This window comes from Micromonospora sp. NPDC005237 (assembly GCF_040607775.1).
In the GTDB taxonomy this organism is placed as follows: Bacteria; Actinomycetota; Actinomycetes; order Mycobacteriales; family Micromonosporaceae; genus Micromonospora.
In genome coordinates this window covers 57,155-113,849 of the sequence record NZ_JBEXHJ010000006.1, presented here as the reverse complement: position 1 = coordinate 113,849, position 56,695 = coordinate 57,155, and the positions used below count along the sequence as shown (strand labels likewise).

The window sequence follows — 56,695 nt, the reverse complement described above, 5'->3', positions numbered from 1 at the left end:
CGCTGGCCGCGGCGGCGCAGGAGGCGCTGGCCGACGAGCCGGCCTTCGCCGCCGACCTGTTCGCCGCCGCCACCGCGGCCGGGCACCCGACGAGCGCCCGGCAGGCTCTCGCCGCCGCGCTCGCCGGCAACCTCGACGACGCGCTGCGCCTGGCGGACCGGCTGCTGGCCGCCACCGATCCGACGGACCGCGCCGAGGCGGCCGTGGTGGCCGCGACCGCTCTGGCGCACCGCGGCCACACCGGCCGCAGCGTTGAGCTGTACCGGTGGTCGGGCAGCGCCTCGTCGCTGGCGTACGCCACCGTCGGCGGGCTCGCCACCGGCGATCTGACCGCCGCCGGGCCGCCGGTGGACGGGTCGGCCGTCGAACCGCCCACCCTGCACGCCAGCGCCGCCCGGCTGATGGCCCAGGGCGTACGCGAGAGCGTCACCGGCACGCCGAGCGCGGCGCTCTCCGCCCTCGTCCAGGCCGCCGCGCTGCTGGAGCCGGACGGCCGGGCGGCGCTCCTGCCGGACAGTCCCGCCGCGCTGGCCGCCCTGACCGCCGTGCACTCCGGCGAGCTGGACATCGCCGAGCAGGTGCTGCACCGGGCGCAGGCGGCCGGAGTCGGCGGTCCGCTGATGGCCCGCCGGCACCGGCTGTTGCAGGCCTGGATCCTCATGGTCCGGGGCCAGACGCTCGCGGCGGCCGAACGCCTCGCCACGGTGACCGCCGACGAGCGGCCGTTGGAGTCCCGTGACCTGCTCTTCGCCGCCGCGCTGCGGATGGGCATCGGCCGGCGCACCAGCGACCTCGGTGCGCTCAAGCGGGGGTGGGGCCAGGCCCTGGAGGCGGTGGTCCGCCATCCCGTCGACCTGTTCACGCTGCTGCCGCTGGGCGAACTGGCCATCGCGGGCGCACGGCTGGGCGACGTGGCCCGGTTGGCGCCGTACCTGCGGGAGGGCCGGGCGCTGCTCGACCGGCTCGGCGCCCCGACACTGTGGAGCGTCCCGCTGCACTGGAGCGGGTTGCACGCGGCCATCCTGAGCGGCGAGCCGGCGGCCGCCGACGACCACGTCACCGCCCTGCTGGCCGCCGCGGACCACAGCCGCTACGCCGCCGTGGTCGCCGCGGCCGCCGAGAGCTGGGTCGAGGTGCTGCGGGGCGTGGTCGACCCGGTGCGGGTGGAGGCCGCCGCCCGTGGCCTGCACGACACCGGACTGTGCTGGGACGGCGCGCGCCTCGCCGGGCAGGCCGCGATCCGCACCTCCGACCGGCGGGCGATGACCACCCTGCTCGAGTGCGCCCGGGTGCTGCAGGGCCGGCCGGCCGCCGCCACCGGTGGGCCGCGACCGGCCGCCGGCGAGAGCACCACCCCGGCGGCGGGCGCCATCGCCGCCCCCACCCAGCAGGGGCTCAGCGACCGGGAGCACGAGGTGGCCGAGTTGGTGCTGGCCGGACTGACCTACCGGGAGATCGGTGATCGGCTCTTCATCTCGGCGAAGACCGTGGAGCACCACGTGGCCCGCATGCGCAACCGGCTGAACTGCGCCAACCGTGCGGAGCTGCTGGCGCTGCTGCGGACCGTCGTCGCCGACCGGGCCAGCGACGCCGCCGGGCAGCCCTGGCCGCAGCGGTCGGCGCGATGAGCCGGAAGCGCCACGGGTCACCGCGGACCGGACGGAGCGCGACGTGACGCGCACCCTCGAACGGCGACTGCGGGTCCGGCTCGTCGCCGCGGCGGCGGTGCTGCTCACGCTCTGGTCGTACGCGGCCTACCTGACCGGTCAGGACGCGGTCGACCTGCTGCGGGTGCGGACCCTGGCCGACACCCTGGGCCAGCCCATCGACCGGCTGATCCTCGGCCTGCAGACCGAGCGCCGGGTGACCGCCGAGTCGCTGGCCGGGTCGGCGCCGGCGCGGACCGCGCTGGCCGGCGCCCGCGAGGTGACCGACCGGGCGGCGGCGGACGTCCGGGCGTTTCCGACCGGCCGCGATCTGCGCCTGCTCAGCGCCGGGGCGGTACGCGACCGGGCCGAGGCGCTCGTCCGGCGGTTGAACGGGCTGGGCGCCGTCCGGTCCCAGGTGGACGCCGGGTACCTCGACCGCACCGGGGCGATCGACCGGTACGACCAACTCGTCGACGCCGCCTTCGACGTGTACGGACCGGAGTGGGGCGCGTACGAGAGCAGGCTGGCGGTCGAGACCCGCGCGGTGATCGCGCTGGCCCGCGCCCGCGAGCTGCTCGCCCGGGAGGACACCCTGGTCAGCGCGGCCGTCCTGAGCGGTCGGATCAACGCCGAGGAGCGGCGCCGGCTTGTCGAGCTGGTGACCACCCAGCGGTACGCCCGCGCCGAGGCGGCGGCCGGCCTGCCGGCCGGCGGCCGGGGCGCGCACCAGCGTCTCGCGGCGGGCCCGGAGTTCGCGGGTCTGCTCGCCGTGGAGGACGCGCTGCTGCGGACGGACCGGGTCGACGCGCTGCGCGGGATCAGCGCGGCGGACTGGCGGGCGGCGGCGGACGCCGCGCTCGGCGCTCTGCACGAGCTGGTGACGACCACCGCCCGCGGGAGCGTCGAACGGGCCACGCCGGGCGCCGCGGTGATCGTCGGGCGGACCGGCGCGGTGGTGGGGCTCGGGCTGATCGCCGTGCTGGCGGTGCTGCTCGGCTGGGCCGCCACCGTGCGCCGCCTGACCGACGAGCGGGCCCCCTCGGGCACCGACCCGAGCCGGCCCGAGCCGGTCCCGGCCCCACCCGCCGACGACCAGCCGCCCGCCGGCCAGACCGGCAGCGGTCAGGCCGGCAGCCGGCCGGTCGAGGACCGTCGCGTCGGGGATCTGTTCCTGCGGGTCACCCGGCGCAACCAGGTCCTGCTCCGCGATCAGCTCGACCTGCTGGACGCGATGCAGCGGCGGGAGCACAGCGCCGAGGAGGCCGACGAGCTGTTCCAGCTCGACCACCTCACCACCCGGATCCGCCGCAACGTGGAGAAGGTGATCACCCTCGCCGGCGCGACCCCGGCCCGCCGCTGGCGGCGCCCGGTCCCCCTGCTCGACGTCACGCGCGGCGCGGTCGCCGAGGTGCCGGAGTACCACCGCGTCCTGGTCGCGCCGCACTGGCCGTGGTCGCTCGCCGGGCCGGCCGTCACGGACGTCGTACACCTGCTGGCCGAGCTGATCGAGAACGCCCTGGCCTACTCGGCCCCGGACACCACCGTCCGGATCGCTGGTGAGCACCGGCCGCACGGCTGCGCGGTCGTGGTGGTCGACGACGGTCCCGGCCTCGACGCGACAGCGCTGAGCGAGGCCAACCACCTGCTCACGAACCCGCCGACCCACCCGCCCGCCGACGCCACGGGGTTGCACACCGTCGCCCTGCTGGCCGCCCGCTGCGGTGCCCGGGTCACGTTGCGGCCCAGCCGGCGCGGCGGGACGGCCGCGATCGTGCACCTGCCGGCGCAACTGGTCACGGTGACCGGCGCACCTGCCGTGGCGGTCCCCGGCCCCGCGCGCCGGTCGGGTCACAGCGGGCCCAACGCGCCCGACGCGGGCCGGGCGGGCGGTGCCGGCGAGTTGCCGATGCGGGTCCGCCAGTCCCGGGCCGCCGGGCCCGAATCCGGGCCGACCGGGCCCGAACCCGGCAGCACCGGCCCCGACACCGTCGAGCTGCCGGTCACGAGAGCAACGAGGAGACATCGATGACGCATGCAGTGGTCACCGCGGACAGCCTGACCGACGCGCTGGACCGTCTGGTCGACCGGGTACGCGGGGCGGAGTTCGCCGTCGTGCTCTCCCCGGACGGGCTCCCGCTCGGCGGTTCCCGACGGGTGGAGCCGAAGCTGGCCGAACAGATCTCCGGCGTGGTCGCCGGTCTGCTGGCGTTGGGGCTGGCCGCCACCCGGACCTGCGACGCGGGCGGGCTGCGCCAGATCGTCGTGCAGATGTCGCGGGCGTTCCTGTTCGTCGCCACCATTCCGAACGGGACGATCCTCACCGTCCGGATCGCCGGCGACGAGACCGAGGTGGGTGACATGGCGTACGAGGTCGCGCTCTTCGTGGGGCAGGCCGAACGGCACCTGCCGATCACCCTGGGCCCGGCCTCCGCGGCGAGAAGCGGGGACTCTGGTGCACAGCGCCGGCTCCGCTGACGAGGCGTGGTACGACGACGACGCCGGCCCGGTGGCCCGTCCGTACACGATGACCGGTGGGCGCACCGCACCCGAGCGGGGCCGCTTCGACCTCATCTCGCTGGTCGTCGCGCGGCGGCCGGCCACACCGCCCACGGCACTCTTCCCCGAACAGGCGCGGATCGTCGAGCTGTGTCACCATCCAGTGTCGGTGGCCGAGGTCAGCGCCGAGCTGGATCTGCCCCTGGGCACCGTCCGGGTCCTCCTCGGTGACCTGCTCGGAGCGGGTCTGGTCGAGACGCACGAACCACCGACGCTGTCGGAGCTGCCGTCGCAGGAGCTGCTCGAGTCGATACTTGTCGGGTTGCGCGCCCTGTGACGGCCGGGTGCCACCGCGACCCAGCGGTCGCGGGTTGGCGTCCGGGAATGAAGTGAAGGGGAGAGGCAGTGCCGGCAACACCGCCGCAGCCACGGCGTACTGTGGCGATCATTCTGCTGGACCGGATCGTGGCCGCCGCCGCAGCCGTACGGCGGGTGGTCACCGGCCGGGGCGAGGTGTCACGGGCCACCTGGATCGCCGTGCTCGCGGCGCTCGGTGTGGTGGTGGCGACGGTGATCTCCATCATCGGTGTGGTGCGCACGCCGGAGCAGTTGGCGCCGGTGACCCTCGATCCGCCCCCGTCGGTGGACCAGTTGGGCACCCCCGGGGCCGGTACACCCCGGGGGCAGGCGAAGCCGGCGGCCAGCAGCCCGCCCACGTCCGCGCCGCCGTCGGTCAGCGCGGTCCCGCCGCCTGTCGAGCCGCCGACCAGCGCGCCGGCCGCGCCCCCCTCGTCGGCGTCGCCGACCCCGGCCGCTCTCGGCGCCGACTTCGCCATCGAGGACCAGGCCCTGCTCAGCTACGGCGCCGCCGTGACCGTCAGCAATCCGAGGCCGGCTCCGGTGACGCAGTGGACGCTGGCCATCACGCTGCCCCGGGAGTCGCTGCGCGTCAGCGCGGTCCAGGGCGCGCGGGCCACGCAGGACGGCGCGGTGTGGACGTTCGTGCCGGACGGAAGCGTCGGGCAGGTGCCGGGCAGCGCCTCGGTCCGTGTGACGTTCCGGGTCAACGGCGCGGCGGTCGGCGCGACGCCCACGGCGTGCACGATCGACGGTGTCGCCTGCGGCGGGCTGCCGGACTGACGGCGGCCGGGCCCCCGGTGGCGCGCGTGGCTCATGCTGAAGGGGTGATTCGCTTCGTCCTGAACGTCCTGTGGCTCGTCTTCGGTGGTGGCCTCGTGCTGGCGATCGGCTACGGCTTCGCCGCGCTGGTCTGCTTCGTCCTGGTCATCACCATCCCGTTCGGCGTCGCCTCGTTGCGCCTCGCTGTCTACTCGTTGTGGCCCTTTGGTCGCACCCTGGTGCCCAAGCCGGGCGCGGGCGTCGGCTCCGGGCTGGCGAATGTGCTGTGGGTGGTGCTGGCAGGCTGGTGGCTCGCCCTGTCCCACATCCTCGCGGGCATCGCGCTCTGCGTCACCATCATCGGAATCCCCTTCGGCGTCGCCAACTTCAAGCTCGTCCCCGCGGCGTTCTGGCCGCTGGGCCGGGAGGTCGTGGACGCGCCGTGACCCGGTCCGGGCCGGCACCGTCGATCGTGGACAATCCGGAGTGCTACCACCCCGACGAACCCCTCGACAGGAGCCTGGCATGGCCGGCCCGGACGCCGAACTCACCACGACGCTTCAGCCCGACGTGCCGCACGCGGCGCGGATCTGGAACTACTGGATGGGCGGGAAGGACAACTTCCAGTCCGACCGGGCGGCCGGTGACGCGGTCGCCGAGGTCTACCCGGAGATCGTCGTGATGGCGCAGCAGTCCCGCCGGTTCCTGGTGCGGGCCGTACGGCATCTGGCCGCCGAGGCGGGCATCCGGCAGTTCCTGGACATCGGCACGGGCCTGCCCACCATGCAGAACACCCACGCGGTCGCCCAGGACGTCACGCCCGACTCGCGGATCGTCTACGTCGACAACGACCCGATGGTCCTCGTGCACGCCCGCGCGTTGCTGGCCAGCACGACCCCGCAGGGCGTCACCACGTACGTTCCGGCCGACTACCACGACCCGGAGAGGATCCTCGCCGAGGCGGCGCGGACGCTGGACTTCGACCAGCCGATCGCGGTCATGTTCATGGGTGTGCTGGGGTACGAGCCGGACCTGGACGTGGTGCGTTCGATCGTCGGGCGGACGATGGACGCGACCGCGTCCGGCAGCCACCTGGTGCTCTGGGACGGCACCAACACCAGCCCGGCGGTGGTCTCCGGCGCGCAGCGGTTGGCCGAGAACGGTGGTGTGCCGTACATCCTGCGCAGCCCGGAGGATCTCGCCAGTTGCTTCTCCGGGCTGACGATGGTGGAGCCCGGCCTCGTGCCGATCCCGCTGTGGCGCCCGGACGACGCCGACGCCGAGGGGATCGACGCCTACGGCGCCGTGGCCCGCAAATCCTGACGGGCGCGGGCCACGGCCGGGTCACCGGTCAGCGGCTGCAGGTCAGCGTCAACCCGTCGGGGACCGCGCTGGTGGTCACGAGCACGCCGAACGTCGTCGCGCCGCCCGGCGCGAGTGTCCCGTTGTAGGAGGCGTTGCGGACCGTGACGTCGGCGCCGACCGTCTCGACGACCCCGCCCCAGACCGTCTGGATGCGCTCGTCGCCGGCCCACCGCCAGGAGACGCTCCACCGGTCCAGCGCCTGCGTCCCGGTGCTGCGCACCGTCACGGTGGCGACGAAGCCGGTGCCCCAGCGGGAGTCGATGGTGGCGGTCGCCCGGCACGCCGTCAGCGGAGCGGTCCGGGCCGATCCGACCAGGTACGGGTCCCGACGGCCCTCGGCGTCGCTGAACCGGTACCAGTACTCGGTGTCGGGCGTCAGCTGGCCGATGGTCACGACCCCGTTGCGCTCGGGCCCGGTGACGGCCTGGGCCACCGGAGCCTGCCACTGTTGGGCGTCCTCCCGGCTGGCGAAGAGTCGGACGGTCATCGGCGGGTCGTAACCGCAGGGCGGGCGGAACAGGATCGAGTACGACAACGTCACGCTGGTGGTGGTCACCGCGGTCACCGAGGCGCTGATCGGGATGGCCGGCGGGCAGGTCGGGGTCGGTGACGGCGACAGGGTGGGTGTGGGCGTGACCGCCGGCGCCGGCGCTGCCTCGGCGGAGCCGGTCGTGCCGGCCCAGCCGGCCAGCGCCATGGTCGTGACTGCCAGGACGATGCGGAGCATCGGTACCTCCGGGGAAACCGTCGCCGTCGCGGTCGCGGATGGGCGACCGACCGTACGGGGCCGGACGTACGGCGGCCGCCCGACGGCGATCGGCATGCGGCCGCTGACGAGGACTGCCCGGCGCGGGGGGTGTGGCCACCTCGCGCGTCCCCGGATCCGGAGAAGAACGGGCGCGCTGGCTCCCGAGCGCGACCGACCCCCAGCATCGCATTCGATGGGCATCAATACAATCTGCCCAACCGGTGAGCGGCGGCGGCACCGGGTCGTCGGACGCGAGCCCGTCGAGAAGCGGCTGCCTGCTCCTCGCCGCAGGGACACGTGCCGGACCCCTCCGCCGACGATCATCCATCGTGGCCTGTCAATTCGATGCGGGAGCACACCATGCGCGACAGAAGCAGCACGAACCGGCGAAGCCGGGTGGCGAGGGCACTGACCGCGACGGCCGCCGCGGCGGCGCTGGCCGTTTCCCCACTCACGGCGCCGGCGCCCGCCACCGCCGCCGTCAGCCGGGCCGAGTTGGCCCTGCGCTGGGCGCCCGTCCACTACCAGGACGTCGACGCCACCGGTGCCCACGCCCTGGGCGGCCAGTCCGACTATCTCACCGCCGTGGACTTCGACGGCGACCTCAACGGGCGCAACAACTGGGACCGCGCCGGCCAGTCCGGCACCTCGCTCGCGGCGCACGCGTACTACTCCGTCGTGGAGACGAGCACGCACTGGTACATCACGTACCTGTTCTTCCACCCTCGGGACTGGACCGATCACCCGTTCTTCGAGACCGAACACGAGAACGACGGCGAGGGGGTCCTCTTCGCGATCGAGCGCGACGGCTCCCCGTACGGCGTCCTGCGCGGCGCGGTCACGGTCGCGCACAGCGACTTCTACTCGTACACGCCCGCCGGCAGCACCTGGACCAGCGGCCGCGAGAGCGTCGACGGCACCCTGCAGTTCCAGACCTCACCACACGACTCCTTCACGCACCCGGTGACCGCCCAGGAGGCGCAGGGGCACGGCCTGAAGGCATATCCGCAGTACGCCATCAACGGCGACGGCCTGGTCTACTACCCGTCCACGGTCGCCGAGACGCCGAGCAGCGGCAACGACCGCGACGTGCGGTACCAGCTCGTCGACATCTTCGCCGCCGGAGGGCTGTGGGCGCAGCGGACCAACGCGAACCTGTTCGCCAGCCTGGGCACGTTCGCCGGCGACACCTCCGGCGACTGCGGCTCCGGCACCTGGAGCTGCTCGGCGAACTCCGCGAACGCCCCCTGGGGCTGGGACGACGGCAACGACGTGCCCGCCCGCGGCGAGCTGGCCAGCGACCCGGCGAAGCTGTCCGGCGAGTACTTCACAGTCCCGGCCGGGCTGGCGCGCAGCTACAGCTACAACCCGTACGCCGGCGCCGCCGCGGCGCTGGCCGAGGCGGCCAGGACGGCAGCGCCGACCGTCGACTGACCGGCGGCCGAGGTGCGCGGCCGGCCCGGCTCGGGCCGGCCGCGCACCGGCTCACGAGCCGCCGCCGGGCGCGGTCGGCCGCCCCGCAGCGGTCGCGCCGCGCGGCGTCGGCACGTAGCCTGCGCAGATGCGACACACCCTCGCACCCGGCGACGACACCCTGCACGGTCACTTCTCCCCCGACCTCGCGCCGGCCCTCACCATCGACCCCGGCGACACCGTCACCTACCGCACCCTGGACTGCTGGTGGTCGGCCGGCCCGTACCCCGGCGGGGCGAACCGGGACCGGCCCCGGGCCCCGCAGCACCGGCCCGATCACGGGCATGCGCTGACCGGGCCGGTCGCGGTCCGCGGTGCGCGGGCTGGCCAGACCCTCGCGGTACGCATCGACGCGATCGTCCCCGCCACCTGGGGAACGACGGTGGCCGGCGGGTGGGCGAGCGGGTTCAACCAGCGCTACGGCGTCGCGGCCGACGGCGTGGTGCACGCCTGGGAGCTGGACCCGGTGGCGTTGACCGGCCGCAACCAGCATGGCCACACGGTGGCGCTGCGCCCGTTCATGGGAGTGCTCGGCATGCCGCCCGCCGAGCCGGGGAAGCACTCCACCATTCCGCCTCGGCCCTGGGGCGGCAACCTGGACTGCAAGGACCTGACCGCCGGCAGCACCCTGCTGCTGCCGATCCCGGTCGACGGGGCGCTGTTCTCGGTGGGGGACGGGCACGCCGCGCAGGGCGACGGTGAGGTCGGCGGTACGGCGATCGAGTGCCCGATGGACGAGGTGACGCTGACCTTCGACGTCCGCGACGACTTCCCGGTCACCGGCCCGGTGGCCCGCACCGCTGACGCCTGGCTGACGCTGGGCGTGGGTGCGTCCCTCGACGACGCGACGTTCATGGCCCTCGATGGGATGCTGACCCTGCTGCAACGGCTGCACGGCCTCAGCCGACCGGACGCGGTGGCGCTGGCCAGCGTCGTCGTCGACGTGCGGGTGACCCAGATCGTCAACCAGACCGTCGGCGCGCACGCGGTGCTGCGCGACGACGCGCTGCGCTGAGCCGCCACAACGGACCGCCCGCGCGGCGGCGACGTGGCGGACCGCCGCGCGGCGGCGACGTGGCGGACCGCCCGCGCCGGCTCGCAGCGGCGGACGGCTGTCAGCGCAGCCGGCGGGCGGTGAACCTCGCCGGCGGCTCGGCGATCGCGTCCTGTGCCGCGATCAGCTGGATCTCCCGGGTGCCCGCCGCGAGGGTCGCCTCCAGGACGGTGAAGACGGAGGAGATGGTCTGCTCCAACGCGGTCGCGGGTGAGCCGGAGGTCAACAGGTGCGCCAGGTACAGCGCCGCGGTGACGTCACCCCCGCCGTTCGGACTGATCGGCAGCAGCGGGGTGGTCACCGCCCAGGCGCCCTCGTCGGAGACCGCCACCACCTCCAGCGCGCCCGCCGGGACGTCGCTGTGCAGCACGCTGGTGACCAGGACGTGCCGCGGCCCGGTGGCACGGACGACGTCGACGGCCTCCAGCACCTCCGCCAGCGAGGACGTCGTGCGGCCGGCCAGGAAGTCCAACTCGAAGTGGTTCGGCGTGATGATGTCGGCGCGCGGCACGACTGTGTCGCGCAGGTACTCCGGAATGCCGGGCCGGACGAACATGCCCCGGCCGATGTCGCCCATCACCGGGTCGCAGCAGTACACCGCGGCCGGGTTGGCGGCCTTGACCTGGGCCACCGCGTCCAGGATCACGGCGCCCATCGCCGGATCGCCCTGGTAGCCCGACAGCACCGCGTCGGCGCCACCGAGAACCCCCCGGTCGGCGATGCCCGCGATCACCTCGGCCACGTCGGCGGCCGCCAGCAGCGGCCCGCGCCACGCGCCGTACCCGGTGTGGTTGGAGAAGTGGACCGTCAGGACGGGCCAGACCTCGTGCCCGAGTCGCTGGAGGGGAAAGACGGCGGCCGAGTTGCCGACGTGGCCGTAGGCGACCGACGACTGGATGGACAGGATCTGCACCGACCCATCATGGCCGCCTCCGACGGCGCGCAGCGCGCGGCCCGCCGAATCTGTCGGCTGGGCCACTCCGGCCCGCACCGGCCACCCCGCACTGCAGCGGGCAGACCGCGCCGCGGCCGAGCCGCGAGCCGGTGCCGCCACACCCTCGGGCGGCCCGGACCGTGGTCGTCCGAGCCGCCCGAGGTCGTCCGTCAGCGGGTCGTCAGCCGCCGAGGCTCGCCGCGGCCGAGGCGATCGACGAGGCGAAGTAGCTCACCTGGGTGTAGACACCCGGGTAGTTGGGTCGGGCGCAACCGTTGCCCCAGCTGACGATGCCGACCTGGATCCACGCGTTGGTGGCGTCGCGGCGGAACATCGGGCCGCCCGAGTCGCCCTGGCAGGTGTCCGTACCGCCGCTGGCGTAGCCGGCGCAGATCTCCTCGGCGGGGATGAGGTCGCCGCCGTAGTTGGAGTTGCAGGTGGAGTCGCTGACGAACGGCACGGTGGCCTTGAGCAGGTACCGCTGCTGGCTGCCACCCTCGCGCGCGGCACCCCAGCCGGCGATGGTGAAGGTGCCGCTGTCGTACGCGGTCGTGGTGGCGATCTTCAACGTGTCCAGCCCGGTCACGGGGGTGGCCAGGCGGATCAGCGCCCAGTCTTTCCCGGCGCCGTTGTAGCCGGGAGCGCGGTAGACGTAGTTGGACCGGACGGTGATCCGGCTGGACGACTGGAGGTCGACCGTCCCGAGCGTCGCGGTGATGCTGGTGTTGGTGCCGGTCGAGCCCACGCAGTGCGCCGCGGTGAGCACCAGCCGGGAGCTGTAGAGGGCCCCGCCGCACCCCATCGAGAGCCGCACCATGAACGGAAACTCGCCCTGCGCGGCGCGGGTGCCGCCGACGACGTTCGGCGTGACGGGGCTGTCGGCCGCGGCAGCGGGCGCCGCGAGGGTGAGGCTGGCCGCAGCCAGCGCGGCGGCCACCAGGCCAGTGAGGGTACGCCAGCGAACCATGCAATCCTCCGCTTCGGAACGGCACGCCTGGTGAGCGCACCTGATCGAGATAGCGGTCATCGTATTGATTAGCATGGATATTGCGGGTCATCCTCTCTGGGTCGTACCCCAGGGTTATGGATCCCGCCCCGCCGGCGGCGACGCCCGCGAGCGGTGACGACCGCCGCGAGACTGACCACCGCGGCGGTCAGTTGCAGCACGGCGCCGAGCAGGTCGACCAGGCTGGAGAGGGCGTCAGCGTCGGGGACAAGGTCCATCGCGGCCTCCGGGTTTCGACCCCCACCGTCCGCGCTCTGCGGAGGGCTTCCCCCGGGCCCAACTGACATCGACGGGCGCCACCGTCAGTATGGCAGCGGCCGGCGAGGCGACCAACCCCGGATTCCGGACCGTGGACGCGACGCTGGCCGGCTCACCGCTCGACGGACTCCTGACCGGCCAGCACGACCAGGCCGTCGGCCGGAACGGACACGGGCGTCGTCGCGCGGTCAGGCCAGACGAGGTAGCCCACCGGCGGCCCGGCCGAACCCCACCGCGCGCCGACTATCGTGGCCAGCTGAGCGTCGTCCGCCCCCGCGACACGACGTACTCGGGTGCCCGGAGCGTGCCCGTCGTCGGCCACGATCAGCAGCGCGTCGAGGATCTGCCGTACGCCGGTGATCGGCAGTCCCGGCACGTACGGCTCGCCCGCGTATCCCAGCCGCGGTGTCATCATCGTGCGCAGCAGCGCGCCCTGGCGGATCGCGCCCTGGCGGAGCTGCCAGTCGACGCCGGCCTCGGCGGCGACGAGCGCCTCCTCGATCGCCGACCACAGCCGCGCCGGCTCCCGGTCGAGCAGCCGACGGGCCTCGCGGTCGGCGTCGGCGCAGGCCGTGTCGACCGCCGTGTCCTCGCCCAGCTCGGCGATCCAGGCGACGTCCCCCACCTCGGGCAGCAGCCCCGGCGACTCGGCCGCGACCACGAGGTACAGCATGGCGAGCAACTCCTGCCGACCCTCGCCGTGGTAGAGCCCGCCGACTCCGGTGCCGGCCGGGCCCCGGCTGGGCGGGAAACGGTCGACGAGGTGCGCGGCGCGGCCCTCCGGCAGGGCAGCCGCCCGGCGCGTGTCCGCACGCCGTTCGTCGAACGAGCGCCGTTCGCGGCGGTCGACGAGGAGTTGACGGTACGGGTCGACGCCGATCGGATAGATCGTCCGGCCGTACGTGGCGAGGGTCTCGCCGGGTGCCAGACCGACCGATTCGAGCTGCCGGGCAGCCACCGAGTAGGCGACGCCGCTGCGGGCCGCCTGCTCCCGGATGGCGCGCCTGCGGGCACGGCCCGGAACCGGGGTACGGCGGGACGGGAGATCAGACATGACGCCTCCGGTGCAGCCCCACGCGCTCCACGGAGCGGGCGGCGTGACCGGCACGCCGAGAATCGACACGACGGCGCGGAGTCGGCGACTCTTGGCCCCGGGCATGTGGTCGGGCGTGGGCCACCACATCGGGCGCGGGCAGGCGCTCTGCCGTCGCGAGCATATCGCGCCCCGGGGCCGTCGGCCGCCCTCGACAGCCCTGGGCCCCGGTGTCGGCAGGTGTCGGCGGGGGTGTCGGTGCGGTGTCGGCGCGGTGTCAGGCGACCGGCGCACGCTCTGGGACATGACAACCGACCTGGTGATCGAGGCCGAGGGCCTCGTCAAGACATTCGGGAAGACGAGGGCGCTACAGGGCGTGGACCTCGCCGTACCCCGGGGGACCGTGCTCGGCGTGCTCGGCCCCAACGGCGCTGGCAAGACCACCGCCGTGCGCATCCTCTCCACGCTGCTCACCCCGGACGCCGGCAGCGCCCGGATCGGCGGCTTCGACGTCGTCCGCGACGCCGAGCGGGTCCGGCAGAGCATCGGCCTCACCGGCCAGTACGCCTCGGTCGACGAGGACCTGACCGGGCGGCAGAACCTGGAGCTGTTCGGGACGTTGCTGGAGTTGGGTCGCGCCGGCGCCCGGCGACGGGCCGCCGAACTGCTCGACTGGTTCGACCTGACCGACGCCGCCGGCCGACCGGCCAAGACCTACTCCGGGGGCATGCGGCGGCGGCTGGACCTGGCCGCCAGCCTCGTCGGCTCGCCGGACGTGATCTTCCTGGACGAGCCGACGACCGGGCTGGACCCGGCCAAGCGCGAGGACATGTGGGACGTGGTCCGTTCGCTGGTGGCAAACGGCTCGACGGTGCTGCTCACCACCCAGTACCTGGAGGAGGCCGACGCGCTGGCCGACGCGATCACGGTGATCGACCACGGCCGGGTCATCGCGCACGACACGCCCGAGGGGCTCAAGCGGGTCGTCGGCGGGCAGACCCTCGAAGTCCGGCCCGCGGACCCGGCGCAGCTCTCCCGGACCGCGGCGATCCTGACCGAGGTCGGCTCGGGCGGCCAGGCCGACGAGACCCGCAAGGGCGTGCTCGCGGTGCCGGTCACCGACGACACGGCCCTGACCGAGAGCGTCGCGCGGTTCGCCGCCGCCGGCATCTCCGTCACCGAACTCTCCCTGCACCTGCCGAGTCTCGACGAGGTGTTCTTCACCCTCACCGGGCGTACGGCATCCGAGGACGACACCACTTCCCGTACGGAGGTAGCGGCATGAGCACCCTGGTCGGCGCACCACCCACCGCGAGCCCCGCGCTGTCGACGGCCGCGGTGAACCCGCGACCGTTCCGGCTCGTGCGGCACTCGTTGGCGCTCGCCAAACGCAGCCTCATCAAGACCTGGCGGACGCCCGAGGCACTGATCGACGTCACGCTGCAACCGGTGCTGTTCCTCATCATCTTCGTCTACATCTTCGGTGGCGCGGTCGCTGGATCCACCCACGACTACCTGCAGTTCCTGCTGCCCGGAATCCTGGCGCAGACCATCGCCACCGGGGCCATCGCGATCGGCGTCAACCTCAACACCGACATCGCCAAGGGCATCTTCGACCGGTTCCGGTCGCTGCCGATCCCCCGCTCCGCGCCGCTGGTCGGCGCGGTCCTGGGCGACGTCGTCCGGTACGTGATCGTCACGGTCTCGACCCTCGCGATCGGCTACCTGATGGGTTTCCGGATCGACACCGACCCGTTCCGGGCGATCGCCGGGTGCCTGCTCGCGGTGCTGTTCGCGCTCTGCCTGAGCTGGCTGCCGGTCTACGTGTCGATGAAGGTGCGCACCCCCGGTGCCGTGCAGGGCCTGATGTTCGCCCTGATCATGCCGCTGAGCTTCGGGTCGAACGTGTTCGTCGGCACCGACACCCTGCCCGGCTGGATGCAGGCCTTCGTGAAGGTCAACCCGATGACCCACCTGGTGGCCTCGGTACGCGGACTGTTCCTCGGCACCCCGCTCGACGCGCACGTGTGGTGGACGCTCGCCTGGTGCGCCGGCTTCGTGGCGGTGTTCATGCCGCTGGCGCTGCGCGCGTACCGCAAGAAGGTCTGACGCCGGGCTAGACGAGCAGGTCCTCCATCAGCTCACGGATCCGGGTGACGGCCGCGGCCACCGGCCGGGCGCGCCAGGCGGACACCAACGACTCACGCTGCTCCTCGTCACCGAGGGCGGCGTCGAGTCGTTCGCTGCGCCCGCTCGGGAAGAACAGCTCCATGTGCGTCCCGAGCCGCTTCGCGAGCGCGGACAATTCGCGGGTGGTGGCGATGTCGTCCCGGTACGCGGCGAGTTCCGCGCCGCCCGACGCCCACGCCCCGATCACCGGCAGGTCCTTCGAGTTCAGCGCGTCGTCGCGGGCGAGCGCCAGCAACGTGGCCGCCTGGGCGGCGGCGGTGCCCGACGCCCCCCGCGCGTCGGCCACCCGCAGGTACAGGACCGCCACCGAGGCCCGCACCATCACGCGCGGCTGCGGTGGCGGTCCGGTCCAGCCGGCGAGAGTACGGTTCACCGCGTCGGCGTGGGCGAGCGCCTCGTCGTAGCGCTTCCGCTGCCAGGCGAGGTGCGCCAGGCCGAGAAGCGCCTGCGCGACGTCCATCTGCTCGGCCTGGCCCGGCGTCGCCGTCTCACCGAGTCGCCGCTCGGCGTCCGCGTCGCCGGTCAGGGCGAGCTGCACGTCCAGTCGCACCCGGATCGACCGCGCGTCCTGCTGGGCGCCGATCATCTCCATGTGCCGGACGCTGCGGGCCAGCCACTCGGCCGACCGCCCCTCCCTGCCGGGGAGCAGGAACTGCCCGACGGCACCCGCGGCCATCGCCATGCCCCAGTGGTCGCCCGCGACCTCGAAGCGGTGGTACGCCTGCTCGGCGTCGTCGATCGACGCCTCCGGCAGGCCGCTGTTCTCCCGTACCGCCGCGCGGGCGATCAGGCCGAGCGCCTGCACGTACGGGTCCGGGTGCGCGATCATCTCGGTCGCGCTCTTCAGGCTCCGCTCCAGGTCGGACTCGTCGAAGCCGGGCAACGCCACCGCGAATGCGGTCAGCCGCGGCGACACCTCGGCGGGCCGTTCCGCGAGCAGCGTCCGCAGCGCGCGCCGAGCGAGCACGGCGGGCCGCAGGTCGGCGCTGATGCCGCTGTTCACGCTGATCAATACGCATGTCCAGGCGAGTCGGTCTCCGTGCGGCAGGGGCCGGCCGCTGGCCCGGCCCCGCAGGATCGCCGAGCGTCGACGCCGCTGCGGCTCGTCGACGTTGAGCAGCCCGCGCCCCCACGCGAGGACCTCCAGGTGCAGGCCGCGCACCGTCCAGAGGTGCAGCAGCGCGGTGGCGACGTCGACGACGGCCGGCTCGTCGTCGTGCTCCAGCGCCCACCGCAGGCCCGCGACCAGGTTGTCCTGCTCGGCGGCGCAACGGTCCAGCGCCTCGACCTGGCCGGGGCCCACGAGGCGACCGGCGAGCCCGACGGCCTCGTCCCGGGCCCAGCCGACCAGACCGGCCATCGCCATGCCCCGGTCACCGGCGGCGTCCAGACGGGCTTCGCCGTACTCGCGGACGGTCTCCAGCATCCGGTAGCGGGGCGGCCCGTCCCCGTCGACCAGGGTCAGCAGGGACTGTTCGACGAGCCTCGCCAGACCCCGCCGCACATCCGGGGTCTGCGCGACCGCGGCGGCGAGGTCCGCGGTGAACGGCGCGGGGATGACCGCGATCCGCTCCAGCAGCGCACGGTCGTCGGGGGCGAGCAGTTCCCGGCTCCAGTCGACCATCGCCCACAGGCTCGCGTGCCGTTCCGGCAGGCCCCGCAGCGCGTCGTCGAGCAGCGCGAACCGGTCGGTCAGCCCGGCGAGCACGTCGTCGATCGGCATGTGCCGCAGTCGCGCGGCGGCCAGTTCGAGGGCCAGCGGCAGGTTGTCGAGCCGGTTGCACAGCGCGAGAGCCCGCGCGGTGTCCCAGGTCGGTACCGCGCCGCCGGCCCGCGCCCGGGACTCGATCAGCCCGAGCGCGTCGGAGTCCGGCAGGGCGGTCAGTCGGTGCACCCACTCGCCGGCCAGGCCCAGCGGCGCACGACTGGTCGCGAGCAACGCGACCTCCGGGGAGGTCACCGCGAGCAGGTCGGCGACGACGCCCGCCACCGCGTCGAGGACATGCTCGCAGTTGTCCAGGACGACCAGCCCGTCGAGGTCCGGCGCCAGGGCCCGCAACCGCTCCTCGGGGCTGAGCACCCGCCGTTCGAGGCCCAGGTTGCCGCCGGTCGTCGAGGTGTCCGCGCCACCGAGCGCCGCGAGCACCGTGGGCAGCACCTCGTCGGGCGAGCGCAGCCCGGCCAGCTCGACCACGCGTACCGCCTGCCCGGCCGCCGCCGTGCGCCGCGTGACCTCGGCCGCGAGGCGGGTCTTGCCGGCGCCGCCGGCCGCCACGATCGTCACGAGAGCCGACTCGTCCAGCGCCGCGTCCAGGGCCTCGACGTCGCGCTCGCGGCCGACGAGGGCGGTCATCGGCCGGCGCCACGCGGCGGGCAGGGCGATCCGCGCCGGCGGACGGGGTGGCGCGACGACGGCCGGCGCGGTGAGCTCGCCGCGCAGCAGCGCCAGATGGACCTGGTTGATCACGGCTGACGGGTCGGTGCCGTAGCGCTCGGCCAGGTCGTCACGGAGGCGCTCGACCACCTCCAACGCCTCCGCCTCCCGCCCCTGCGCGGCAAGCACCCGCACGAGCAGGGCGGCGGACGGCTCGTCCGGGGGCGTCCGGGCGGCGAGCCGGCGCAGGTCCGCCTCGTCGTACGGCCCCGCACCGGCGAGCGCCGCCTCGGCGCGCAGCGCGGCGACGTCGGCGAACAGGCGGGCGTCCTCGGTGGTGACGATCTCCGGTACCTCGGGGAACAGAGCACGGGCCCGGTCGGCCGAGTCGCGGGCCGCCCGCGCGTCGCCGGCCCGCAGGGTGGCACGCCCGTGATCGAGGAGCGCCCGCGCCTCGACCGCGTCGACGGTGACCTCGTCGGCGGGCAGGCGGTATCCGCCCGGCACCGCCACCACGGGCAGCCCGAGACGGCGTACGCGGGACACGAGCGCCTGCACCGCGCCGGTCGCGTCGTCGGGCGGCGCCCCGTCCCACACCGCGTCCACGAGCAGACTGGTGGAGACCGCCCGGCCACGCGCGTCGACGAGTGCGCGGAGCACCGCCGCCAACCGCTCGCCCCGGACCGGCCGGCCATCGACGGCGAGGGGACCGAGGATCGTGATCTGCACGCAACCAGCATCCCCCACGCCAACCACCACACCGAGCAGGGTGTCGGACGGCGCGAGGGTCCTCCCGGGTGGGCAGCGCGGCGCGGGATGCGTCCGGGACGGCGTGGTGCGTACAGTTTCGGGTCGGACTTGGGGTGGACCGGCGAATCCGGCACAGGAAACGGGACGAGACAGCGACGCATGACAGTGGACAAGATTGCCCAAAACGGTCAGGACGGCATTGACCGGGACCGGCTGGAGACCTGTCTCAGCGTCTTCGAGGCGTTGGAGGCCCTCCCGTCCGACCACCCGGACGTGGTGCGGGTGCAGCGGGCCACCGCGAAGCTCTACAAGGTGATCAAGCAGCGGCGACGCGAGGAGCGGCGCGACGCCATCCTCGCGGCCGACCGGGCGGTGACGGAGGCCACGGCCACCGGCGCCCCCGGCCGGATCGACGACGAGACCCAGGGCATCCCCCTCGCCTCCCCCACCACCGGCACGACTGCGGGATTCCTGCACAACCCGCGCGGCTGCTACATCTGCAAGCAGCGCTACCGCGAGGTGGACGCCTTCTACCACCAGCTCTGCCCGTCCTGCGCGGCCCTGAACCGGGAGCGCCGCGACGCCCGTACCGACCTGACCGGCCGGCGCGCGCTGCTCACCGGCGGCCGGGCCAAGATCGGCATGTACATCGCGCTGCGGCTGCTGCGCGACGGCGCGCACACGACGGTGACCACGCGGTTCCCGCACGACGCGGTCCGCCGCTTCGCCGCGATGCCCGACAGCGGGGACTGGCTGCACCGCCTGCGGATCGTCGGGATCGACCTGCGCGACCCCGCCCAGGTGATCGCCCTCGCCGACTCGGTGAGCAGCCAGGGCCCCCTCGACATCCTGATCAACAACGCGGCGCAGACCGTGCGCCGCTCGCCCGGGGCGTACGCCCAGCTCGTCGCCGCGGAGGCCGCGGCCCTGCCGGACGGCCCCCTGCCGGAGCTGATCACGTTCGCCAAGCCGGGCGGCCCGGCCGGCGGTCTCACGGCCGGGCCGGAGTCGACCGCGCTCACCCCGCACGCGCTCACCGCGTTGGCGTTGACCAGCGGCTCCGCGTCGCCCGAGCGGATCGCGGCGTCCACCGCCATCGACGCCGGCGGCCTGGTGCCGGATCTCGACTCGGTGAACAGCTGGGTCCAGCGGGTGCAGGAGGTCGACCCGGTCGAGCTGCTGGAAGTGCAGTTGTGTAACGTCACCGCGCCGTTCGTGCTGGTCAGCCGGCTACGTCCGGCGATGGCCGCCGCGCCGGCCCGCCGCAAGTACGTGGTGAACGTCTCGGCGATGGAGGGTCAGTTCGGTCGCGGCTACAAGGGCCCGGGGCACCCGCACACCAACATGGCCAAGGCGGCGCTGAACATGCTGACCCGCACCAGCGCACAGGAGATGCTGACCGACGGCATCCTGATGACCAGCGTCGACACGGGTTGGATCACCGACGAGCGGCCGCATCCGACCAAGATGCGGCTGGCCGACGAGGGGTTCCACGCCCCGCTGGACCTCGTCGACGGCGCGGCCCGGGTGTACGACCCGATCGTCCGCGGCGAGCAGGGCGAGGACCTGTACGGCTGTTTCCTGAAGGACTATGCGCCCTGCGCCTGGTGAACGACGCTCGACGAGGAGAAACACATGTCATCTGACCAGTGGCCGACGCTGGACGAGCTGCAGCGCGAGGAGAACGAGCTGGAGCTCGCGGGCCTGACCGAGACCGACGCGTACGAGCTGGGCGTGCGGGCCGTCACCGCCGCCGCCCAGCGAGGGCTCCCGATCTCCGTAGGTGTGTGGCGGACCGGACGGCAGTTGTTCCACTGTGGCCTGCCCGGTTCGACGGCGGACAACGACGGGTGGCTGCGTCGCAAGGGGCGCGTGGTGATGCGGTTCGAGCACTCGTCGCTCTACATGGCCCGGCTCTGCCAGGACAAGCAGACGACGCTCACCGAGAAGTTCGGCCTACCGGCCGCACGCTACGCCGCGGCCGGAGGCGCCGTGCCACTGCGCGTTCGTGGCACCGGCGTGGTGGGCTGGATGGGCGTCTCCGGGCTTCCGCAACTGGACGACCACCGCTTCGTCGTCGACATCCTGCGCGGCAACGCGCGCTAGCCCCCCGCAACCGCCGGACGCCGCCCGCCCGCCGCACATCGGCGTCGGCGGGCGTCGTCGTCGGGCGCTCGGCGCGTCCGCACGACCGTCAGCCCGCGCGGCGGTTCGCGCGCAGGGCGCCCAGGATCACGCCGGGTGTGGCCAGCGACAGCGGGTGCTCCCGCAGGGACACGACCTCGTTGAACCGGCGGGCGATCGCCACGTCCGTGACGGTCGCCGTGAGGATCTGCCGGCTGACCCAGCTGGATAACCGGTAGCCGCGCGGGTAGGGCCCGTCGACGTGCGGCAGCGCCAGGTCGGCGGAGGTCGAGGTCGACCAGGCGGCGTCGACCACGACCTTCTGCAGGGCGAGGAAGTGGCGGGCGGGCTCGCTCAGGTCCGGGTCGGAGCTCAGGTACGCCGACAGGCAGGCCGCGTGCAGGGCCGCCGCCGTCATCCCCTGCCCGTACACCGGGTTGAACGACGCGACGGCGTCACCGACGCTGACGAGTCGCGCCGGGAACCGCCGCAGCGCGTGGAAGTCCCGCCGACGGCTGTCGGAGTGGTGGTAGGTCTGGACGTCGCCGAGCATCTCCTGCTCGGCGACCTCGCCGAACTCCGGCGGGAACTGCTCCCGCAGCCGTCGGACGAAGTCCTCGGCGGTGCGGCCCGGCCGGTCCTTCCCGTAACCGGCCATCATGGCCATCCACCGGCCGTCCTCGATGGCGAAGAAGGCGGCGCCGGCGATGTCCGTCATGGTCCGCGGAGTGTGCAGGGCGAGGACGACGGTCGCCTCCGGAGACTGCTCGGGGCGGCGGAACAGGGCTGTCGCGTAGTTGAGGTGCACGGACATCCGACGGGTGGCGGGCCGCTCCCAGCCGGCCTGCTCCAGCCAGTCGGAGAGCCGGCTGGACCGCCCCATGGCGTCCACCACCAGGTCGGCGCCCTCGACGCCGGGCACCTGGTCGACCTCGTACCGGACGCCGGTGACCGCGTCGCCGTCGAACACGAGACCCGTGGCACGGGCGGTGACCGTCTTGACGTTGGGCAGCCGGAGCACCTGCTGACGGATCAGCCCTTCCAGGAGGGGCCGGCTGCCGGCCAGGCTGTCGTCGTCGTCGGGTACGACCACCTTCCGTCGGCCGTCGAGGTAGCTGCGCCGGGCGGCGGGCGGCGCCTCGACCGCCCCGTGGGCCAGCGCCCGCTGCCGGAACCCGGGGAACAGCTGCTCGAGCTGGAGCAGACCGCCGGGCAGCAGCGCGTGCAGTTGCGTCCCCTGTGGCACGCCGGGTCGGGCGCCGCTCACCTGCGGGTCGTCCCGGTCGAGGAGGACCACGCTCTCCGCGTGGTCGGACAGGACCCGGGCGGCCAGGAGCCCGGCGACGCTGCCGCCGACCACCACCGCCTTACCCAGGCGCGGGGTTGGTCGGTCGGGGGGTCGCACGGCGTTCAACGCGGCGAAGACCCGAACCGGGGAGAGGGACATCGTGCTCTCCAAGGGGTACGAGGTGTGGCCCCGATCGTTGCACAGCGTCGACCGTCGACCGTCGCCCCGACACGTCCGCCCGGGTGTCGGATACCAACCATGTCGCTGGACGCGGTCGGCGTTCGTCTGAGCGAGGCTGGCGCGCCGCGCGTCCGTACTGTCACCATCACCGGCATGCCTGTCGCACGTCGTACCCTGCTCGGAGCTGGCCTGGCGGCCGCGACCGGCGCCCTCACCGGCTGCGGTGACAGCGGCGGCACCGGGCCGGGCGGGGCGGGCCCCGGAGACGCGGGGACCGCCACCGACGCCGCGGGGAACAGGGTGGGGTTCGGCGCGGCCGGGAACACCCCGTCGGGTACGCCGAGCGCCTCCCCGTCGCCCGGCGGCGGGGCCACGGCGGCCAATCAGGCCAAGTACGCCCCGCAGCTGACGGCCCTGCTGCGGCGTCACCTCCCCGCCTCGCCGCAGACCGTCCAGCATCACGGCTTTCCCGGTGCGGTCGCCGTCGTGCTGGTCGACGGACGGACGACGGTGCACACCGCCGTCGGGGAGGCGCTGCGCTACGCGGCCGGCCCGAAACTCCTCGCGGCGGGTCAACGCGTCGCGATGCGCCCCGACTCAGTCTTCGACCTCGCCTCGGTCACCAAGGTCTACACCGCGATCCTGCTGCTGCAGCAGGTCGAGAAGGGTCGCGTCGACCTGGACGCGCCGGTCCGCGACTACCTGCCCGGCTTCACCGGCGCCGGCAAGGACGCCGTCACCGTCGAGATGCTGCTCACCCACACCAGCGGTCTCCCGGTGGGCGCCACGGTCACCGGACTGCCCGACAACGCCGCACGCTGGAACGCCGTGCTCGCCACCCCGCTGGTGTCGTCGGCGGTGCCCGGGAAGACGTTCCGCTATTCCAGCGTGGGGCTCATGGTCGCCGGCAAGATCGTCGAGAAGGTCACCGGAAGCCGACTCGACCAGGCGCTCAAGGCCAACCTCACCGGTCCGCTCGGCCTGCGCGACACCGGCTTCAACCCGACCACCTGGCTGTCCGGCACCGCGCGGGCCACCCGGATGGTGGCGACCGACGCCCGCTCGTCCCGCGGTCTGCTGCGCGGCACCGTGCACGACGACGTCGCCAACCACCTCGGCGGCGTCGCCGGCCACGCGGGGGTCTTCGCCAGCGCCGCCGACCTCGCCGCCATCGGCCAGCTGCTCCTCAATGGCGGCACCTACCAGGGCAGACGGGTCCTCGCCGCCGACACCGTGCGCACGATGCTCACCAACCACAACGCGGGCAAGCCGGCCGTCGACCCCGAGCGCCCCCACCGCACGGCTGCCCACGGTCTCGGCGTGGTGCTCAACCAGCCCTGGTTCATGGGCCGGCTCGCGTCGCCGCGCACCTTCGGCCACACCGGGTTCGCCGGCCCCTCGTTCCTGGTCGATCCGGACCGCAAGCTCGTGCTCGCCCTGCTCACCAACCGGGCGCACCCCAACTGGTCCTGGGCGAATCCCGATCCCGTCCGCGCCGCTGTCGGCGACCTCCTCGCCGCAGCGGTCACCTGAGCGCCCGAGCGGGCCGTCAGCCCGCGAGGGCGGCCGGTTCCCGGTCGCGGCGACGTCCGGCGGTGAAGCTGACGATTCCCAGGCCCAGCCCGACGACGGCCAGGACCAGGCCCACCCGGGCCGGCGCGAGGTAGCCGAGCCCGGCCGCGATGGCGACGCTGCCCAGGGCCGCGCCCAGGCTGTTGGCGATGTTCATGGCGGACTGGTTGAGCGCCGCGCCCATCAGTTGGGCGCCGGGGGCGACCGTGATCAGGCGTGCCTGCAGGACCGGACCGAGGTAGAGGCTCGTCGCGCCGACCAGGAACGCGCCCACGAACAGGCCCACGCGGTTCGACGCGACGAGGCTGAACACACCGATGCTGACGATCATGGCGACGAAGCCGATCATCATGCTGCGGCGGAGGTCCCGGTCGGCGAGCCAGCCGCCCAGGGCGTTGCCGACGGTCATGCCGAGACCCACCGCGACCAGCGCCCACGGCACGGTCGCGGCGGAGAGGCCGGCGACGTCGGTGGTGACCGGCGCGATGTAGGAGTCGACCGCGAAGAACCCGGCGAAGCCGATCGCCCCGGTGGCCGCGACCAGCCAGACCTGCGGGGTCCGCAGGGAGCGCAGTTCGGCGGCCGGCGAACCGTCCGCCGCCGCGGCGACCTCCGGGACGACCGCCAGCACCGCCAGCAGCGTGAGCAGGAAAACCCCGGCGATCACCAGGTACGCCGCACGCCAGCCGACCGCCTGCCCGAGCCGGGTGATCAGCGGTACGCCCACCACGTTGCTCACGGTCAGCCCACCGAGCACGGTGGCGAAGCCCCGGGCCTCGTTGCCGGGGCCCATCAGGGTCGCCGCGAGCAGGCCAGCTGCGCCGAAGTACGCGCCGTGCGGCAGCGCGGCGACGAACCGCGCCACCAGCACCAGTTCGAACGTCGGGGCCGTGGCGGACGCGATCGTGCCGACGGCGAAGAGGACGAGCAGGCCGAGGACGAGTTTGCGGCGCGGCAGGCGCGCGCTGAGCGCGGCGATCAGCGGGGCGCCCACGACCACGCCCAGCGCGTACGCGGTGATCATCCAGCCGGCCTGGGCGACCGCGTTCGACGACGATCGGGCGTACTCCTGCGGGAGCAGGCCGCGTGCCATCTCGGGCAGCAGACCCATCGCCACGAACTCCGTCAGTCCGACCGCGACGCCGCCCAGGGCCAGGGCCGCCAACGCCGCCAGGCGCTGATTTCTGCTCAGTCCGTTCACCGAGCGAATTTAGCAACAGCGTTGCGTAATAGGCTGGCGAGATGACGCGCACCACAGCCGACGTGACGTTCCTGCGCGGATACAACCAGGCGCTCGTCATGGCCGTGGGGCGCACCGCGCGGACGTTCGAGCGGTCGACGGTCGTCGACGCCACCGGGCTGACGCCGCAGGCGGTCTCCAAGGTCATCGCCCGCCTGACCGCCGACGGGCTGATCCGTTCCGCCGGCGTCCGCCGCCCCGGCATCGGCAAGCCGGCGGTCGTCTACGAGCTGGTTCCCGACAGCCGGTACGCGATCGGCGCGCACGTCGCCCGACGCACACTGCGACTGGTCCTGGTCGACCTGGCCGGCACCGTGCACCACTCCACGGTCAGCCCCCTGGCCGGCGACTTCACCCCCGAGCACCTCCTCGACGCCCTGCGGGTCGGCATCGACGCGATCACCGCCGGCACCGAGCTGCGGAGCCGGCTGACCGGCGTGGGCATCGGCATGATCGGCCCACTCGACCACGCGCACGGGCTGGTCCGCGACGCGCACGGACTGCGGCACTGGCACGACGTACCGCTGCGTGAGCTGGCCGAGGCGCACCTGGGCCTGCCGGTGCACCTCGACAAGGACGTGACCGCCGGGATCACCGCCGAGGCGTGGCGGCACGGCGCGACGTTCGGCGACGCGGCGCTCATCATGGTCGAATCCGGCATCGGCGCTGGCTTCCGGTTGGGCGGCGCCGCCCACCGGGGCGCGCACACCAACGCCGGCGAGTTCGGGCACACGGTCGTCGACCTGGACGGGCCCCGCTGCGTCTGCGGACGCCACGGCTGCCTGGAGGTCGTCCACCTGCGCGCCACCGAGGCGGGAGACGTCCCCCGCGCGGCCCGCGTCCTCGCCGTCGGCGTCGTCAACCTGCTCCAGACCCTCGACCTCGCCCACGTGGTGCTGGCCGGCGCGGATCTGCTGCGCCACGCGGAGGTCTACCGCGCCGCGGTCGAGCGGGCCGTCCGCACGGACGTGCCGCGCGCGGACTGGCTGACGCCGACGGTGACCCTGTCCAGCCTGGGCGCGGACGTCATCGCCGCCGGCGCCGCGATGCAGGTGCTCGACCAGCGCTACGGCATCCCCGACCTCGCTCCCGGCGCCCCGCCCACGATCGTGCGACAGTCCGTCGTCGGGGCGCGCTGAGCGGCCCCCAGGGGAGCCCGGGAGCGATCACCGCGGGGCGGCGTCCGCATAGGCGCAGCCGCTGGCCGGGCTCTCGCTGGAGCTGATCACCGCGTCGAGTCGGTCCCTGACCTGGACGAGTTGGTCGATCTGTCGGGTGAGGCGGTCGCGTTCGGCGTTCAGCAGGGCACGGGACTGCGGGGTGTTGACCTTCGCGTCCACGCAGGGCAGCAGATCCAGGATCGTCCTGCTGGACAGACCCGCGGCGTACAGCGTCTGGATGAGCTGGACGCGGTCGAGCGCCTTCTCACTGGGCAAGTGCGCCTACCACGCCGGGCAGATGCGGCGGTCGATGCGCTGGCTGCACGAGGCGCGGACCCTCACCGCCGACCGTACGCTGTTCCCGATCCGCGACTACGTGCTGTCGGCGAACGCGTACGTGGCGGCGCAGTTGGGTGAGCTGGCGGAGAGCGGGAGGTTGTTGCGGCAGCTCTTCGACGATCGCACCGACGGCGACGGCCCGCACGGCGGCGGGCTGGTGGCCATCGACGCCGAGTTGACCGCGGCCTGGCTGACCGCCGCGCAGGGCCACCCGGCGACGGCCGTCGCGACGCTGCGGGAGTTGCAGGGGCGTGCCGGGCAGGCGACGACGGTCACGGTCGAGTGCCTGCACCTGCTGTCTCGCCTGGAGCCCGGCACCGCGACCGCCGAGCGGCTGTGCACGGTCACCGCCGACTGTGACAGTCCACTGTTCGCGCTGTGGTCCGAGTACGCCCACGCGCTCGCCGCCGACGACCCGGCCGCGCTGGAACGCGTCGGCAGCGCCCTGGAGGCCAGCGGCTACCTGACGCTCGGGCTGGAGGCCGTGGTCGCCGCCGAGAGGGCGTGCCACCGTCGAGGCGACCAGCGCCGGGCCAACCTGCTGGCCCGGCGCGCGGACCTGCTGCGGGAGCGGTGCGGCGGATACTGGCCCCCGTTGAGCCCTCGGCCGTCGGACCGGGACGGGCTCACTCCCCGGGAGCGACAGATCTGCGAACTGGCCTCGGCCGGGCACGACAATGCCGCGATCGCGGCCAAGCTGGTGTTGTCGGTGCGGACGGTGGAGAACCACCTTCAGCGGGCGTACGTCAAGCTCGGCGTCCGGGGCCGCAGCGGGCTCCCGACGGCGATCGGGGCGCAGCGGGCGGGGTAGGGCGCGGGCGCTCACCCGGTGACCCGCGGGGTCGGGTCGGACGCGGTGTGCCGTCCGACCCGACGCCCGCGGGCGTCGATCCCCTAGAGCCGGGCGTCGCCGGCCGCGGTGGCCTCCTGCACCGCCGAGGTACGACGGACCTCGGCGCGCTCGTCGCCCGCGTCCTCCCGGTCGGGGGCGGCCATCCGGGCCGCCCGGTTGGCGGTCGGCGCGGCCTGCTCGCCCGTCACGCCGCCCCGGATGCGGTTGTTCGCGGCCACCTGCGCGGCCGGGTTGTTGCCCGTCACCGTCAACTGGCCGTTGATGATGTTGTCGTCGACCGTGACGCCACCGGTGGTGGTGGTGACGCTGACATCCGCGCCCCAGTAGCCGCCGGAGGCGCAGCTGTCCAGGCCGCCGTTCGGGCCGAGTTGGACGCCGCCGAGGTTGCCGGCGAACGTGGCCCGACCCCGGACCGCGCTGCCGCACACGACACTGCCGGTGGCGCTGTTGAGCACCGACAGGGTGCCGTCGACGAACGAGTCGTGCACGTCGGTGTAGTAGGTGCCGGTGCTGCTGACGTTGCGCGTCACCTGGGTGCCCCTGTCGAGCCGGACCTCACCGGCGCCGACGGTGACGTTCCCGGCGATCGTCGCCGCCTCGGCGAACAGGAAACTGTCGATGGTGGCCGAGCCCTTCGGCCGGACGGTCACCGCACCGGTCTGGGCGTCGGACAGGAAGACGCCGTACCCGCCGGCGGCCAGCACCACCTGGCCGTCGACGCTCGTCTCAGTGGCGTCGAGGTAGCCGTCGGCGGCGACGCGTACCTCACCGCTGACCCGACCACCGGTGACCACCAGGTTGGCGCCGGCGGCGACGGTGACGTTGCCGGTGATCGTGGTGCCGGTCAGCGCACATGACTCACCGGCCGGAACGAGCAGGTCGTTGGGCACGGTCACCGCACCGCCGGTGCCGATGCAGTGGGTGACCAGGTCGGCGTGGGCGGTGGGCGCCACGGCCAGCACCGAGGCGGCGATAACGGCGGTCACGGTGGCCAGCTTGGCGACGGTACGTCCGGGCATCGTGGTACTCCCTGTCGGTGAGATTCGGGTGCTCATGCGCCGACGTCCGATCGGGCCGCGGCCCGGACGATGGCGCCCTGCTGCCGCTTGGTCAGCGTTCCGGCGGTCACGAGAGCGGTGGTGACCGCCTCGACGTGCCGGACGAAGTCGGCGTGGCCGGGGTAGTCGGCGTGTTCGTCGATCAGATCGTTGATGGTGCAGCCGTCGCCGGTGTCGGCGTTGGCCACGCCGGTGTCGTCACCGTCGATGATCACCGTGGCCCGGGTGTCGGACGCGGGGCAGGCGTCGGTGCCGTCGGCCACCACAGTGAACGTGGTGGACTGCTCGGCGGCGGCGTTCCCCGCGGTGTCGGTCGCCCGGTAGCGCAGGGTGTGCGCGCCGGGCGTGCGGACGGTGACCGGGCCGGCGTATGCGGTCCAACCGCCGGTGTCGAGCGCGTACTCGACCGACGCCACGCCCGAGCCGGCGTCGGTCGCGGTGACGGTGACGGTCGCCGCGCCGACGTAGGCGCCGTCGGCGTCCCGCTCGCCGGTGACCGTGGCGGCCACCGTGGGCGGGGTGTCGTCCTCCTCCGGCGGGGCGACGACGGTGAAGTGGGCCATCTGCTCCGCCGAGGTGTTGCCGGCGACGTCGGTCGCCCGGAAGTGCAGCATGTGCATCCCGGCCGCGGTCACCACGATCGGGTTCGTGTACGCGGTGAAGGCCGCGCCGTCGAGGGCGTACTCGATGGTGGCGACCCCCGATTCGGTGTCGGTGGCGGTCAGCGTGGCGGTGGCCGTACCGACGTAGTTGCCGTCGCCGTCGCGGTCGCCGGCCAGCGCGGCCGTGACCACCGGCGCGGTGGTGTCCTCCTCGGTCGGCTCGACGACCCGGAACGACACCGATCCGACCGCGCTGGTGTTACCGGCCTGGTCGGTGGCGCGAAACTGCACCGAGTGGTCGCCGACCGCGGTGACCCGCACCGGCGCGGTGTACGGCTGGAAGCTGGTGTCGTCGACCTGGTACTCGACCGTCTGCACACCGGAGCCGGCGTCGGTGGCCGTGACGGTCACCGTCGCCGCGCCGACGTAGTTGCCGTCCTGGTCGCGGTCGCCCGACACGGCGGCGGTGACGGTCGGCGGCGTGGTGTCGCCGCCTCCCCCGCCGTCGGTGACGACCAGTTCGCCGACCATCTGGCTGTGGCCGGGGATCGAGCAGAAGTAGCGGTACCGGCCCGGGGTCAGCGTGACGGTCGCCTGGTGGCGGCCGTCGTTGGCGTCGAACGGGCTGGCCAGGATGTTGACTGTGACGTCGTGGTTGTAGCCCTCGGTGCTGGTGTCGAAGGTCAGGGTGTGCGGCATTCCGGTCGTGTTGCCGGTGGCCGCGCTGTTCTCCCAGATGATCGTCGCCGCGCCGGCCACCGCCTGGGTGGGCACGGACTTGTAGCGGGTGATGTTGTCGTCGGCGGTCCAGGTCAGCACCTGGTCCGCGGCGGCGCGCGGGGCGGCGGAGGCGGGTGGCGCGGCCAACGGCGTGACCGTGAGCAGGAGCGCCGCCAGCGCGGCCGTGAGTCGTCGGATCATCGTCTCTCCTAGAGTTCCCGCACGCGGATGTTGCGGAACTCGGTCAGGTCGTTGTCACCGTGGTTCTGCAGGCCGATGAAGCCGGACAGGAACTGCCGCAGGTCGGTCGGCGGGTCGCCGGCCCGCGACGACTGCTTGCCCGGCGTGTTGTCGAACTCGTTGATCACCACGCCGTTGCGGATCATCGTGTAGTGCTGCCCGACCGCCCGGATCTCGTAGTCGTTCCACACGTTCTTCGGCGTGACGCCGGCCTGGGCGAGCGGCACCGGGTCGAAGTTGTAGACCGAACCGGTCTTCTGCGGCTCGCCGGTCTCCCCGTCGTAGATCTGGATCTCGTGTCCGCAGTAGATCGCCATCCAGGCCGGCGAGGTCCGGGCCGACCCGACCGTGCCGCAGCTGCCCGGTGGCCGCTGTTCCAGCGGGGTTCGCAGATCCGGGAAGCGGATGAAGACGCCGGTGTTGGCGCGGCCGGTGCCCGGTGCGATGTCGCGGAACTGCACCTTGAGCGAGAAGTCCGCCAACTCCTTGGTGTGCCAGAGCATGCCGAGGCCGCCGCTGGAACGCAGTGCCCCGTCCGGCTGGATGCTGAACGATCCCGTCGGCGCCTGCTGCCAACCGCGCAGCGACTCGGCGGTGCCGTCGTAGAGCGGCTCGTATCCGGTGCGCCCGTCCCGGCCGATCTCGGACGCGGCGGCCAGGCGGGTGAGCGTGCCCGATTCGCGGGCGTTGAGCAGGCCGTCGTCCTGCAACGCACGGGTCACCGCGCTCACGTGCCGGACGAAGGCGTTGTGGTCGGGCCAGGTGCTCTCGTCGTCGATCAGGTCGTTGATCGTGCACCCCTGCCCGACCGTGCGGCTGGGCACACCGGTGTCCGTGTCGCCGAGCCACACCGTGCCCCGGGAGTCCGGCACCGCGCAGCCGGCCGTGACGGTGGTCTGCACCGTCGCCGTCTCGCCGTCGGCGTACGTGACGGTGAGCTTCGCGGTGTAGGTGCCGACCTTGGCGTACGTGTGCCGGGGGTCCGCCTCGGTCGACGTGGCACCGTCGCCGAATTCCCACCGGTGGCTCACGCCGCCGGACCGGGAGCCGGTGAAGGCGATCGTCAACGGCTTGTTCTGCACGGCGACGGAGTTCGCCGCCGGTGCCGGGGTGGGCGCGCCACCGGTGTAGGTGATCCGGATGAGCTTCTGGTTGGGGTGCAGGCTGAAGAACCCGCCTCCGTAGTCGAGCAGGTAGAGCGCGCCGTCCGGGCCGAACTTGGCGTCCATCCAGCTCTGCAGCCGGGTGTCGCCGTTGCCGCTGGGGATGATGGCCCGCAGCGACTCGGCGTACACCGGCGGGGTGGCCGTCGGCACGCCGGCGGGGTCGACGGTGACCGCGACCCGGTTGGCGGCGTTCGACTCGTCGCCGATGAACCACTTCTCGTCCCAGTACGCCGGCCACGCCACAGTGCTGTTCGGATCGACCCGGTCGCGGTGGTAGGTGGGACCGGACATGATGGCCTGCCCGCCGCCGCGCAGGTACGGCTGCGTGTAGGTGGCGTCGGCCGCGACGTACGTCGGGAGGCCGCTGCCGTCGGTGCGCTTCGGGAAGACCGGGCCGCCGCCATCCGGCGAATACCAGATCATGTTGTCCCGGGCCGCCGGGATGTCCACCAGCCCGGTGTTGCGCGGTGACTCATTCTTCAGGTTGCCGCAGTCGTACCAGCCGGTCAGCACTGTCGCGTCGGTGCTGCTGCGGTCCCGGTACGGCTGCCGGTTGCCCATGCAGTACGGCCAGCCCTGGTTGCCGGCCGAGGTGATGATGGTGGCGGTCTCGTACTTGGCGGGGCCCAGCGTGGGGCTGGGCGAGGCGGCGTCCGGGCCGACCCAGCCGGCGGTCAGCCACTGGTGCTCCGGGTCGATCTGGAGGCGGGCGATGTTGCGCACGCCCATCACGTAGATCTCCGGGCGGGTCTTCTCGGTGCCGGGCGGGAAGAGGTTGCCCTCCGGGATGGTGTACGTGCCGTCCGCCTCGGGGTGGATCCGGATGATCTTTCCGGCGAGGTCGTTGGTGTTACCCGACGTACGGCGGGCGTCCTGGAACGAGATCCCCTGGTACTCCTGGGTCCAGTTGTTGCCGGAGTAGCCCTGCGACCCCTCGGAGGAGTTGTTGTCGCCGGAGCCGACGTAGAGGTTGCCCTTCGCGTCGAACGCCATGCCGCCGCCGGCGTGGCAGCAGCTGTGGATCTGCACCGGGAACTGCAGCAGGTCCTTGCGGGTGCCCTGGTCGATGGTCTGGGCCGCCCGGTCGTAGGTGAAGCGGGAGATGGTGCGCTGCCCGACCCGTTTCACCCGGTCGATCGACTCGTGTGGCATCCAGTAGACGTAGAGCCAGCCGTTCTCGGCGAACTTCGGGTCGGGCACGATGCCGAGCAGGCCCTCCTCGTTCTTCACCAACTCTGAGCCGCTGCCCCGGTTGCCCATGACCCGCAGGGTGGTGAGGAGTTTCACCTGCCTGCTGCGGGGGTCCCAGGAGTGGATGGTGCCGCAGCCCAGGCCGACGTTCGGGTCGTTCCAGTCCGCGATCGGGCCGCTGGGGCAGGCCGCCTTGCCGACGTAGAAGACCGTGCCGTCCGGCGCGATGGTGAGCCCGTGCGGCTCGCCGATCTGGTCCAGCTGCCCGGTCTGGTTGGCGGCGGTGAGCCGCTCCACCTTGTAGTTCGCGGCGATCGTCGCCTGGCAGTCACCGCGTACGCGCCCGGTGGTCCAGTTCAGCGCCCCGGCCAGGTGCGCGCGGAACGCCTCCTCGCCGTAGCTGCCCTCGGTGTGGCCCATGCCGGTGTAGAACGACCGCCCGCCGTCGTAGTCCCGGCACCAGGACACCGGGTGGAACGGGCCGTTGGCGCCCGGCCCCGGGTCGTAGTGCCGTTCCTCGACCTGGGCGAGGGTGTGCACCGCGCCGATCGGGTTCGGGTCCCAGTTGTCCCAGCGGTCCGACCGGGTGAGGGTCAGCGGCAGCGACGCGGTGGCCGGGTGTTTACGGTCCAGGATGTCGACCACCGCCCGGTTCACGGGGGTCGGCGGCGGCGCGGTGGCCGTCCCGGTGAACAGGCGCAGGTCGGCGAGCTGGATCAGCGGCTCGCCGCTGTTGGCGGTGATGTTCAGCCGGTAGCGGCTGAACTCCTGCGGCGTGGCGATGTCGAACCGCCGGGTCTGGAACCGCTCCGCGAAGGTCTGGTTGGTGCGCCGGTCCAGATCGGACCAGGTCTGGCCGTCCGTGGAGCCCTGCAGGGTCCAGTCCTTCGGGTCCCGCCCGACGAAGTCGTTGGCCGACGTCAGCGCGTACCCGGTGATCCGCTTCGGTGCGGCCAGCTGGTACGCCACCCACGCGGTCGGGGTGCGGACCAGCCACTTGGTGTTGGCGTCGCCGTCGGTCAGCTTCTCCTTGGTCTCGCTCGGCGGGTTCTCGCCGCTGGCGGTCACCGCGGCCACCGGCTCGGCAACCGGGATGGCGCCCGCCGGGCGGGTGCCGATCAGGCCGGTGAACCAGGTGGAGTCGACCTGCGCGCGGGCGGCGTCGGCGATGCCGACGAAACCCCCGCCGGCCTTCATGTAGCCCTGGAGCGCCGACTCCTGGTCGCGGTTGAGCGCGGCGCCCGTCGCGGAGAGAAAGACCACGCTGCGGTACGCCGAGAGCCCGGTCGTGGTGAAGACCGCCGGGTCCGTGGTGGCCGTGACATCGATGTCATGACTGGCCGCAAGCTGTCGGATGGTGTCCACGGCACGCGACACCGGGTCCTGTTGTTCGGCCACCGGCCCGTGGAATACGAGCACGGCTGTTCTGGGCGGCTGGGCCGCCTGGGCGGCGGCCGCGGGTCGCGGCGCGGCGGTCGCCGCCGTGGCCGTGGCCGTGGCCGGAATCAGTGTGGCGAAGGCCGCTACCGCGGCGAGGGCTCGTCGTACGTCTCTGGTCATCCCCGTCCCCACTTTCGGTCAGCTTCCATGCGTGTGGGTGTGGCCCTGGAACCGGTGGATCGCCTCCTCGGCGCCGGGGGGCATGCTGCCGTCGGCGTTGCGCACCAGGAAGATCCCGGCCATGCCGCCGTCGGAGTGGTTCTGCACGTGGCAGTGGTACATCCACGCGCCGGGTCCGACGCCCTCCCCGGCGAGCACCTGGAACCCGAACGAGCTGCCCGGGTTGAGGTCCTTGTTGTCGATGACCAGGCTCGGGTCGGCCGGTCCCTCCAGCATTCCGGTGCGGTTGTCCGCCCAGCGGTGCGCGTGCAGGTGGAAGGTGTGGAACAGGTTGCCGTGCCCGATGGCGAGCCACTCCACCCGCTGGCCCAGGTTCGCCTCGAACATCGGCGTGTCCGGGGCCATCCGGTTGTTGATCGTCATGTCGTGGAACACGACAGTGAACTGCTTCTCCGGCAGGATGTCGCCGCGGCGGCGGACGATCAGCGCCCCGTACAGGCCCTTCGCGACTCCGGCGGTGCCGTGGTCGGTGCCCATGGCGTGATCGTGGTAGTGCCAGTAGCCGGCGCTGCCCGGCATGTACCGGCGACCCGACGCGGCCACCATCTCGTGGGAGCGCCAGACGTACGTCCGGGTCTCGCCGGGGTTGTTGAACGAGTCGTTGAACGGGCTGCCGTCCGAGTCGGTGCTGTAGTCCACCCCGTGCGGGTGGATGGACAGCCGCTGGGTGGTGGTGTTGACCAGGGTGATCTCCAGGGTGTCACCCTCGTAGATCTCCAGCACGGGCCCCGGCACGGTGGCCTGCCCGGGTGCGAGGCCGTACCCGAACAGCCCGCCGGGCAACTGCTCGGCGTAGATGGTGACCTTCCTGGTCACTCCGGCGGCGGCCCGGGCCGGGCTGCCTCCGAACGCGCCGCCGAGCGTGGGCGCGGACGCGCCCAGCGCCCCGGCGGCGAGCGCCCCGGTGGCGATCAGTGATCGGCGGGACAGGTGACGATGGGAGCCAACGGCGTGATCGTCCATGGGTCTCCGTTCCCGACCGGGCGAAGACGCGACGAGGGCAGGGTGCATCGACCGCCGAGCACAAGGCGGCAGCACGACTGAGGTGAGGATCGTCGCGGACTTCGCTCGGAAGACTCAGAACTTTCGATGGATGAACCCAACTTATGTAATCCATCGACGAAAGTACAGGTCTGATTGCAGGAAGATTACCGCGAGATCACGCCGTGCGTCGATTGACCAGGCGATGTGGAGTGCTCAGACGGTGTGCCGGTCGTCCGTCGGCAGGCCGGGCGCCTCGGGCGGCTCGGGCGACTGGTCAGGCTGACCGAGCCGCTCCACCCGGGTCGGGTCGAGGACCCGGGCGAGGAACGCGCGCGTCCGCTCGTGCTTCGGCGCGCCCAGCACCTCCTGCGGCGGCCCCTGCTCGACCACGACGCCACCGTCCATGAACACGACCCGGTCCGCCACGTCCCGGGCGAACGCCATCTCGTGGGTGACCACCATCATCGTCATGCCGTCCTCGGCGAGCCCCCGCATGACGGTGAGCACGTCGCCGACCAGCTCCGGGTCGAGCGCCGAGGTCGGCTCGTCGAAGAGCATGAGCTTCGGCTCCATCGACAACGACCGGGCGATCGCGGCCCGCTGCTGCTGCCCGCCGGAGAGCTGCGCCGGGAACGCGTCGGCCTTGTCGGTCAGGCCGACACGCTCCAGGTTGGCCCGCGCGATCCGCTCGGCCTCGGCGCGACCGCGCCGCAGCACCCGCCGCTGGGCGATCGTGAGGTTGTTCAGCACGGTCAGGTGCGGAAACAGGTTGAACGACTGGAACACCATGCCGATGCCCCGGCGTACCGCGTCGATCTCGACGTCCGGGTCGGTCATCTCGACGCCGTTCACCCAGATCGTGCCGGCGGTCGGCTCCTCCAGCAGGTCGACGCAGCGCAGCAGCGTCGACTTGCCGGAGCCGGACGGCCCGATGACGCAGACGACCTCGCCCTGGCCGACCTGGAAGTCGATGCCCTTGAGCACCTCGAGCGGCCCGAAGGACTTGTGCAGGTCGCGGATCTCGACGGCGGGACGGGACGGGGTGGTCGTCATGCGGGTCACCGGGCCTTGGCGTAGCGGAGTTCGAGGCGGCGCACCACCTGGGACAGGGGCAGGGTGATGACCAGGTAGGCGAGGCCGGCCACCAGCAGCGGCGTGGCGTTCACCCGGTCGTTGAGCATGTCCCGGCCGAACTTGGTGACCTCGATGGTCTGCGCCGTCACGCCCAGCACGTAGGCCAGCGACGAGTCCTTGGTGAGCAGGATGAGCTCATTGGTCAGCGGCGGGATGACGATCCGGAACGCCTGCGGAATGACGATGGTGCGCATGGCGGTGAAGTGCGACATGCCGAGGGTGCGGGCCGCCTCCATCTGCCCCTTCGGCACGGCCTGGATGCCGGCCCGGATGGTCTCGGCCATGTACGCGGCGGCGGTGAGGCCGAGACCGATCGCGATCGAGCCGAACACGCCGCCGGGAATCTCCCGCTCCGGGAAGGCGATGGGGATGCCGTACCCGACGAGGAAGAGGATCAGCAGCGCCGGCAGACCCCGGAACAGCTCGATGTACGCGGTCGCCAGCCAGCGGTACGGCGCCACCCGGGACAGCCGCATCAGGGCGAGGACGGTGCCGAACACGAGGCCGAAGGCGAACGCGCCCAACGTGTAGAGGATCGTGTTGCGCAGCGCCACGGTGATGATCGTCGGGAACATCGACTCGATGATGTCGACGCGGAAGAACGCGTCCTTGAGCCTGCCCCAGTCCGCGGCGAAGAGCACCGCGACGATGATCGCGACGAAGACCAGGTACTGGATGCCGAGGGACAGTCGTTCCCGCTGGCGGCGTCGCAGCTTCACGTTGGCTCGTTGCCTTCCCGGAGTGTGCCGACGGGAAGGGCGCGCGTCGCGCGCGCCCTTCCCCACTGAGCTTCGATCAGGCGCTCGGCCGCTTGCCGATCCACTTGGAGTAGATCGCGTCGTACGAGCCGTCCTGCTTGGCCTTGGCCAGAGTCTCGTTGATCTTCTTGAGCAGTTCCGGGTTGCCGTCCTTCTTCACCGAGAACCCGTACTGCTCGCCGGTGTCGAACTCGGCGGTCACCTCGAACCCACCCGGGTTCTTGCGGAGGTACTCGGTCCACACCGGCAGGTCGTTGACGGCGGCCTCGACCTGGCCGTTGGCGACGGCTTGCTGCAGGGCGGCGAGATCCTCGAACTCGACCAGCTGCAGGCCCTTCTCCTTTTCGAACTTCCTGGCGTAGTCACGACCGGTGGTGGCCGCCTGGACGCCGAGCTTCTTGCCCCGCAGGTCGTCGAGCGACTTGTACGGCTTCCCGGTCTTGACCAGCAACGCCTGCGTCGCGTCGAAGTACGGGTCGGAGAAGTTCATCACCTTCTGGCGTTCGGCGGTGATGGTCATGCCGGCGGCCGCCGCGTCGCACTTGCCGGTGTTCAGGTCCTGACCGGACTTGATCCCCTCGAACGGCGTGTCGATGATCGTCTGCTCGACGCCCAACTCCTTGGCCACGAGGTCCATCACGTCGACGTCGAACCCGGTGACCTTGCCGCTGGCGTCCTTCGACTGGAACGGCGGGTACGGCAGGTGGGTGCAGACGGTCAGCTTGCCGGCCTCGACCAGCTTGACCCCGCTGGCCTGGACCTCGCTGTCATCCTTCTTGGCGCATCCCGCGCTCAACGCCAGAGCGGCGACCGCCGCGACAAGGCCGGCCTGACGGACTGCGCTACGGACTCTCACGAGTGTCCCTCCGGTTCGGCTCCCCTGTGACGGGCAGCCAGGTTGGTGCGAAGACGGTGTAACAGGGGACGGTACCTGATTCGACGAACGGTACCCAGATCACGGGGCGTAGCCGTCGTGCTGCGGCGTCCATCACAGCCCGTGAACGGGACAGGCGGTCACGAACGGGACGACGGGGCGCAGCGGACCCCGACCGTCCGCCGTCGTCCGGTGACCCGAGGCCCGGCCCGCTCCGCCGCGACGAACGGCAGTTGAGTACCCGACCCACCTCGAACGAGTAAGCCGTCGTGCCGGCCACCGCTGCGCCACCACAGAAGCTGGTGGACGATCAGTGGTACCGCCGTCACGGGAATGGGGAAGCAGAACTGACCATCGAGCCGGGTACACCGAGGCGATTCCGGGTGGGAGGGCACGGCTGAGATGGACAGCTACCCCATGACACCTCAGATGGCCTTCGCGCAGTTCGTCCGCCAGGCCGTCGACGACGCCCGCGAGGAGCACGGTTGGACCGTCGGCGACATCGCGCAGCACACCGGCGTCAGCCGCTCGACGCTGTTCCGCTGGCTCGCCGGTGACTGGCAGCGCTACCCCGAGCTGGCGAAGGTGCGCAGCCTCTGCGCCACCCTCGACCTCTCCATCGCCGCCGCGATCCGGCCGCTCGCGATGCCGAACGCCGCCGTGACGCCCCGGGTGCTGGCGGAGGTCGAGGCGGACATGGGCAGCATCCGCCGGCGGTTGCTCGACGACACGGTCTCCGCCGCGGACAAGCGCCAGATCCGGGAGCTTCTGCGCCGCCTCGCCGGCCGCGACCTCCCGGTCGAGGCGGCGTCGCCGTCCACGACCGGCTCCGACGCCACCCCGCCCTCCCCGTCGCAGGCAGGTGCGTCCCGCCGGTAGCTCGATCGGACGGGCGCCGCAGGGCCGGCCGACCTCAGCGCGCGGCAACTCCGCCGGCCTCAGCGCGTAGCGCAGCCAGCCTCAGCGCGCGGCGCGAGCCGGCCTCAGCACGGTGACGCGACCCGGCCTCAGCGCGGGACGCAGCCGGCCTCAGCGCGTGGCGCGGCCCGGGCGGCCCGGGCCGGTGCCGGAACGCCGGGAACCGATGCGGGGAGCCCGCACCACCGGGGAGCTGCCGGCTCCGGGGCGGAAGTCCCGTGCCGCGGCGGCCACCATGTCGTCGGGATCGCCTTCGAGCGTCCGCCGGACGTGCGCCGGGATGATCTCCGACGTGGCCATCGCCAGCCGGACCTGCACCGAACGGTCGTCGACCAGGGCCGCCAGATCCTCCTCGTCCAGCTCCAGCGCGCGGACCAGCGCGGCCCGCACGTCGACCGCCGGGTCCCTGGCCAGGGCGCTGCGCTGCGCGGCGGTGGTCCGCGGGTTGCGGGCGAGCCCCTTGCGGACGCGGACGGTGCGGTCGGCCAGCAGGGCGACGATGACGTCCGGATCGTGGGTGTGCGTGGCGAGCCGTTCCCGCACCTCGGGTGAGACGTCGTCGACCAGCCGGGCGGCCAGCTCGGGCTCCAACTCGCGGCTCTCGGCGAGCAGGCCCCGAAGCTCCTTGTCGGGTGCGGCTGCCATCACCCGGCGGACCGACTCGTCGCAGGCCGGGTTGCCGGCGACGGCCCAGCGGACCCACCGGTCCGCGTCCTTGACCAGACGCAGGAGATTGCCGACCGAGGTCGCGGGATTGCGCGCCACGGCCTCCCGGACATGACGATCATGGTCGCGGGTCAACGACCGCAGGGCCTGCGCGGGCGCGTCCGGCCGGGCCGCGACCGCCTTGCGGACCGCGACCGACGCGTCGGACGCCAGGTCGATGAGGGTCATCTGTGGCGTTGTGGGGTCGTGTGCGACGGCGTGCCGCGCGTCCGCCCCATCACCGGTCGGACGGTCGGCCGCCGTGCCCGACCCGCTGTCCCGGTCGGCCCCGCCGACGTGCTGCTGCTTGCCCATGGGCGCAATCATGGCACGCGCCGGACCGGACCCCGCGCGGCAAGCCTGCTCGCAGCCCCTGGTCCGCGGCGAGCCGCCGAGGGTCAGTCCTGGCGCGGGGCCACCAGACCGGACTCGTACGCGACGACCACGAGTTGGGCGCGGTCGCGGGCGTGCAGCTTGGCCATGGCCCGGTTGATGTGGGTCTTGGCGGTGAGTGGGCTGATCACCATGCGCGTGGCGATCTCGTCGTTCGACAGGCCCTGGGCGACCAGGACGACGGCTTCGCGTTCCCGGGTGGTCAACTCCCGCAGGCCGGTCGGGGCCCGCAGGTGGCGCGGCTCGGCGACGTACCGGTCGATGAGCCGGCGGGTGATCGACGGCGCGAGCAGCGCGTCACCCCGCGCGGCGACGCGTACGGCATGCAGGAAGTCCTCCGGCTCGATGTCCTTGACGAGGAAGCCGGCGGCGCCGGCGCGCAGCGCGTGGAAGACGTGTTCGTCGAGGCCGTAGTTGGTCAGGATCACGACGTGCACCCCGGCCAGGGCCGGGTCCGCGGCGATGAGCCGGGTCGCCTCGATGCCGTCCAGCACCGGCATCTGGATGTCGATGAGCGCGATGTCGGGCAGGTGACGCCGGGCGAGGGCGACCCCCTCGCGGCCGTCGGCGGCCTCGGCCACCACCTCGATGTCGTCCTCGATGTCGAGGAGCGCGCGGAAACCGCTGCGCAGCAGCGCCTGGTCGTCGACCAGCAGGACGCGGATCATCCGGGCGGACCGACGGGAAGTTCCGCGTGGACGGTGAAGCCACCCTCGTCCCGCGGCGCCGCGTGGAGGCGACCGCCCAGGGCGGTGACCCGTTCGCGCATCCCGAGCAGCCCGACTCCGGGCTTTGGCACGGTGGCCAGCGTGGCCGTGCCGTCGTCGTCGACGCGGATCGCCAGGGCGTCCGGACGGTAGTCGACGCGGACCGACGCCGTGGCCGCGGCGGCGTGGCGGGCGACGTTGGTGAGGGACTCCTGCACGATCCGGTAGGCCGTCCGGTCCACCGCCGCCGGCACGGCCTGTCGTTCGCCCTCGACCGTCAACGTCGCGTCCAGCCCGGCCATCCGGGCCCGCTGCACCAACTCCGGCAGGTGTTCGAGGCCGCGCGGCGGGTTCCTGCCGTCCTCCCGCAGGGCCTCCAGGGTCACGCGCAGCTCCCGGCTCGCCTCCCGGCCGGCCTCCCGGATCGCCAGCAGCGCCTCCGGCACCGCCTCGCCGCGCCGGCGGGTTAGGTGGACTGCCACCTCGGCCTGCACTTTGATGATCGAGATCTGGTGGGTGAGGGAATCGTGCAGCTCCCGCGCGATGTGCAGCCGCTCCTCGTCGGCGCGGCGTCGCGCGGTCTCCTCGCGGGTGCGCTCGGCCTCGTCGGCCCGCCGCTCGGCCTGCCGCAACGCCTCACCGGCGGCGCCGGCGGCGATCAGCCACGCCACCTCGAGCGCACCCCGGGCCCGGGCGAGCGCCTCGCCCAGCGGGAGGTCCTGCGGCGGGGCAAGAGCCGTGAGGGGCAGAGCGACGAGCATCAGCACGGCGGCGACGACCGTGACGACACGGTAGCCGGCCCGCACGCCGGTGTAGACCGCGAACAGGAAGGCGACGGCCGGCACGTCGAAACCGACCGCCTGGTACCCCACGGCGCACAGCCCGGTGACGGCCAGGACGGCGACGGGCCACCGACGACGCGCCGCCAGCGCCAGACCGCTGGCCGCCAGCAGCGGATAACCGAGCAGGTCGCTGTCGAGGGTGGCGGGGTCCGCGGACAGCCCGGCGACCAGCAGCACCGCCGCCACGCCGACGGCGATGGCCCAGTCCCGGACACCGGCACGCCCTGTGCTCATGGGCGCACCCTAGCCCGAGGTACGCCCCGAGCGACTCCTGCGCGCGAACGACAGGCGACTACCACGTCCGCGGTAGACGCGCGGCACGCACGCCGTACGCGGCAGTCGCCTGCGCCCACGGTGGCAGCGCGAAAAGCCTCCGGCGGCCGGACGACCGGCGGCCGACGCGGCGACACGATCGAACGGCAACCACGACGTCCGAGAAGGAGATGCGCATGTTCCGGTCAGGAAACACGTCGGCGGCGCGGCTGGTGTTCACCGCTGCCGCGTCCGCCCTGCTCGGGGGTCTCGGGCTCGCCGCGCCGGCCGCCGCCCACACCTCCGCCCAGCCGTTGGCGGCCACCGTCACCACCATGAGCGCCGGGCGGCTCGGGGCGAGCGTGGGTGGTCTGCTGGCCCTGGCGGGGGTGATCGTCGGCGCGGTGGCCCTGGCCCGACCGGCCAGTCGCGTCGGTACCGGCAACGGCACACTCGGCGCCGTGGTGGCCCTCGCGTCGGGACTGCTCGGTGTGGGCCTCGGCGCGCTGGTGGTGGCGACCTCCGACGGCGGGATCGGCACCGGTAACGGTCGGGGCGGGGCGTACGTGGCCCTGGTGGTGGGGTTGGCCGCCCTGGGCCTCGGCGGACTGGCGCTCAGCCGCACCCGCGGCTGAGCGGTGTCGCCTCTCCTGCCCCAGGTGGCGCAGGAGAGGCGACGGTGTCGCCGGGGCGGCCGCTGGTCGTCAGGCGGGCCGCGCCCCTCTGCGGAAGCCCAGGATCACGACCGCGCCCACCACCAGATGCATCAGGACAAGGGCGAACCTGGTGCCGGCCGAGGCGTCGACCAGGGACGCGGGCACGAGAGACAGCACGAGGACGGCCACCGCGATCCCCGTCCAGATCGTCGTGGCGCGAGCCGAGAGGCGTTCGAGCACCGCCAGGAGGCCCCAGCCGAGCAGCGCCGCGAGCGCGGACGTCACGAGCACGGCGAGCACCGTGACGTCCTGCGGACCGGAGCCCTGGTCGACGGTGAGCTGCGCGCCGGCGAGGGTGGCGATCGACCACACGGCCACGGCGGCGAGCACGGCGACCACGAGGGCGATGGACCGGTTCCGCACGCGCGAAGCGCCGTCGACGGCCCGGGGAGCAGAGGCTTCCGCAGACATCAGGGTGACTCCTCAATAGAGGGATACGGTGTCGAGATCGAACCGTACCAGAAGGTTTTGTTCTTAACTATCTTGTTCTCACCTTGTCCGATGTGGCGCGACAATGCTCCGCTACGAGATAGTTCGAATCACAAACTAGTTGTTAGGCTGCCGCCATGACCACCGGAACCTCGGGGCCCGATGCCGCAGCCCCCGACCTGATGTTTCTGATGTCCTGGGCCACCCACGCGCTGGCGCAGGAGCACGCCGCCGCGCTCTCCGGCCTGGGCATCTCGACGCGTGCCTACTGCGTGCTCGATCGCGGCCGCACCGGTGAGTACACCCAGAGTCAGCTCGGCGAGATGTGCGGCATCGACAAGACGACGATGGTGGTCACCCTCGACGAGCTGGAACGTGCCGGCCTGGTCGGGCGCCGCACATCGACTACCGACCGACGCGCCCGCATCGTCACCGTCACGCCCGACGGCGAGCGGCTGGTCGCCGAGGCGCGGCAGATCGTCACGCGGCTGCAGATTGACATCCTCGCCACGGTCCCGGCGCGTGACCGCGCAATCTTCCTGGACGTGCTCGGTCGACTGGTGGACGGCCGGCTGTCGACCTTCGTACAGACCGAACGGCGCGCCCGCAGACGGTCCTCCCGGGCAGCCTGACCACCGCTGCGAGGACCCGCCGGCGACGGACAGCGGTCCGTCGTGGACGAGCCCGATTGGCACGCCGGCGCGACTAGACTCGCAGGCGGCGTCGAGCGGGGGAGCATGTCCAGGTGAGTTCGGACCAGCTCCTCGTCACGCTGGACCGCGACAGTTCGGTTCCGTTGCAGCAGCAGCTCTGCGACCAGATCAGTGGGTCCGTGCGGGCCGGCCGGCTGCGCCCGGGCGACGCGGTGCCGCCCAGCCGCGAGCTGGCGCACCAGCTCGGGGTCTCCCGGACGGTGGTGACCCGGGCGTACGAGCTGCTGCGGGCCAACGGGGTGCTCACCTCACGGCGCGGTTCCGGCACGCGGGTCAGCGCCGCCCTGACCGACACGCCGCCACCCGCCCCCCGCGCCGCCCGCGCGCACCTGCGACCCGAACCCCCACTTCCCACCGACGCCGGCAGTCCGCTGTGGAAGCCGTGGGAACCGGCGCCGATGCACCGGCCGGACGGGACGTACGACTTCCGGCACGGCACCCCGGCGCTGGCCAGCTTCCCGGTGACCCGGTGGCGGCAGTCGCTCGCCGACGCGGTGAGCCGGGCCGACGCGGTGGCCCTGGGTTACGGCCCGGCCGAGGGCGCGCTGTCGTTGCGTGCCCAGATCACCGCCCTGCTGCGGCGCAGTCGTGCGCTGGACGCCACCCGCGAGAACACGGTGGTGACCAGCGGCGCCACCCAGGCCATGGACATCCTGGTCCGGCTGCTCGTCGGCCCCGACGACGTGGTGATCATCGAGGACCCGAGCCACACCGTGCTGCGGCAGATCTTCGGCTATTCGCGGGCCGCGGTGGTGCCGGTCGGTGTCGACGAGGAGGGCCTGCGGGTCGACGAGATCGAGTGCCAGGTCCGCGCGCACGGCCTCGACCCGGCCCGGGTACGCCTGGTCTACGTCACCCCGTCGCACCAGTTCCCCACCGGGTTCATCATGTCCGAGCGGCGGCGACGAGCGCTGCTGCGCTGGGCCCGCGAACACGGGGCCACGGTGCTGGAGGACGACTACCACAACGAGTTCACCTTCGCCGAGGAGCGGTTGCCGTCGCTGGCCGCCGACCCGCAGGACGCCGACGTGGTCTACGTCGGCAGCTTCAGCAAGACCCTCTTCCCCTCGCTGCGCATCGGGTACGCGGTGTTGCCGCGACATCTCGTCCGGTCGTTCCTGGGCGTCAAGTGGATCACCGACCGGCTGACCCCGACGCTTACCCAGGAGGCGCTGGCCGAGTTCATCTCCTCCGGCGCGTACGCCCGGCACATCGGCCGGATGGACCGCCTCTACCGGCAGCGGCGCGCCCGGCTGCTGGAGGCGCTGTACGAACACTTCGGCGCGGGGGTGCGGATCTCCGGCACGGCGGCCGGGCTGCACGTGCTGGTGACCCTGGGCGGCGCGCCCGACGTCGGCGAGGCCGAGATCGTGCGCGCCGCCGCCGCGCGAGGCGTACGGGTCTACCCGGCCTCGGGCTACTTCGTCACCCGCCCGCCGACCGAGCCGACCTTCCTGATCGGGTACGCGGCGCTGCCCACCGCAAAGATCACCGAGGGAGTGGCGCTGCTGGCCGCCGCGGTGCGGGACGTGACGGCTCGGTGAAGCGGGGCCGGTGAAAGCGCGCGCTCTGGGCGTACGGGACGGTGCAGTCGAAGACCGCCTTCGCCGTGCGCCCGTCGGCCGACAGCGACGGGGAGTAGCCGGTGTGCTGGCTCGGGTCGAGCGGAAAGCCCTCCCGGTCCGGCAGCACGAGCAGGTCCTGGTCGGCCTGGAAGCGGGTGACCATCGCCCACCACAGGTCCTGATCGGACTCGATGTCGACGTCCTCGCCCACGCACAGCACCAGCTTGGCCATCCGGAACTGCTCCAGCACCGCCTCGGCGGCGGCGCGTACCGCGGCGTCGTCGGACGGGCCGCGCTTGGCCGGCCACTTGAGCACCACCATGAGCTGACCGCCGCCCGCCGTGTGACAGTGCGCCGCCAGGGCCGGCGTCCCCCGGCGGCGCAGCAGGTCCAGCACCGCGGCCTCCATCCCGAAGCCGAGCAGCACCGACTGCTCGTGCCCAGGCCCGGAGACCGCCTGCAGGATCGGGCTCTCCCGGGCGGTGATCGCGGTGACCTGGATCAGCGGCAACGAGGGATGCGCCCGACCCTGGTAGCCGAGGAACTCCGGCGTGGCCACCGTGCCGTGCGCGCTCTCCGGCACCCGGTCGGCCAGCAACTCGCCCTCGATGACGTACTCGGCGTGCGCGATGAACTCGGCGTCCACCGTGGCGCAGGGCAGCAGCTCCACCGGCTGACCGGCGAGCGCGCCGGCCACCGCCAGCTCGTCGAGGTCCGGCGGGACCAGCGAGGTCGGGCAGCAGGAGGACAGCAGCACCGCCGGGCTCAGCCCGAGGTGGATCGCGACCGGCAACGGACGCCCCCGGCGCAGGGCGGCCTGGTGCGCGAGCTCCAGGTCCCGTCCGGGGACCATCCAGATGGTCAGCGTGTCGGGCCCCTGCACGCACATCCGGTGCACGGACAGGTTGCGGACCCCGGTGTCCGGGTCGGTGGCGAGCACCGCGCCGAGGGTCAGGTAGGGCCCGGCGTCCTCGTCGGTGAGGACCGGCACCGGCAGCGCGGTCAGATCCAACGGCAGCGTCTCGCGCGGCCAGCGGGACGCGTCGGGGGCGGGCACCGGCGGACGGGGGGCGGCCACCGCGGCGAGCAGCCGGTGCGGCAGCTCGGCCGGCGTGCAGCCGAGCAGACCTGAGGCACGCCGGCGGGTGCCGTAGAGGCCCATCAGCACCGCCCGGGTCGGGCCGTGATCGGGGCGTACCCGGTCGAAGAGCACCGCCGGGCCGGCGCCGGTGGGCGGGGCGGCGGGCGCACCCGCCCAGCGGGCGTAGTGGGCGGAGACGCCGTAGCGGGCGGGCAGCTCCGTGGCGACGCGGACCAGCTCGCCCGGGAGCGGGTCGAGGCTGGCCAGGGCGTGCCGCAGGTCGACGGGCGGGCGGTGGCTCATCACTCCTCCGCCAGTGACGCGGTGGCACGGCGGGCTGCCAGCAGGTCGAGCTGCATCCGGGTCAGCTCGTCGATGAGCGCACGGTAGGTGCCGACCGCGACCTCGGGCGGCATGCCGTGCCGGGTGGCCAGGTCGTGCACCCGGCCGAGCACCTGCCGTACCCGGTCGGGTGATCGGACGGTCGCCTCGTCCGTCTTGTGCGCGGTCAGCTCCTGCACCACCCGGGTACGCTCCGCCAGCAGGGCGATGATCCGCTGGTCGAGCGCGTCGATGGCGACCCGCAGCTCGGCGATCCGGGCCGGGCCGTCGGCGCCGCCGACCGGCGGGGAGCCGGCCGGCGGCGCGATCCGGTGCTGATCGCTCACGGCTGCGGGACCTGGTCGATCACGAAGACGACGGTGGGCTCGGCGTCGCTGCCCTGGGACCGGTGCTCCTCGTCGTCGGGGATGACGAAGCCCATGCCGGGGCGGCACGGCACCGACCGGTCCCGGAAGTGGATGGTGAACTCGCCCTGCAGGACGTAGCCGGTGTGCCCGCGCAGGCACCAGTGGTGCTCGTCGAAGCCCGGCGGCAGCTCCAGCAGGCGCAGACGCTGACCCCCGACGTACGAGATCTTGACGCGCCCCTCGGCTCCCGGCTTGTCCCACCTCTCCCACTCGGTGGCCGGGAAGTCGATGCCGACCGGCGCGGCGACCTGCTCAGTGGACATTCTCGATATCTCCTCTGGTTGGGGCGGTTTCGGTACGGCGGGGCCGCGGAACACGCTCGTTGCGGTCGCGGCGCGGGAGGACCGGACCGCCGTCGACCCGCTGGTGCCGCTTGAGCAGCTGCACCATGTCGAGCATCCGGTGCACCATCCGCTCCAGCGCGTCGACGCCCTCGACGTCGGTCAGGCCGGGAGCGCCGGTGGTGTTGCGCAGCAGGACGGGGAAGCCGCTGCCCACCAGAATCATCCGGTTGAGCAGCAGGTTGTTGACGATCTGGTTGTGCACCGACGAGTCGCTGTATCGGCGCCCGGTGACGATGATGCCGCCGACCTTGTCGGCCAGCGGCCGGGTGAAACGCAAATAGCCGACGCCCGCCCGCTCGATGAAGACCTGCATGAGGTGGGCGAGGCCGAAGCCGTGCACCGGGGCCGCGTAGATCAGCCCGTCGGCGCTGGCCATCTGCTCCACCAGGGCGGGGACGTCGTCGTCCACCTGGCAGGGCAGGGTACGGCTGTTGCAGTCGCCGCACGGGCTGCACGGCGAGATGCGGTGCTCGCGTAGCGCGATGGTGCGCAGGATCGCGCCCCGCTCGGCGATCAGCTTGCCCGCGTACGCGATGGCGTGGTCGGTGTTGCCACCGGCCCGTTCCGATCCGTTGATGGCGAGGATGGTCGCTGCTTCGCTGTGCAATGGCACCCCCGGTGCTCGTCGCGAAGGGTGGACGCCGCAGGGGCGCCCACCCCCTTGCGAGGTCAGTCCGTCAGTTTTCCGGCGAAGTAGTCGATGTAGGCCTGCATGTCGAAGTGGCCGTGCCCCGAGAGGGAGAAGACGATGGCCTTCGACTCGCCCGTCTCCCGGCAGCGCAGCGCCTCGTCCACCGCCACCCGGACCGCGTGGGTGGACTCCGGGGCCGGCACGATCCCCTCGCTGCGGGCGAACAGCACGCCCGCCTCGAAGCAGGCGGTCTGCGGCACCGCCCGCGCCTCGATCAGGTCGATGTCCCGCAGCGCGCTGACGATCGGCGCCATGCCGTGGTAGCGCAGCCCACCGGCGTGGATCGCCGGCGGGTGGAAGTCGTGGCCCAGGGTGTGCATCTTGGCCAGCGGGGTGAGCCCGGCGGTGTCGCCGAAGTCGTAGTCGTAGCTGCCCTGGGTCAGCGACGGGCAGGAGGCCGGCTCCGCCGCGACGAACCGCACCGTCGGGCCGCCCCCCAACTGGCGGCGCAGGAACGGCAGGGCCAGCCCGGCGAAGTTGGAGCCGCCGCCGGCCGCGCCGACCACGATGTCCGGGTAGTCGTCGGCCATCGCGAGCTGGAGCAGCGCCTCCTGCCCGATGATCGTCTGGTGCATCAGCACCAGGTTGAGCACCGAACCGAGGGCGTACTTGGCGGCGCCGCCGCTAGACATCGCCGCCTCCACCGCCTCGGAGATGGCCAGGCCGAGGCTGCCGGTGGAGTCCGGGTCGGCGGCGAGGGCCGCCCGGCCCGCCCCGGTACGGTCGCTCGGGCTCGCGGTGACCGACGCGCCGAACGTCTCCATCAACCCCCGCCGGTACGGCTTCTGGTCGTAGCTGATCCGCACCATGAAGACCTCGCAGTCGAGGCCGAAGTACGCGCAGGCCATCGAGAGCGAGCTGCCCCACTGGCCGGCGCCGGTCTCGGTGGTCAGCCGCTGCACGCCGTCGAGCTTGCTGTAGTACGCCTGCGGCACGGCGGTGTTCGGCTTGTGGCTGCCGGCCGGGCTGACCCCCTCGTACTTGAAGTAGATCCGGGCCGGCGTGTCGAGGGCCTGCTCCAGGCGACGGGCGCGTACGAGCGGGCTGGGCCGCCACTGCCGGTAGATGTCGAGCACCGGCCCGGGGATGTCCACGTCCCGCTCGGTGGTGAACTCCTGCTCGATCATGCCGGTGGCGAAGAGCGGTTCGAGATCCGCCGCGGTGATGGGCTCCCGGGTGCCGGGGTGCAGCATCGGGGGCAGTCCCTTGGGCAGGTCGGGAACCACGTTGTACCAGGTCGTCGGGATGTCACTCTCGGGCAGCACGAACTTCGTCGCGGTCATGGCCTCTTCCGATGCGGGGTGGGGTGTCAGGGACTGGCGGTGGCCGGTTCGGCGAGTGCCGGCACGGGCCGGACGGCCGGTCGGATCCGCAGCGCTGCGAACGCGACCATGCCGACCACCGGGGTCAGCAGGAGCAGCAGGAGAACGGGACGGTGTCCCTGGGTCTGCCAGACGAAGCCGAGACCCATCGGCACGACCAACCGGGCGGAGCTGAGCACGAAGGCGTTCAGGGCCATGAAGCCGCTGACCCGGTGCTCCGCCACGTGGTCGGCGATGTAGGTGGGCACCACCACCGACGCGATGATCTCGCCGAGGGTCCAGACCACCGTGGAGAGCAGCACGGCGGGCAGCGAGAACGCGAACACCAGGACGGCCATCCCGGTCGACCAGAGCAGGCCCGCCACGATCAGCAGGACCCGGGTCGAGTACGCCTTGATCCGCTTCTCGATCAGCAGGCTCGCGCTGACCACGACGACGCTGTTGATGGTGTAGACCGCCCCGACCAGCGCCACCGACGAGTGCAGCACTGTGGTGACCGCGAGGGGCAGCGTGTATTCCAGGCCGATCAGCGGCGCGACGTAGCAGAACGAGACGAGCACCAGCACCGCCACGTCGATGTCACGCAGCAGCCCGGCCCGTCCGGTGTTCGCGGTCGACGACGCCGTCTGGGCACGCCGGGTGTCCGCCGGCACGAAGAGCCAGATGGTCGCCGCCGCGAGCAGGCCGAGCAGGATGTTCCCGGCGAACATCAGCTGGTACGAGAAGGCCGCCGCGAACCCGCCGAGCAGCGGGCCGACCCCCATGCCGAGGTTGTTGGCGAGGTAGCTGACCGTGTACGCGAAGGGCCGCTCACCGGGCTCGGTCAGGTCGGCGATCAGCGTGTTCGCCGCCGGAGCGAACATCCCCATCCCGACCAGCGCGACGAAGAGCAGCACCGCGTACGTCCAGGTGGGACCGTTGACCAGGGCGAGGCCCAGGTAACCGGCCGCGTTGAGCAGCAGGCTCGACACCAGCGCGGCGCGTCGGCCGGCCCGGGCACAGACCGGGCCGCTGAGCAGGCTACCGGCGAGCAGGCCGGTGCTGCCGACGGAGATCAGCACGCCAGCCTCGCCGGTGCTGAGGTGCCGGCTCTGCACGAGGTAGACCGCGAGCAGCGGGAACACGAACATGCCGGCCCGGTTGATGAAGGAGGCGTAGACCAGCATCCGCAGCGGGCGCGGCAGGGCCCGGAACCGGGTCAGCCACATGACGGCTCCCCCACCGGCTCGGTGCGCACCTCGAAGGAGTCCCGGATGACCTTGAACCGGGCACGGACGTCGTCGAAGTCCCGGCCCTCGCAGACGTACCAGCCGAGCACGTCGTTGGAGGCGGTCGGCACGGCGAGCACGTCCCCGACGGTCTTCCACACGTCCGCGTCGCGCACCGCGTCCAGCGCCCGCAGCTCGTCGGCCGTGGTGATCGCGGTGATCCGGCCGTACCGGTCGGAGCAGAGGTATTCGGTGCCGATCTCCGGGCCGAGGGTGGCCGCCGGCACGTGCTCCGGGTCCAGTTCCAGGCGGCACCACTCCCCCGCCAGGTTGATCCCCCGGCCGGCCTGGATGGCGGGGACGATCGAGCCGCCGCCGGCCCGTGCGGCCGCCTCGCCGAAGACGACCTCGCCGTCGTCGCGGAGGAAGAACTCCACGTGCGCCACGCCGGTACGCATCCCGAAGCCGCGCAGCACGGTGGCGCTGGCGGCCAGGATGCGCCGCTCCGCAGGGGTCAGATCGTGCTTGCGGGAGACCGTGCCGCCGGGCTCGTCGCGGAACTCCAGGACCGAGTACGTGTAGCGGGAGAGCTGCTCGAAGACCACCTCGCCGTCGCGCAGCAGCGAGTCGACGTGGTACTCGGCGCCCCGGACGTACTCCTCCACCCGGTAGTCGTGCCGGTCGTCGGCGATCAGCGGCCACACCCGGGCCAGGTCCTCGGTGGAGTCCACCCGGTGGGTGTCGCCGCAGGCCCAGCCGGCGTACGGCTTGATCACCACCGGCCAGCCCACCTCGGCGGCGAACTCGGCGACCGCCCCCACCGTCTCCGGGCGGCACGAACGGGCCACCGGCACGCCCAGCTCGGTGGCCCGGCGGTGCATCACGTTCTTGTCCCGGAAGGTCAGGGCCTCCTCCGGGTCGAGCCCGTCGATGCCGTGGTCGCGCCGGCAGTACGCGGCGGTCAGCACGTCACCCTCGAAGAGCGGGAAGATGCGCCGCACCGGGTGCGTGGCGAGGATCGTCGCGACGACCGAGCGGACGGCCTCGGTGTCGTCGAGGTCGGCGTGGTAGCAGGGCAGGCCGGCGGCTTCGGCGGCCGGCTGCCCGGTCGGCAGCAGCGCCACGGTGGTCACGCCCAGCTCGGCGGCGGCGGCGACCACGCTGCGGAACTGGGCCGCGTACCGGCCGGCCGCCGGCCGGTAGATCACCAGGATCGCGCGGTTCACGGACGACTCCCCTGGTGGTTGCCGGCGGAGCTGAGCGGGCCTGCGGTACGCAGGACGGCGCTTGTCGTCCCTGCGTCGAGCACCGCCTCCTGCCGCGGGGCGTCGGACAGGTCGTCGAGGGCGGCGGCCAGCCGGGCCAGCGCGTCCACGACCTCCGCCCGGCCGCCGGGATGGGCCGACTCGACGGTGAGCAGCAGCCGGTGCCGGCCCAGGTCGGTGCGGACCAGGTGTCCCTGCCGCCAGTTCCAGCGCCGGGAGTGGGCCCGCCCGTCGGCGTCGGCGTAGACGACCTCGCCCGGCTCGGGTCGCTCCGGCGCGTCGGGCACGCCGAGGGGCAGGAACGTCTCGGTGCCGTCGGCCGGTCGGACGACGAGGTCGGTGATGCCGTCGACCGCGCACGAGGCCACCGGCAGCGCCGCGCCGAGCGAGACGGCGTTGCAGAGGTCGACCAGGGCGTTGATCCGGGGCAGCCGGTCGCCCTTGGCGACCCGTCGGGCGATCGACTCGGCGGCGCAGGGGAACCGGTTCGGGTTCACCCCCACCGTCCGGTACGCCTCCCGCCACGCGGCAATGCCCGGCAACTCGGCCACCCCCGCCTTGTCCAGGCCGGCCGCGTGCAGCGCGTCCTCGGCGGCGGTCAGCAACGCCGTCACGCGGGGAGGCGCCGGGGCGACCTCGATCGCCGGCAGGGCGAGCACGCCGAGGACGTAGTCCGGCACTGCGGTCAGCACCCGGTCGTCGATGCGGACGGTGAGGGTGTCCGCACCGTCGCTGAGCTGGGTCATCGTGATCCTCGTGAGGTTCGGGTCCGATTGTCGGTCCGACCGTACGCAGCGCGACGACCACTGGGTGTGGCCAATCCGGGGTGATCCGGTGTGGCCAATCGGGCGGTCGGTGGCCGGTCGTCGCGACTGCCGGCACGGGTCCGCGCGCCGAGCAGCGTGGTGCCCACCGCCAGGACGCAGAGTGCGGCGCCGACCGGCCCGAGCAGGTCGAGGGCGTCCGCGCCGCCGTGGCGCAACAGCCGGTTGCCGAGGAAGCCGCCGAGGGCGATGCCCACGAACGTGGCCGAGGAGTTGAGGGACAGCAGCAGCGGCCCGGAGGTCGGCGCGATCGTGAAGAGCCGATGCTGCTGGGCCGGCTGCGTGGCCATCGCGGTGACGCCCCAGGCCGCCATGGCCAGCGCGGCCGGAAGCAGCGCCTGCCGGGTCAGCGGCAGCGTGACCAGCACCAGGGCGAGCCCGGTGATCGAGACCACCAGGACCGGCAGGCCACCGAAGCGGTCGGTGGCCCGCCCGCCGAGCACCGTCCCGGCGACCGCCGGCACACCGAAGATCAGCAGCAGCACCGCGAGCAGGGTTCCGTCGCCGTCGGTGGCCAGCGCGAGCAGCGCCCCGACGTACGTCAGGGCGAGGTAGCCGCCGGTCATGAAGAGCGCGGTGGTGAGCACCGCCAACCCGACGCGGCTCTCGCGCACCGGGGCGAGCCGGGCTGCCAGCGATGGGCCGGGCGGCAGCGCCAGCCTCGGCAGGCCGACCAGCACCGCCACCGCGCAGGCGGCGCCGAGGGCGGCGAGCAGCCAGAAGGTGGCCCGCCACTGCAGGTCGGCGGCGAGCCAGGTGCCGAACGGCACCCCGGCCACGGTGGCCGCGGAGAGGCCGCCGAGCACCACGGCCATGGCCCGGCCACGCCGCTCGGGCGGGGCCAGCGCGGCCGCCGACGCGGTGGCGGCCGGGACGTAGAGCGCGGCGCTGACCGCCGTGAGGACCCGGGCCAGCAGCAGCAGCGGCAGGTCGGGGGCGAGCGCCGAGGCGACGTTGCCCAGGGTGAACCCGACCAGCGAGATCACCAGCACGGTACGCCGCTCCAGCCGGCCGGCCAGCGCGCCGAGCACCGGGGCGGCGACGGCGTACGCGAGGGCGAATACCGTGCTCACCCACCCGGCCGAGGCGACGCTCACCCGCAGCGTGCGGGCCACCTCGGGGAGCACCCCCGCGACGACGAAGGTGTCGGTGCCGATGGCGAACGCCCCGACGGCGAGCAGCGGGACGACGGGCACGGACCGCCGCATCACGCCACTCCCGCCGGCTGCCCGGCGCGGTAGCGGGCGGCGTCCCCGGCGACCACCCGGCCGCCCAGCAGCACCAGCTCGATCGCCTCCGGCCGGCCCAGCACCGTGATGTCCTCGGCCGGGTCGCCATCGGTGACGACCAGGTCGGCCAGCCGGCCCGGCTGCACCGTGCCCGCGTCGTCGCCGCGCCCGGCCAGCCGCGCGCCGTTGGCCGTGGCCCAGGTCAGCACCACCGGCGCGGGAATGCCGGCCATGGTCACGTAGGTCTCCAGCTCCTCGGCGTACCGGCCGTGCGGGGTCCAGGCGAACCCGAAGTCGTCGCCGGCCACGATGGGGATGCCCATCTGCACCATCAGCGGCAGGATGCGCAGGGTGTTCTCCACCTCGGCCTGGAACTCGAGCGTCTCCAGGTACTCCGGGGTCTTGCCATGTCGCGTGCCGGTGGTGAGCAGCCGGTACGGCTGGTGCAGGCTCGGCACCACGAAGATGCCCCGCTCGGCGATCGCCTCCAGGGCCGCGTCGTCGGCGTACGTGGCGTGGTCGATCACGTCGACCCCGGCGGCGATGGCGTTGCGGATGCCGCCCAGCCCGCGCGAGTGCGCCCGGATGCGGACCCCCCGCTCGTGCGCCGCCCGCGCCGCGATCACCAGCTCCTCGGCGGTGAACAGCAGCTCGTGGGAGCGGCCGTTGGGGAACGTGTCGTCCCCGGTGGAGAAGACCTTGATGATCTCCGCGCCCTGGTTGACCTCCGTGTCGACGTACTCGATCAACTCTTCCGGGGTGTCGGCCAGCCGCATGAGGTCGCTCGGGATGCGCTGCTTGACCGCCGGGTTGCGGCGCTCCGGCGGACCGGACACCATCAGGTCCCGGCTGCACGGGGTGATGCGCGGGCCGGGCAGCTGGCCGGCGTCGATCGCCCGGCGCAGCGCCATGTCGATGCCGGCCACCGAGCCGGCGCCGACGAAGGCGGTGTAGCCCAGCCGCAGCATCGCCGCCGCGTTGGCGGCGGCGCCGAGGGTCACCTCCGGGATGCTGTACTTGAACAGCATCTCCCGACCGTCGAGCACGTTCAGGTACGCGATGTGGGTGTGGCCGAGCGTCATGCCCGGCATGACCGTCCGGCCGTCGAGGTCCAGGACGTCGATGTCCGGGTCGTGCAGGGGCGCCTGCGCCTCGGGTAGCACGGCCACGATGCGCTCGCCGTCGAGCAGCACGCTGTGGCGCGGTCGGGAGGGCACCGCCAGTCCTTCCTGGACGGTGGCGCGGTGCAGCAGCATTCGTCGGGACACGAGGCGTCTCTCCGGTTCTCTCGGTGTCTGGTCTCAGCGGCGGCCGAACAGGGTCCACACGATCTCGGCGCCCGGACGGCGGGCCACCCACCGCAGGCCGTGGCCGTCGACCCCGGGCGCGTTGGTCACGGCGACGTCGGCGCCGCCGGCGGCGAGGATCTCGGCGGCGTGCTGGGTGGAGTCGGCGTCGACCCACCGCACCGACCGGTCCCGCAGGGCCGGTGGCGCGAGGTCGGTGAAGATCCGCCGGACCTCCCAGAGAGCGGCCACGGCGAGCTGACCACCGGAGGCGTCCGGCTCGCGGTCCGGATGGGCCGCGATGCCGTACTCCGGGGTGGCCTGGGCGAAGTAGGCCTCCAGCCGCAGGTCGCGGTGCCAGTGGAAGCGGGTGAGCCCCTGGTAGGCGCTCGGCACGAGGGCCTGGTCGACCCGCCGGTCCACCAGCGCCGCGAGCACCGCGTCGAAGGTGTCGGACAGCTCGACGCGCAGCCCGTGCCGCTCGGCGAGGAACACCGCGGTCAGGTGGCTGGACGTCCCGGGCGGGCCGAGCGTGGCCAGCGTGGTGCCGGGCCGGCTCGCCCAACCGTCCACCACGCTGCGCCAGCGCCGCCCGTACGCCTCGGTGAGCGGCCCGGGCAGCGCCGGCACCCGCTCGTCGGCGACGGTCTCAGGTGGTGTAGCCACGGTTGCCCGCCATCCGCTGCGCCACCTGGGTCTCGTGGTCGGCCTCGACCCGCCGGTCGACGATCCGGGCGGCCTTCCAGCTCACGAAGGCGCCGGTGCTGACGATCGGGTCGAGCCCGTCGGTCAGCTCCACCTCGACGGGTACGCCGAGCGCGGCGGCGGCCCGCTCCCGGGTGCCGTCGGCCACCCCGGCGGGGTCGTCGACGAGGTCCTTGAGCAGTTCCAGGCGGACGGTCAGCCGGTCGCCGCCGGCGGCCGGGTCGTGGTCGATCACCACCTGGTAGCCGCCGGAGCCGGTGACCCCGGTCAACACGGCCGTCTCGATCTGGCCGGCGGTGAAGCGTCGACCGCCCAGCTCGATGCGGTCCAGGGTCCGGCCGACGATCTGCACGAGGTCGCCGGCCATCTCGCAGTCACAGTCGGACGCCTCGACGATCACCGCGTCGCCGGTGCGGTAGCGGACCAGCGGTTTCACCCCGTCGATCAGCATGGTGACGGTGAGTTCCCCGCTGCCGCGCGGGCCGTGCGACGCGCCCGTCTCCGGGTCCACCACCTCGATGAGGTAGTTGGTCTGGGAAAGGTGCATCCGCTTGTTGCGGCAGGCGGTGGCGATGACGAACGCCTCCTGCGAGCCGTACAGGATGTTGTAGACGTCCGCGCCCCAGACGGACTCCAGATTGCGGGCCAGCGCCGGGGTGCACATCTCGCCGGTGACGAAGAGCAGTTTGACGGCGAAGTCCTCGCGCAGCCGGTAGCCGTAGTGCTCGGCCGCCTTGGCGAGCATCATGGCCACACCCGGCGTGCAGCAGACGACCTCCAGCTCCAGGTCCTTCATGAGTTGCAACGCCTTGGCGAACCCGATCACCGGCGAGTACGGCCAGATCTTCGCGTTCAGCGAGCCGACGTTGCGGGCGATGTCACCGAGGGTGTCGCCGAAGGAGTGCACCTCGGTCGGGCCCATCAGCCCGATCCGCGGCGGGTGGTCGCCGAAGTGGTGGCGGAAGATCGACGCCCAGGACTCGGTGACGTGGGCGTTGCTGGCCACCACCTCCCGACCGTCGCGGGGGCACGGGGTCGCGCGGCCCGTCGTGCCGGTCGTCTCATAGAAGAAGATTCCCTCGGCCAGCGGTCGGCTGAGCACGTCGAGCATCTCCTCGCGCAGGTGCGTCTTCGTCGTGAAGGGCAGCCGGTCGAGGGTCGCCGGGGTGATCGTGGCGAGGTCGACGTCGGCCAGGTGC

The 56,695-nt window shown here is 73.0% G+C and carries 50 protein-coding genes and 1 pseudogene (2 of these 51 cut by a window edge); 20 read left to right on the top strand and 31 right to left on the bottom strand.

Annotated elements, in window-relative coordinates; all coding sequences use genetic code 11:
• From ABZT87_RS17780 to ABZT87_RS17750, 7 genes are all read left to right on the top strand, one after another.
• Positions 1-1,628 carry the 3' portion of a LuxR C-terminal-related transcriptional regulator gene (locus ABZT87_RS17780; protein WP_355136656.1) on the top strand. Its footprint begins 949 nt before the window's first position, so the window shows 1,628 of its 2,577 coding nt (coding positions 950-2,577); the start codon falls outside the window, past its left edge; its stop codon occupies positions 1,626-1,628.
• A gap of 43 nt (positions 1,629-1,671) precedes the next feature.
• On the top strand, positions 1,672-3,678 hold the full coding sequence (locus tag ABZT87_RS17775) for a nitrate- and nitrite sensing domain-containing protein (protein ID WP_355136654.1): 2,007 nt from the start codon (positions 1,672-1,674) through the stop codon (positions 3,676-3,678).
• Complete coding sequence (locus ABZT87_RS17770) at positions 3,675-4,124, top strand: roadblock/LC7 domain-containing protein (RefSeq protein WP_355069227.1); 450 nt, start codon at positions 3,675-3,677, stop codon at positions 4,122-4,124. Before ABZT87_RS17775 ends, ABZT87_RS17770 begins: the two co-directional genes overlap by 4 nt.
• Positions 4,102-4,482: a DUF742 domain-containing protein gene (locus ABZT87_RS17765; protein ID WP_355136652.1), complete on the top strand. Its 381-nt coding sequence runs from the start codon at positions 4,102-4,104 to the stop codon at positions 4,480-4,482. Before ABZT87_RS17770 ends, ABZT87_RS17765 begins: the two co-directional genes overlap by 23 nt.
• A gap of 101 nt (positions 4,483-4,583) precedes the next feature.
• The gene (locus ABZT87_RS17760; protein WP_355136650.1) at positions 4,584-5,285 is read left to right on the top strand and encodes a cellulose binding domain-containing protein; all 702 of its coding nucleotides are present in this window, start codon (positions 4,584-4,586) and stop codon (positions 5,283-5,285) included.
• Between the two features lie 44 nt (positions 5,286-5,329).
• On the top strand, positions 5,330-5,710 hold the full coding sequence (locus ABZT87_RS17755) for a YccF domain-containing protein (protein ID WP_354863332.1): 381 nt from the start codon (positions 5,330-5,332) through the stop codon (positions 5,708-5,710).
• 79 nt (positions 5,711-5,789) lie between these two features.
• Entirely contained in the window at positions 5,790-6,587 is a 798-nt protein-coding gene (locus ABZT87_RS17750; protein ID WP_355136648.1) for an SAM-dependent methyltransferase, read from the top strand.
• A gap of 28 nt (positions 6,588-6,615) precedes the next feature.
• On the opposite strand, the gene ABZT87_RS17745 is transcribed toward ABZT87_RS17750, so the two are convergent.
• Positions 6,616-7,356: a cellulose binding domain-containing protein gene (locus ABZT87_RS17745; RefSeq protein WP_355136646.1), complete on the bottom strand. Its 741-nt coding sequence runs from the start codon at positions 7,354-7,356 to the stop codon at positions 6,616-6,618.
• Positions 7,357-7,737: 381 nt separating this feature from the next.
• On the opposite strand from ABZT87_RS17745, the gene ABZT87_RS17740 reads away from it, so the two are divergent.
• Together ABZT87_RS17740 and ABZT87_RS17735 are read left to right on the top strand one after the other, a co-directional pair.
• Positions 7,738-8,811 carry a hypothetical protein gene (locus ABZT87_RS17740; protein ID WP_355136644.1) on the top strand — a complete coding sequence of 358 codons (1,074 nt, stop codon included), beginning with the start codon at positions 7,738-7,740 and terminating at the stop codon, positions 8,809-8,811.
• Between the two features lie 127 nt (positions 8,812-8,938).
• Positions 8,939-9,865 carry an acetamidase/formamidase family protein gene (locus ABZT87_RS17735; RefSeq protein ID WP_355136642.1) on the top strand — a complete coding sequence of 309 codons (927 nt, stop codon included), beginning with the start codon at positions 8,939-8,941 and terminating at the stop codon, positions 9,863-9,865.
• A gap of 100 nt (positions 9,866-9,965) precedes the next feature.
• Here the strand turns inward: ABZT87_RS17735 and pdxY are convergent, their stop codons facing one another.
• The 3 genes from pdxY to ABZT87_RS17720 form a co-directional block, all read right to left on the bottom strand.
• Positions 9,966-10,817 (bottom strand): pyridoxal kinase PdxY, encoded by an 852-nt coding sequence (gene pdxY, locus ABZT87_RS17730; protein ID WP_354863366.1) that lies wholly within the window; start codon positions 10,815-10,817, stop codon positions 9,966-9,968.
• Between the two features lie 202 nt (positions 10,818-11,019).
• Positions 11,020-11,805, bottom strand: coding sequence for a serine protease (locus ABZT87_RS17725; RefSeq protein ID WP_355136640.1), 786 nt, complete (start codon positions 11,803-11,805; stop codon positions 11,020-11,022).
• Between the two features lie 409 nt (positions 11,806-12,214).
• Positions 12,215-13,156, bottom strand: coding sequence for a hypothetical protein (locus ABZT87_RS17720; RefSeq protein ID WP_355136638.1), 942 nt, complete (start codon positions 13,154-13,156; stop codon positions 12,215-12,217).
• A gap of 283 nt (positions 13,157-13,439) precedes the next feature.
• Here ABZT87_RS17720 and ABZT87_RS17715 point away from each other — a divergent pair, with 283 nt between their 5' ends.
• Complete coding sequence (locus ABZT87_RS17715; protein ID WP_355066026.1) at positions 13,440-14,420, top strand: ATP-binding cassette domain-containing protein; 981 nt, start codon at positions 13,440-13,442, stop codon at positions 14,418-14,420.
• On the top strand, positions 14,417-15,244 hold the full coding sequence (locus ABZT87_RS17710) for an ABC transporter permease (RefSeq protein WP_355136636.1): 828 nt from the start codon (positions 14,417-14,419) through the stop codon (positions 15,242-15,244). The genes ABZT87_RS17715 and ABZT87_RS17710 overlap by 4 nt, the downstream gene beginning before the upstream one ends.
• A gap of 7 nt (positions 15,245-15,251) precedes the next feature.
• Here the strand turns inward: ABZT87_RS17710 and ABZT87_RS17705 are convergent, their stop codons facing one another.
• Positions 15,252-18,428: a BTAD domain-containing putative transcriptional regulator gene (locus ABZT87_RS17705; protein WP_355136634.1), complete on the bottom strand. Its 3,177-nt coding sequence runs from the start codon at positions 18,426-18,428 to the stop codon at positions 15,252-15,254.
• Between the two features lie 180 nt (positions 18,429-18,608).
• On the opposite strand from ABZT87_RS17705, the gene ABZT87_RS17700 reads away from it, so the two are divergent.
• A complete protein-coding gene (locus tag ABZT87_RS17700) occupies positions 18,609-20,060 on the top strand; it encodes an SDR family NAD(P)-dependent oxidoreductase (protein WP_355136632.1) in 1,452 nt (483 codons plus the stop codon).
• 24 nt (positions 20,061-20,084) lie between these two features.
• Positions 20,085-20,555, top strand: a complete 471-nt coding sequence (locus tag ABZT87_RS17695) for a heme-degrading domain-containing protein (RefSeq protein ID WP_354862294.1) — start codon at positions 20,085-20,087, stop codon at positions 20,553-20,555.
• 88 nt (positions 20,556-20,643) lie between these two features.
• Here the strand turns inward: ABZT87_RS17695 and ABZT87_RS17690 are convergent, their stop codons facing one another.
• The gene (locus ABZT87_RS17690; protein ID WP_355136630.1) at positions 20,644-22,020 is read right to left on the bottom strand and encodes an FAD-dependent monooxygenase; all 1,377 of its coding nucleotides are present in this window, start codon (positions 22,018-22,020) and stop codon (positions 20,644-20,646) included.
• 174 nt (positions 22,021-22,194) lie between these two features.
• Between ABZT87_RS17690 and ABZT87_RS17685 the strand changes: the two genes are divergently transcribed.
• Positions 22,195-23,574 (top strand): serine hydrolase domain-containing protein, encoded by a 1,380-nt coding sequence (locus ABZT87_RS17685; protein ID WP_355136628.1) that lies wholly within the window; start codon positions 22,195-22,197, stop codon positions 23,572-23,574.
• Positions 23,575-23,590: 16 nt separating this feature from the next.
• Here the strand turns inward: ABZT87_RS17685 and ABZT87_RS17680 are convergent, their stop codons facing one another.
• Entirely contained in the window at positions 23,591-24,814 is a 1,224-nt protein-coding gene (locus ABZT87_RS17680; RefSeq protein WP_355066013.1) for an MFS transporter, read from the bottom strand.
• 41 nt (positions 24,815-24,855) lie between these two features.
• Here ABZT87_RS17680 and ABZT87_RS17675 point away from each other — a divergent pair, with 41 nt between their 5' ends.
• Complete coding sequence (locus tag ABZT87_RS17675) at positions 24,856-25,992, top strand: ROK family protein (RefSeq protein WP_355136626.1); 1,137 nt, start codon at positions 24,856-24,858, stop codon at positions 25,990-25,992.
• 27 nt (positions 25,993-26,019) lie between these two features.
• Here ABZT87_RS17675 and ABZT87_RS17670 read toward each other — a convergent pair whose 3' ends face one another.
• Positions 26,020-26,289 carry a MerR family DNA-binding protein gene (locus ABZT87_RS17670; RefSeq protein WP_355136624.1) on the bottom strand — a complete coding sequence of 90 codons (270 nt, stop codon included), beginning with the start codon at positions 26,287-26,289 and terminating at the stop codon, positions 26,020-26,022.
• On the opposite strand from ABZT87_RS17670, the gene ABZT87_RS17665 reads away from it, so the two are divergent.
• The gene (locus tag ABZT87_RS17665) at positions 26,252-27,163 is read left to right on the top strand and encodes a LuxR C-terminal-related transcriptional regulator (RefSeq protein ID WP_355136622.1); all 912 of its coding nucleotides are present in this window, start codon (positions 26,252-26,254) and stop codon (positions 27,161-27,163) included. The genes ABZT87_RS17670 and ABZT87_RS17665 overlap by 38 nt on opposite strands.
• Positions 27,164-27,246: 83 nt before the next feature.
• Here the strand turns inward: ABZT87_RS17665 and ABZT87_RS17660 are convergent, their stop codons facing one another.
• The 7 genes from ABZT87_RS17660 to ABZT87_RS17630 all read right to left on the bottom strand — a co-directional run bounded on the left by ABZT87_RS17660 (position 27,247) and on the right by ABZT87_RS17630 (position 37,534).
• On the bottom strand, positions 27,247-28,224 hold the full coding sequence (locus ABZT87_RS17660; RefSeq protein ID WP_355136620.1) for a hypothetical protein: 978 nt from the start codon (positions 28,222-28,224) through the stop codon (positions 27,247-27,249).
• Positions 28,225-28,256: 32 nt separating this feature from the next.
• The gene (locus ABZT87_RS17655; RefSeq protein ID WP_355136618.1) at positions 28,257-29,786 is read right to left on the bottom strand and encodes a plastocyanin/azurin family copper-binding protein; all 1,530 of its coding nucleotides are present in this window, start codon (positions 29,784-29,786) and stop codon (positions 28,257-28,259) included.
• 8 nt (positions 29,787-29,794) lie between these two features.
• Positions 29,795-33,742 (bottom strand): ThuA domain-containing protein, encoded by a 3,948-nt coding sequence (locus ABZT87_RS17650; protein WP_355136616.1) that lies wholly within the window; start codon positions 33,740-33,742, stop codon positions 29,795-29,797.
• A gap of 18 nt (positions 33,743-33,760) precedes the next feature.
• On the bottom strand, positions 33,761-34,765 hold the full coding sequence (locus ABZT87_RS17645; RefSeq protein WP_355136614.1) for a multicopper oxidase domain-containing protein: 1,005 nt from the start codon (positions 34,763-34,765) through the stop codon (positions 33,761-33,763).
• A 234-nt stretch (positions 34,766-34,999) separates the two neighbouring features.
• Positions 35,000-35,839 carry an amino acid ABC transporter ATP-binding protein gene (locus tag ABZT87_RS17640; RefSeq protein ID WP_354862516.1) on the bottom strand — a complete coding sequence of 280 codons (840 nt, stop codon included), beginning with the start codon at positions 35,837-35,839 and terminating at the stop codon, positions 35,000-35,002.
• A gap of 5 nt (positions 35,840-35,844) precedes the next feature.
• Complete coding sequence (locus ABZT87_RS17635) at positions 35,845-36,639, bottom strand: amino acid ABC transporter permease (RefSeq protein ID WP_355136612.1); 795 nt, start codon at positions 36,637-36,639, stop codon at positions 35,845-35,847.
• A 76-nt stretch (positions 36,640-36,715) separates the two neighbouring features.
• Positions 36,716-37,534, bottom strand: coding sequence for a basic amino acid ABC transporter substrate-binding protein (locus ABZT87_RS17630; protein ID WP_354862520.1), 819 nt, complete (start codon positions 37,532-37,534; stop codon positions 36,716-36,718).
• Between the two features lie 420 nt (positions 37,535-37,954).
• Between ABZT87_RS17630 and ABZT87_RS17625 the strand changes: the two are divergent.
• Positions 37,955-38,341: pseudogene (locus ABZT87_RS17625) on the top strand (helix-turn-helix transcriptional regulator); the annotation flags it as partial.
• Positions 38,342-38,581: 240 nt separating this feature from the next.
• Here the strand turns inward: ABZT87_RS17625 and ABZT87_RS17620 are convergent.
• The 3 genes from ABZT87_RS17620 to ABZT87_RS17610 form a co-directional block, all read right to left on the bottom strand.
• Positions 38,582-39,490: a hypothetical protein gene (locus ABZT87_RS17620; protein ID WP_355136610.1), complete on the bottom strand. Its 909-nt coding sequence runs from the start codon at positions 39,488-39,490 to the stop codon at positions 38,582-38,584.
• An 83-nt stretch (positions 39,491-39,573) separates the two neighbouring features.
• Complete coding sequence (locus ABZT87_RS17615) at positions 39,574-40,236, bottom strand: response regulator transcription factor (protein WP_355065988.1); 663 nt, start codon at positions 40,234-40,236, stop codon at positions 39,574-39,576.
• On the bottom strand, positions 40,233-41,351 hold the full coding sequence (locus ABZT87_RS17610) for a histidine kinase (protein WP_355136608.1): 1,119 nt from the start codon (positions 41,349-41,351) through the stop codon (positions 40,233-40,235). Before ABZT87_RS17610 ends, ABZT87_RS17615 begins: the two co-directional genes overlap by 4 nt.
• A 215-nt stretch (positions 41,352-41,566) precedes the next feature.
• On the opposite strand from ABZT87_RS17610, the gene ABZT87_RS17605 reads away from it, so the two are divergent.
• Positions 41,567-42,004: a DUF6223 family protein gene (locus ABZT87_RS17605; RefSeq protein WP_354863305.1), complete on the top strand. Its 438-nt coding sequence runs from the start codon at positions 41,567-41,569 to the stop codon at positions 42,002-42,004.
• A gap of 69 nt (positions 42,005-42,073) precedes the next feature.
• Here the strand turns inward: ABZT87_RS17605 and ABZT87_RS17600 are convergent, their stop codons facing one another.
• Positions 42,074-42,496: a DUF6069 family protein gene (locus ABZT87_RS17600; protein WP_355136606.1), complete on the bottom strand. Its 423-nt coding sequence runs from the start codon at positions 42,494-42,496 to the stop codon at positions 42,074-42,076.
• Positions 42,497-42,651: 155 nt separating this feature from the next.
• On the opposite strand from ABZT87_RS17600, the gene ABZT87_RS17595 reads away from it, so the two are divergent.
• The gene (locus ABZT87_RS17595; RefSeq protein WP_355136604.1) at positions 42,652-43,146 is read left to right on the top strand and encodes a MarR family transcriptional regulator; all 495 of its coding nucleotides are present in this window, start codon (positions 42,652-42,654) and stop codon (positions 43,144-43,146) included.
• A 113-nt stretch (positions 43,147-43,259) separates the two neighbouring features.
• The gene (locus tag ABZT87_RS17590) at positions 43,260-44,771 is read left to right on the top strand and encodes a PLP-dependent aminotransferase family protein (protein ID WP_355136602.1); all 1,512 of its coding nucleotides are present in this window, start codon (positions 43,260-43,262) and stop codon (positions 44,769-44,771) included.
• On the opposite strand, the gene ABZT87_RS17585 is transcribed toward ABZT87_RS17590, so the two are convergent.
• The 12 genes in view from ABZT87_RS17585 to ABZT87_RS17530 are tightly spaced (at most 56 nt apart) and all read right to left on the bottom strand, a layout consistent with a single transcriptional unit that may run on beyond the window.
• The gene (locus ABZT87_RS17585; protein WP_355136600.1) at positions 44,716-46,176 is read right to left on the bottom strand and encodes a UbiD family decarboxylase; all 1,461 of its coding nucleotides are present in this window, start codon (positions 46,174-46,176) and stop codon (positions 44,716-44,718) included. The two genes, ABZT87_RS17590 and ABZT87_RS17585, sit on opposite strands and share 56 nt — an antisense overlap.
• Positions 46,176-46,541: a chorismate mutase gene (locus ABZT87_RS17580; RefSeq protein WP_355136598.1), complete on the bottom strand. Its 366-nt coding sequence runs from the start codon at positions 46,539-46,541 to the stop codon at positions 46,176-46,178. Before ABZT87_RS17580 ends, ABZT87_RS17585 begins: the two co-directional genes overlap by 1 nt.
• Entirely contained in the window at positions 46,538-46,885 is a 348-nt protein-coding gene (locus ABZT87_RS17575; protein WP_234581760.1) for a cupin domain-containing protein, read from the bottom strand. The genes ABZT87_RS17580 and ABZT87_RS17575 overlap by 4 nt, the downstream gene beginning before the upstream one ends.
• Entirely contained in the window at positions 46,875-47,579 is a 705-nt protein-coding gene (locus ABZT87_RS17570) for a flavodoxin family protein (protein ID WP_355065970.1), read from the bottom strand. Before ABZT87_RS17570 ends, ABZT87_RS17575 begins: the two co-directional genes overlap by 11 nt.
• A gap of 56 nt (positions 47,580-47,635) precedes the next feature.
• Positions 47,636-48,940, bottom strand: a complete 1,305-nt coding sequence (locus tag ABZT87_RS17565; RefSeq protein ID WP_354855618.1) for a TrpB-like pyridoxal phosphate-dependent enzyme — start codon at positions 48,938-48,940, stop codon at positions 47,636-47,638.
• Positions 48,941-48,966: 26 nt separating this feature from the next.
• Positions 48,967-50,187, bottom strand: a complete 1,221-nt coding sequence (locus ABZT87_RS17560; RefSeq protein WP_355136596.1) for an MFS transporter — start codon at positions 50,185-50,187, stop codon at positions 48,967-48,969.
• Entirely contained in the window at positions 50,178-51,413 is a 1,236-nt protein-coding gene (locus ABZT87_RS17555) for an ATP-grasp domain-containing protein (RefSeq protein ID WP_355136594.1), read from the bottom strand. The genes ABZT87_RS17560 and ABZT87_RS17555 overlap by 10 nt, the downstream gene beginning before the upstream one ends.
• A complete protein-coding gene (locus ABZT87_RS17550) occupies positions 51,410-52,198 on the bottom strand; it encodes a phenylalanine--tRNA ligase beta subunit-related protein (RefSeq protein ID WP_355136592.1) in 789 nt (262 codons plus the stop codon). The genes ABZT87_RS17555 and ABZT87_RS17550 overlap by 4 nt, the downstream gene beginning before the upstream one ends.
• Entirely contained in the window at positions 52,195-53,484 is a 1,290-nt protein-coding gene (locus ABZT87_RS17545) for an MFS transporter (protein ID WP_355136590.1), read from the bottom strand. Before ABZT87_RS17545 ends, ABZT87_RS17550 begins: the two co-directional genes overlap by 4 nt.
• Positions 53,484-54,773, bottom strand: coding sequence for an amidohydrolase family protein (locus ABZT87_RS17540; RefSeq protein ID WP_355136588.1), 1,290 nt, complete (start codon positions 54,771-54,773; stop codon positions 53,484-53,486). The genes ABZT87_RS17545 and ABZT87_RS17540 overlap by 1 nt, the downstream gene beginning before the upstream one ends.
• Before the next feature lie 33 nt (positions 54,774-54,806).
• The gene (locus ABZT87_RS17535) at positions 54,807-55,457 is read right to left on the bottom strand and encodes a prephenate dehydratase (protein ID WP_354855624.1); all 651 of its coding nucleotides are present in this window, start codon (positions 55,455-55,457) and stop codon (positions 54,807-54,809) included.
• Positions 55,441-56,695: the 3' portion of a phenylacetate--CoA ligase family protein gene (locus ABZT87_RS17530; protein WP_355065958.1), read on the bottom strand. 170 nt of this gene lie beyond the right edge of the window; 1,255 of the gene's 1,425 nt are visible here — the last part of the coding sequence; its start codon lies off the right edge, out of view; the stop codon is at positions 55,441-55,443. Before ABZT87_RS17530 ends, ABZT87_RS17535 begins: the two co-directional genes overlap by 17 nt.

Excerpts from the sequence above, each read along its gene's own strand:
- ABZT87_RS17770 (WP_355069227.1), top strand. The coding sequence starts at position 3,675 with ATGACGCATGCAGTGGTCACCGCGGACAGCCTGACCGACGCGCTGGAC.
- ABZT87_RS17750 (WP_355136648.1), top strand. The coding sequence starts at position 5,790 with ATGGCCGGCCCGGACGCCGAACTCACCACGACGCTTCAGCCCGACGTG.
- ABZT87_RS17745 (WP_355136646.1), bottom strand. The coding sequence starts at position 7,356 with ATGCTCCGCATCGTCCTGGCAGTCACGACCATGGCGCTGGCCGGCTGG.
- ABZT87_RS17740 (WP_355136644.1), top strand. The coding sequence starts at position 7,738 with ATGCGCGACAGAAGCAGCACGAACCGGCGAAGCCGGGTGGCGAGGGCA.
- ABZT87_RS17735 (WP_355136642.1), top strand. The coding sequence starts at position 8,939 with ATGCGACACACCCTCGCACCCGGCGACGACACCCTGCACGGTCACTTC.
- ABZT87_RS17725 (WP_355136640.1), bottom strand. The coding sequence starts at position 11,805 with ATGGTTCGCTGGCGTACCCTCACTGGCCTGGTGGCCGCCGCGCTGGCT.
- ABZT87_RS17720 (WP_355136638.1), bottom strand. The coding sequence starts at position 13,156 with ATGTCTGATCTCCCGTCCCGCCGTACCCCGGTTCCGGGCCGTGCCCGC.
- ABZT87_RS17715 (WP_355066026.1), top strand. The coding sequence starts at position 13,440 with ATGACAACCGACCTGGTGATCGAGGCCGAGGGCCTCGTCAAGACATTC.
- ABZT87_RS17710 (WP_355136636.1), top strand. The coding sequence starts at position 14,417 with ATGAGCACCCTGGTCGGCGCACCACCCACCGCGAGCCCCGCGCTGTCG.
- ABZT87_RS17700 (WP_355136632.1), top strand. The coding sequence starts at position 18,609 with ATGACAGTGGACAAGATTGCCCAAAACGGTCAGGACGGCATTGACCGG.
- ABZT87_RS17695 (WP_354862294.1), top strand. The coding sequence starts at position 20,085 with ATGTCATCTGACCAGTGGCCGACGCTGGACGAGCTGCAGCGCGAGGAG.
- ABZT87_RS17690 (WP_355136630.1), bottom strand. The coding sequence starts at position 22,020 with ATGTCCCTCTCCCCGGTTCGGGTCTTCGCCGCGTTGAACGCCGTGCGA.
- ABZT87_RS17685 (WP_355136628.1), top strand. The coding sequence starts at position 22,195 with ATGCCTGTCGCACGTCGTACCCTGCTCGGAGCTGGCCTGGCGGCCGCG.
- ABZT87_RS17675 (WP_355136626.1), top strand. The coding sequence starts at position 24,856 with ATGACGCGCACCACAGCCGACGTGACGTTCCTGCGCGGATACAACCAG.
- ABZT87_RS17665 (WP_355136622.1), top strand. The coding sequence starts at position 26,252 with ATGAGCTGGACGCGGTCGAGCGCCTTCTCACTGGGCAAGTGCGCCTAC.
- ABZT87_RS17660 (WP_355136620.1), bottom strand. The coding sequence starts at position 28,224 with ATGCCCGGACGTACCGTCGCCAAGCTGGCCACCGTGACCGCCGTTATC.
- ABZT87_RS17655 (WP_355136618.1), bottom strand. The coding sequence starts at position 29,786 with ATGATCCGACGACTCACGGCCGCGCTGGCGGCGCTCCTGCTCACGGTC.
- ABZT87_RS17650 (WP_355136616.1), bottom strand. The coding sequence starts at position 33,742 with ATGACCAGAGACGTACGACGAGCCCTCGCCGCGGTAGCGGCCTTCGCC.
- ABZT87_RS17645 (WP_355136614.1), bottom strand. The coding sequence starts at position 34,765 with ATGGACGATCACGCCGTTGGCTCCCATCGTCACCTGTCCCGCCGATCA.
- ABZT87_RS17640 (WP_354862516.1), bottom strand. The coding sequence starts at position 35,839 with ATGACGACCACCCCGTCCCGTCCCGCCGTCGAGATCCGCGACCTGCAC.
- ABZT87_RS17620 (WP_355136610.1), bottom strand. The coding sequence starts at position 39,490 with ATGGGCAAGCAGCAGCACGTCGGCGGGGCCGACCGGGACAGCGGGTCG.
- ABZT87_RS17615 (WP_355065988.1), bottom strand. The coding sequence starts at position 40,236 with ATGATCCGCGTCCTGCTGGTCGACGACCAGGCGCTGCTGCGCAGCGGT.
- ABZT87_RS17610 (WP_355136608.1), bottom strand. The coding sequence starts at position 41,351 with ATGAGCACAGGGCGTGCCGGTGTCCGGGACTGGGCCATCGCCGTCGGC.
- ABZT87_RS17605 (WP_354863305.1), top strand. The coding sequence starts at position 41,567 with ATGTTCCGGTCAGGAAACACGTCGGCGGCGCGGCTGGTGTTCACCGCT.
- ABZT87_RS17600 (WP_355136606.1), bottom strand. The coding sequence starts at position 42,496 with ATGTCTGCGGAAGCCTCTGCTCCCCGGGCCGTCGACGGCGCTTCGCGC.
- ABZT87_RS17595 (WP_355136604.1), top strand. The coding sequence starts at position 42,652 with ATGACCACCGGAACCTCGGGGCCCGATGCCGCAGCCCCCGACCTGATG.
- ABZT87_RS17585 (WP_355136600.1), bottom strand. The coding sequence starts at position 46,176 with ATGAGCCACCGCCCGCCCGTCGACCTGCGGCACGCCCTGGCCAGCCTC.
- ABZT87_RS17575 (WP_234581760.1), bottom strand. The coding sequence starts at position 46,885 with ATGTCCACTGAGCAGGTCGCCGCGCCGGTCGGCATCGACTTCCCGGCC.
- ABZT87_RS17565 (WP_354855618.1), bottom strand. The coding sequence starts at position 48,940 with ATGACCGCGACGAAGTTCGTGCTGCCCGAGAGTGACATCCCGACGACC.
- ABZT87_RS17560 (WP_355136596.1), bottom strand. The coding sequence starts at position 50,187 with ATGTGGCTGACCCGGTTCCGGGCCCTGCCGCGCCCGCTGCGGATGCTG.
- ABZT87_RS17550 (WP_355136592.1), bottom strand. The coding sequence starts at position 52,198 with ATGACCCAGCTCAGCGACGGTGCGGACACCCTCACCGTCCGCATCGAC.
- ABZT87_RS17545 (WP_355136590.1), bottom strand. The coding sequence starts at position 53,484 with ATGCGGCGGTCCGTGCCCGTCGTCCCGCTGCTCGCCGTCGGGGCGTTC.